Consider the following 55,882-nt stretch of genomic DNA (forward strand, 5'->3'; position numbering starts at 1 on the left):
GGCCATCGAGTTCACCATGGATCAACACACCGATATCAAAACGGCGCAGCAGCAGGGCCAGCAGCGCCGTCAGGTTGGGTAGCTCGCGGCCACCACCATAAGAAGGCAGCACAACCAGCTGCCTATCGCCAACGTCCAGCGGGCTGGTGCGCTCATTCAGTGCATCTACCGCGCCAGCCAGTTCTTCATCGTGCTCGCCACGCAGGCGCAGCGCCATCAGCAGCGCACCGAGTTCGATATCGGGGATGCCGCCATCGAGCATGGCCGCGAACAGCTGGCGGGCTTCATGGCGGCTCAGCGTGCGGGCTTGCGCGCTGGCCAGGGCCTTCAACAGCCGGGTGTAGCTCATGCGGTGTCCTCCTGTTATGGAGGCAGACTGAGCAACGGCCGTGCCACGGCGTATTGATGAGGATATACGGGGCTTGTGGGGTACAGACCGCATCGGCATGGTGCAGCGGCAAGCTGCTACCGCACCAAGGCGGGTCAGGGCAGGTAATCGACCAGCAAGCCGCTGGCGCGGCGCAGGCGTTGCGAGAGCAGACGGCCAATCCGGCGCAGCAGCTTGACGCCGATCACCGGGCGCTCGCGGCACAGGCGATCAAACGCCTCGCGCGATAGCAGCGCCACCTCGCAATCTACCGCAGCCACCAAGGTGGCCGAACGCGGTTCGCCATCAAGCAGTGCCATTTCACCGAACACCTTGCCGGCCGACATGCTGTAAAGGGGTTTGCCCGAGGCCTCGTCATTGCGCTTGGAGACGGTGAGCCGGCCATCGAGCACCATGCCCATATAGTTGGCGGCATCGCCTTCCTGGAACAGTACGGTGCCTTTGGGCAAGGTGTAGGCGAGCAATAGACCTAGAAGGTAATCGATTTCGCTGCCATCGAGCTCGGTGAGCGCCTCACTGGATTCGATCTGGGCGCGCGCCGACTTGCTGTGACGCAGGTCGATCGGGTCTTGCTTGAGCAGGGCGGTGGCGGTATCGGCCATGGATTTTCTGTGGGGATATGCGGGTTGGCGGCGTATAGCTGTAGCATAAACCCCGTTAACCCCGCGCGCTGCAATCCGCAACCCGATGCTGATCGACACCCACTGCCACCTTGATGCTCCCGAGTTCGACGCCGACCGCGACGCGGTGGTGGAACGCGCACTTGCTGGCGGTGTAGAAATGCTGGTCGTCCCGGCCATCACGCTAGCCACGCTGCCCGATACCGTGGCCATGCGCGAGCGCTACGGCTGCCCGATTGCCCTAGGCCTGCACCCGATCTACGAACGCACGCACCGTGACGAGCATGTTCCGCAGCTGCGCGACTGGATTGCGCAGCATCAGCCTGCCGCCGTTGGCGAGATCGGTCTCGACTTCTTTGTGCCGGGTCTCGATGCGCAGCGCCAGACCGCGCTGTTTACCGCACAACTGCGACTGGCGCGTGACTTTGATCTGCCGGTGCTGCTGCATGTGCGCAAATCGCAGGATCAGGTACTGGCGCAGCTGCGCCGCTTCGGCATCCGCCGCGGCATTGCCCATGCGTTCAACGGTAGTCCGCAGCAAGCGCGGGCCTATGTGGACCAAGGCCTCAAGCTGGGTTTTGGTGGCAACCTCACCTTTGAGCGTGCACGCAATATCCGCCGGCTGGCCCAAAGCCTGCCGCTTGAATCCATTGTGCTGGAAACGGATGCGCCCGATATCGCCCCCGAATGGGCCTATCAGCAGCGCAACGAGCCCGCCTATCTGCCACGGATTGCGGCAGTGCTGGCGGAACTGCGCGGGCTATCGCTAGAGGAAGTCGCCGCAGCGACCAGCGCCAATGCGCGTACGGTGCTGGGCTTGCCCCTAGACAGCTAGGCCCGCACGCCGCATGGCACATACCGGGCAAGCCGGGTCGGCCTTGAAGCGCAAACGCCGCCATTCGTGCGTGCGCAAATCCAGTGTCTGCAATACGCCGAGTGGCACGCCGGGCATGCCGATCAGCAGTTTCAGTGCCTCGGCTGCCTGCATGGCGCCAACGATGCCGACCAGGGGCGCAAACACGCCGAACGTGGCGCACGGGCCATCGCTGGCCTCGCCGTCTTCGGCAAACAGGCAGCGGTAGCAGGGGCTATCGGCTACGCGCGGGTCGAAGACCGCAAACTGGCCATCAAAGCGTACGGCCGCACCTGATACCAGCGGCTTGCCCGCCAGCATGCAGGCACGGTTCACGGCATGGCGGGTCGGAAAGTTGTCAGAGCAATCGAGCACCACATCGGCCTGCGCCACAGCGGCCCGCAAGGCATCGCCGGCCAGCCGCTCGGGTAGCGTCACAATCTCGATATCAGGGTTCACGCCATGCAGGGTTTGCCGGGCCGATTCCACTTTAAGCAGGCCCAGCGTGTCGTGCCGGTGCACGATCTGGCGTTGCAGATTGGTGAGTTCCACCACATCGGCATCGGCCAGCAGCAAGCGCCCTACCCCGGCTGAAGCCAGATACAAGGCCGCAGGCGAGCCCAAGCCACCCATGCCGATAATGAGGGCGGTGGCGGCACGGATGGCGCGCTGCCCTTCGATGCCAACCTCATCGAGCAGGATATGGCGGCTGTAGCGAAGCAGATCGTTATCGGACAGATCGTGGGCGGCAGTCATGGTGCAACTCGTGAATGATCAACGCCGCCTTCACGGCGGCGCTGGATCATAGCGTGGAACAGCTCATCGCATCTGGGTGCAATCAGCCCAGCTTCTTGAGTGCGAGCCCTACCATGGCGCCTACCTGCTGCAGATACTGCACATCCGGCTGGCTCCACTCCTTCTCGCCGCCGGTCTGTTCGCAGCAAACCAGCCCGATCGGGCTGCCGCCGACCTCGATGCCCACATCGAGCAATGAATAGATATTGAGTGGCTCGAAATAACCCTCATTGAAGCAACTCGTGGCCGGGTGGCTGCGGGCCTGGCTGGCAATGATCATCTTGTCGCTGCGCATGGCCTCGAAGTAAGGCGCAAAGTCATCCTCACTGAGCACAATGCCGCTTGCCCACTGGTTGTCACCGGCATCATAAAGACTCTCGCACACCGCCTGATCCTGCAGCGGGCCGGCGTAGAACCAGATACTGGCCCGGCTGCAGCCAATCTCCTGAACCACGGCACGCGCGAGCATCTGGAAGAACTTGGGTCGATCAAGCTTGCCACCAGCCAGCAGCTCGTAAAGGTTTTTCAGCAGCGCCGTATCGTGCATTGCCCTCTCCAACCGGAAATCGTCCTGATCCTTTATAGGCCGGGCAAGCCGTTAGCCAAAACAAAAACAAAGGCCCGCACATGGCGGGCCCTGTTTTTGTGATGATCACACCCCTGTGGGTGCATCAAGCTTACTTGGCAGTAGTGCGGCTCACCACCTGCTGCACCTTCAGCACATTGAGCGCCTGCTGCAACTGGTAATCCTTCCTCACCGAAATCTCACCGGGCTTGAGCGGCTCGGTGTCCTCGGACTCTTTCGCTTTGTCCTTGGGCTTGCTGGGCTTGTCGTCCTTCTTGAGCTTGTCGGTATCGAGCTTGGCTTCAGGCTCGCCGGGCTTGGCGGTGGACTTGGCATCGTCCTCGCCTTGCGGGTTGCTCAAGTGGTGCTCCAAGTCGGCCTCGCGCACACGGAACGCGGAGAGATCCACACCATTGACCACTGCTTCTTCCACCTCGATATCCGGGGTAATGCCCTTGGCCTGGATCGACTTGCCATTGGGGGTGAAGTAACGTGCCGTGGTCAGCTTGATGGCGGCTTCCTTGCCCACGGGCAGGATGGTCTGTACCGATCCCTTGCCGAAGGTTTGCGTACCCACCACGACCGCCCGCTTATGATCCTGCAAGGCACCCGCCACGATCTCAGACGCCGATGCAGAGCCGCTGTTGACGAGCACCACCAGCGGTACGGACTTCAGCTCCTTGGGCAGCTTGTCGGCCACCTTGGCGAAGTACTCATCCGAAGCATTGAGCGTGATCTTGGAATCGTTCGCACGGCCTTCGGTGTAGACCACCAGCTTGTCTTCGGGCAGGAACAGCGACGAGACGCCAACGGCGGCGTTGAGCACACCACCAGGATCATTGCGCAGGTCCAGCACCAGACCCTTGAGTGGCGACTTGTTCTCGTCGTAGAGCTTGTCGATGGCCTTGGCCAGATCTTCAGTCGAACGTTCCTGGAACTGGCTCAGGCGCACATACCCGTAGCCCGGCTCAACCAGCTTGGCACGGACGCTCTGCACCTTGATCACTGCTCGGCTCAGGCCGAACACCAGCGGCTTGGTTTCGCCCTTGCGCAGGATGGTCAGCGAAACCTTGGTACCGGGTTTGCCACGCATCTTGCTGACCGCATCATTGAGCGACAAACCGCGTACCGGGGTGTCGTCGATCTTCATGATGAAGTCGCCGGCCTTCACACCAGCCCGCGAGGCCGGGGTGTCATCAATCGGCGAAATCACGCGCACCAGCCCGTCTTCGGCATTCACTTCGAGACCCAGGCCACCGAACTCGCCGGTCGTTGCAGTACGCAGGTCCTTGAAGGCTTCCACATCCAGATAGGCGGAGTGCGGATCAAGACCCGTCAACATGCCATTAATGGCCTCGTTGATGAGCTTCTTGTCTTCGACCGGCTCGACGTAATCCTGCTTGATCCGTGCATATACCTCGGTAAATGCACGGAGCTCATTGATCGGCAACGGCGAGGGGCTGTCACGATCGGCCAGCGCGTTGGCGCCTACCGTCAGCAATACCCCGAGCCCGGTACCTACCAACACATAACTGATTTTTTGCGCTTTAGCCTGCATCGTCCGTTCCTTCCGGTCACTTGGCCCACGTGAGTGGATCGACCGGTTTACCTTGGTGCCTGATTTCGAAGTATATGCCTGTTTGATCACCACCACCGGTGTTACCGCTGGTCGCGACTTCCTCACCGGCTTTCACGGCATCGCCCACCTGCTTTAGCAGGGATTCGGCGGCGCTGTAGAGACTCATGTACCCACTGCCATGGTCCACGATCAGCATATTGCCAAAGCCACGCATCCAGTCCGAAAACACCACCCGGCCCGATGCCACCGCCTTGACGCGCTGCCCCGTGGCGGTGCGGATGAAAACCCCCTTCCATAGGGTGCCCTCGGTGCGCGGCGTGCCGAACTTGCCGCTGACCTCCCCGCGAGCCGGCAGCTTGAGCTGGCCCTTGAGATCGGCAAAGCGACGACCATCCGCCGAGGCATCCGGCTCCGCGTCATTGCGTTTGACGACAGGATCCGGTTTTGGTGCCGGCTCGGGTCGGCCAGCACGCTCACCCGTGGTTTTCTCGTTCTTGGCGGCCTTGGCCTGACGCGCTGCCTCGCGGGCATCGGCCAGCTTCTGGGCGCGCTCCCGTTGCTCGCGCTCCCGCGCGGCTTTCTGCTCGCGCTCACGGCTCAGGCGCGCCAGCCTGTCCATCAGGTTGGCAAGACGGCGCTCATCGCGCTGCAGTTTGCTGATCTCCTTGCGCTGCACACCGATCTCGGTCTGCAGCTTGGACAGCACCTGCTGGCGAGCGTTCTGTTCATTCCTGAGTTTGTCGCGCTGCTCGCGGCGCTCGTCGGCAATCCGTTCCAGTTCGATCTGCTTGGTGGCCAATACCTCGGCCAGGCCACTGAGCTTGTCGAGCTGCTCCTGCAGGCGGCCCGACAGCGCGTGCTGGGCCTCGGCGATATAGCGGTAGTAGCGCAGATCCCGCGCCATCCGGTTCGGGTCCTGCCGGTTCAGCAGCAGGCGCAGGGCTTCATGCTCGCCATTGCGCTGGCGCGCGCGCAGCAGATCGCCGATGCGCTTGCGGTTAGTATCGAGCCCGGTCTTGGTGCGACTGATTTCGGTGTGCACACGCGCCAGCTCGGCCTGGGTGAACTGGCGCTGCCGATCCAGCCGCGCGAGCGCGCGATTAGCCTCGCTGATGGCCTGCTCCGAGGTTTTCAGTGCATCGGCCGCTTCCGTTCGGGTAGCTTCGGTTTCCTGCAATTCATGCTTGAGCGCATCGATACGCTCGCGCAATTGCTTGAGATCCGCCTCGGGCTCGGCCGCCAGCGTACCGGCCGCCATGGCCAGCAGTAGCCAGCCACGCACACCGCTGATTGCGCGTTGCAGAATCATGCGAACTGGATCAGCGAGCGGCCCGTCATTTCGGCCGGTTGCGGCACACCCAGCATGGCGAGCAGCGAGGGCGCGATATCCTGCAGGGACCCGCTGGCTTCCGGCGCCAGCGTGGCCTTACGGCCGATGTACAGGAAAGGCACCAGATCGGTGGTGTGCTGCGTGTGCGGCTGGCCCGAGCCCTTGTCCCACATCATTTCACAGTTGCCGTGGTCGGCCGTGATCAAGACCTCGCCACCGGCGGCCAGCATCGCATCGACGCAGCGGCCCACACAGGCATCAAGCGCTTCAATCGCCTTGACGGCGGCGTCGAAGTTACCGGTGTGGCCCACCATATCGCCATTGGCAAAATTGCACAGGATGGCGGCGTATTTGCCGGTGCCGATGGCCTCGATGATCTTGTCGGCGACTTCGTTGGCGCTCATCTCGGGCTGCAGATCGTAAGTGGCGACCTTGGGCGAGGCGACGAGGATGCGATCCTCGCCGGGGAATTCCTTCTCCTCGCCGCCAGAAAAGAAATACGTCACATGCGGGTACTTCTCGGTTTCGGCGATACGTAGCTGCTTCATCCCCAGACTGGCGATGTACTCGCCGAAACTGTTCTGGACCTTGGGCTTTTCGTAAGCCACGGGGTAGGGATAGGCATCGGCATAACGCGTGAGCGTGGCAAACATGCCGAGCTTGGGGCGGCGCGGACGTGCAAAGCCGTCGAAGGCGTCATCCGTAATCGCCACCGAGATTTCACGTGCACGGTCGGCACGGAAGTTCATGAACACAACTACATCGCCATCTTCCATGCGGGTCACGTCGCTACCCGTGCGGATAGCCGTCGCCTGCACGAACTCGTCGTTCTCACCCCGCTCATAAGCCGCCTGCAGGGCGGCTTGTGCGTTATCGGCCACCAGAGCAGCCTCGCCATCGACCAGCAGGCGGTAAGCGGGCTCGACACGCTCCCAGCGCTTGTCGCGGTCCATCACGTAGTAACGGCCCACCACCGAAACGATCCTTGCCACGCCCGCGCTGTCGCAAGCCGCTTGCAGCTTGGCGATATAGCGCTCGGCGCTACGAGGTGGTGTGTCGCGGCCATCCAGGAAGGCGTGCACGGCAATATTGCCAACCCCCGCCTTGGCGGCCTCGGCAATCAGTGCGTGGATATGTGATTCGTGGCTATGGACGCCGCCATCGGACACCAAGCCCAGCACATGCAGCGTCTTGCCGTTATCGCGCGCCATATCGATCGCCTGCTTGAGCACGGTGTTGCTACCCAGCTTGCCATCGGCCACATCGCAATCCACACGACTGATGTCCTGCTGCAACACGCGGCCTGCGCCGATATTGAGATGGCCGACCTCCGAATTGCCGAACTGGCCGGCGGGCAAGCCCACGTATTGCTCGGATGCGTTGATCGTGGTGTAGGGATAGGTACGGGTCAGCCGGTCCCATACAGGCTTGTTGGCGTGAAGTATGGCGTTGTCATCTCCCTCAAGGCGGTGACCAAAACCGTCGAGTATCAACAGCAGTACGGGTTTTACGGGCGTCATGGGCGGCAGGCAGTCATAGGCAGAGGTTGGCAATTCGGGTGATTTTAACGCGTAGCACGCGGTTGCGCGGCTACGGGGGCACGTTTAACATTGCCCGTCGCAATCGCCGCGTCCAAGACACGCAAAACATGACCTACCATCTGATCCAGGAAGACGAGCACATCGAGCAAGCCTCGCGCGCCATGAAGGCGATGTCGCACCCCTTGCGGCTCAAGATCCTGTGCGTGCTGGGCGATAGCGAAGTCAGCGTGCAGGATATCGTCGACGCCGTCGGCACCTCCCAGAGCAATATCTCGCAGCACTTGGCCATCATGCGCGAGAAGGGTGTGCTGCGTACCCGTAAAGACGCCAACCGCGTGTTCTACCGCGTAGGTGATCCGCGCACGCTGGAAGTGGTCAGCATGATGCGCGATGTATTCTGCGGCTTTGCAAAGTAAGCACGTTTAGCACAACAAGATAACCGGGGGCCGCCACAAGCGGCCCCTAATGCTTTGGACACCCACCGGAGACCCCGCCATGTCCCTGCCCAGCAAGGTAAAGATCGTTGAAGTCGGCCCGCGCGATGGCTTGCAGAACGAAAAATCGCCGATTGCCACCGCTGACAAGCTCACTTTCATCGACATGCTGGCCGATGCGGGCCTGAGCGTGATCGAAGCCACCGCCTTTGTCTCGCCCAAATGGGTGCCGCAAATGGCTGACCACGCCGAGCTGATGACAGGCCTGCAGCGCCGCGCTGGCGTGCGCTACCCGGTGCTGGTGCCGAACATGAAGGGCTACGAAGCTGCCCGCGCCGTGGGCGCCGACGAAATCGCCGTGTTTGCAGCCGCATCGGAAGCGTTTTCGCAAAAGAACATCAATTGCAGCATCGCCGATAGCCTGGAACGGTTTGCACCGGTCGTTGAAGCCGCCAAGCGCGATGGCGTGGCGGTGCGCGGCTATGTGTCGTGCGTGCTCGGTTGCCCCTATCAGGGCGATGTGCCGCTGGCCGACGTAGTGCGCGTGGCAAAGGCCCTGCACGATATGGGCTGCTATGAAGTCTCGCTGGGCGACACCATTGGTGTGGGTACGCCCGCCAAGGCACGCGAGATGATCCGCGCGGTGGCTGCTGCCGTGCCGGTTACGCAACTGGCTGCGCACTTCCATGACACCTATGGGCAGGCCATCGCCAATCTGTTTGCGGTGCTGGAAGAAGGCGTGGCCACGGTGGACAGCTCAGCCGCCGGCTTGGGCGGTTGCCCCTATGCGAAGGGCGCATCGGGCAATGTGGCAACGGAGGATGTGGTGTACCTGCTGAACGGGCTCGGGATCGAGACCGGGGTCAATCTGGAGAAACTCGCTGCCGCCGGCCGTTTCATCAACGGCCGGTTGGGCAAGGCGCCTGCGTCCAAGGTGGCCGCGGCGCTGGCAGCACAACTCGCCTAACGGGCCGAGTGACGCTCCTGGGCGATGGCCTCGTCCAGTGTCAGCAAACGCAGCTGCACTTCTCGGCTCAACGGTGCCGGCTCGACGCGTTCTACCTTGCGGGCCGGCTCGCCGATCGTTGTTTCCGTTTCACCGGAAACCATATCAAAGACGGTGATCATCGTTCGTCCCTCCTGCTTGCGCAGCATGTGGTGATCAATCGGCTTGCAACCCGAATATCGGTATATTCGGCGGAAAGTTCAACTGCCTTGATGCGTACAAGTGACAAACCGTCAGCTGGACGCGACAGCCGGTAGGGCAAAACGCTGGCAGATCCGGTAACCCGCGCCGCCGGCCGCCGCTTGAGATACCACCAGAGACGCACCCGCAAACGCCCAGATTACTGGCTGGGCCCTTGGCCAGACCGCGGGCTTGCTCGCGTGGCGCAGCAGGGTCAGGTGGGGTTTGAAGGTCTTGCCATCCAGCGTGAAGCCGCTTCGTCGCAACGAAGTCCGCAAGGACTTGACCCAATCCATTAACGCTGCATCAACATCTGTCGGCCCCAGCCAGACGATGCCGGGTGCCCAATAACCATACCGATCCAGAAACAACATGCCCCGGACAGGCGGCATCGCATCCAGCACCGTGTGCAGCTCGGGCAAACGGCTGGCCGCCACCTCACCCAGAAATGCGAGCGTGACATGCAAGCCTGCGGCCTGCATGGGCCGGCCACCGCACAGCACACGCAATGCCTTGCCAGCGCGGGCGCAATCAGCGCGTACGGCCTCATCGGGCCACAGCGCCACAAACAGCCGCAGCGGTGCCTCCGGCTGGTTCATGACACTGGGCAGATCAGGCGACAAACGGTGGTTCCGTTCATTTGCATTTGTCATGCGCTTCACTATAACGGGATGGAGTCCGCATGTCGGACACCCTCTCCCTCGAAGGCGGCGCTGTTGCCGCCTGACTCACAGGCCGATGCGAAGCTGCGTCGGCCTCGTTTTTTGTATCGGCAAGCTCGACATGGCAGCCTGCCGGGTATCACAAGCGATCGCTAAGCGCTTATAATCGCGGGCTTTTTTGCCTTCCGACTGCCGCCATGACCGAGCCACGCCGTAATCCCATTGCCACCATCGAATCGCTGGATTTCGACGGCCACGGCATCGCCCATGTCGATGGCAAGACCATCTTCATTGATGGTGCCCTGCCCTTTGAGGTGGTCGAGTTTTCCAGCTACCGCAAGAAGCCGACTTTCGAGAATGCGCAGGTCGTACGCATCCTCAAAGAGAGCTTTACCCGCGTCAAACCCAAGTGCGTGCACTTTGGGGTGTGTGGCGGCTGTTCCATGCAGCATGCCGATGCCGGCGCCCAGGTCGCGGCCAAACAGCGCGTACTTGAAGAAAATCTTGCCCGTATCGGCCAAGTCAAGGCAGAGACGCTGCTGACACCAATTTACGGCCCCACCTGGGGTTACCGCCACCGCGCGCGCATGTCCGTACGCCATGTGGAGAAAAAGGGCGGCGTGCTGGTGGGGTTTCATGAAAAGCGCTCCAGCTTCATTGCCGACATGAAGTCGTGCGAGATCCTGCCGCCCAAGATTTCCAACATGCTGGTGCCGCTACGCGAGCTGGTTTACGGCCTGAGCATCCGCGACCGCCTGCCGCAGATCGAACTGGCCATGGGCGACCATGTGGATGTGCTGGTCCTGCGCATCATGGAACCGCTGACCGCCGCCGACGAGGATCGCCTGCGCGCCTTTGCCGACCAGCACCAGATCCAGTTCTGGCTACAGACCAAGGGGCCAGATACCGCTGTCCCGTTCTACCCGCTCGACGCCCCGCAGCTGAGCTACAGCCTGCCCGAGTTCGGCATTGTCATGCCGTACAAGCCGACCGAGTTCACCCAGGTGAACCCGCATATCAACCGCGTATTGGTGGGCCGCGCGCTTCGCTTGCTTGATCCGCAACCGGGCGAGCGGGTGGCGGATCTGTTCTGCGGCTTGGGTAATTTCACCCTGCCGATTGCCCGCCGCGGTGCGACCGTGCTGGGTATCGAAGGCAGCAAGCAGCTAGTGGAACGTGCCATCGAAAGCGCCGAGCGCAACGGCCTGAGCGACCGTACCGAATTCCAGGTTGCCAACCTGTTCGAAATGACGCCCGAGATCATGGACGGCCTCGGCCACTTCGATCGCATGCTGATCGACCCGCCCCGCGATGGTGCGATGGAAGTGTGCAAATCGATCTCGGCCGAGCACGGCCCCAAGCGCATCGTCTACGTAAGCTGCAACCCGGCCACGCTGGCGCGCGACGCCAATGTGCTGGTGCACGTGAAGGGCTACAAGCTCAAGGCGGCAGGCGTTGTGAACATGTTCCCCGGAACCAGCCATGTGGAATCAATGGCTTGGTTCGAGAAGGAATAAGGCAACATGCAGTTCACGAAGAAGCGACCTAAGGGTCGCTTCTTTTTTTGCCCCGATGAGAGTGGCCAACCTATTCACCGAACCCGGCAAACAGATGCCTAGCCTGCCTCAGCCGCCGCGGTGTCCGCGCTCGATAGTGACCCCCACGCGCCCCACCTCGTGCAGGATGCCGAGCTTGGTGACCGAGACGCGTATCCACGGTGTGGCAAACGCATTCATAAGGTCTTGGGCGATATGTTCTGCCAGCCGTTCCAGCAAGAGGAAGTGCTCTTCGGCCAGCACATGGCGGAGGCGATCGACGACCTGAGCGTAGTCGATGGTGTCCGCCAGCTCGTCGGTCTGGCAGGCGCGGGCGCTGGGGATGCCGAGTTCAAGGTCCACTTCCACAACCTGCGGAGCAATGCGCTCCCAGTCGTAGACGCCGATCAGCGTGCGTGCCTTGATGCCGTGCAGGTAAATGATGTCCATGGGGTAAAAATTCCAGCGCTTGCTCGCTATCGCGGCAAGCCTTGTGCGGCTTAGAATCGAAGGCCTCCATTGTAGTGGAAAACGCCGTCCAGAAAGCCGCGCCATGCCTTTAGACCCGACCAGCCTTGTCCTGATCGTTGCTGCCTACCTGATGGGTTCGCTGTCGTTTGCCGTGATCGTGAGTCGCTTGCTCAAGATGGCAGACCCTCGCTCGTATGGATCGGGCAATCCCGGCGCGACCAATGTATTGCGCTCGGGCAAGAAAAAGGCCGCGATCCTGACCCTGTTGGGCGATAGCCTCAAAGGGGTGCTGATCGTCGCTATCGCACGCTGGCTGGCTGTGCCGGACATCACCTTGGCGACGGTCGCCGTGGCGGTGGTGGTAGGCCACATGTGGCCGGTGTTCTTCCGCTTTGCGGGTGGCAAGGGCGTCGCCACGGCAGCGGGCGTGCTGTTCGTGATCGACTGGCGGCTGGGTCTGGTAGTGTCGGCAGTCTGGCTGCTCATGGCCTTTGTGCTGAAGATTTCTTCACTGGCTGCCATTGTGGCAGCCGTCACTGCGCCGGTTGCCACCTGGCTGCTGCTGCCCGACCGCCCTGCCCTGTTTGGCGCGGTGCTGATCATTGCTGCGCTGCTGGTCCAGCGCCACAAGCAGAATCTGATCAACCTGCTGGCCGGCAAGGAATCGCAGATCGGCCAGCAAGTCGAAACCCGTACCGAGTCGTCCGACTGACACCGTCGTACTGGCCGCAGCAGCCGGGCCGGCAACACGGTTAGAGGCGGAAGCGGCCTATCATCTCCCGCAGGGCAACGGCGAGCACATTGAGGCCGTCAATCACGCCTCGTGCTTTTTGCAAGGCGTCGTTGCCGCTTTGCGCCATGATGCTGATGCGCTCGGCGGATTGCGCCATCTCGGTCGTGGCTGCCGACTGTTCGTTGGCCGAACTGGCGATCTCGCGGATGCGCGCTACCACGTCGTTCATCTGTTCGCGTATGCCCAGTATCTGGTCCGACGCCTGATTCGCATGCGCTACGCCACCCTGCACGGCTTCGTGGGTACTGCCCATGTGGACTACCGCCTGCTGCGACTGCTGACGCATGGCGGCGATCATGTTGCCGATCTCGATAGTGGCCTGCGCAGTCCGTTCTGCCAGCTTGCGGACCTCGTCCGCCACCACGGCAAAGCCCCTGCCCTGCTCGCCGGCGCGTGCCGCCTCGATCGCCGCATTGAGCGCCAGCAGATTGGTCTGGTCGGCAATCTCCTTGATCACGTTGACGATGGAGCTGATTTCCTGGGAGCGCGCGTCCAGCCCCGCCATCACGCCAGACAGGTCATGAACAATGTCCGCAACACGGCCAATCTCTTCGGCCACGGCCTTGACCTTGGCGGCCGACTCCGTAGACAGCGTACCCGTTGCGTGGACCACCCGGTCGGCATCCCGCGTGCTGCCCGCGATATGACTGATGCTGACGGTAATCTGCTCGATCGTGGCAGCGGTGGCCGTGGCCATCTCGCTCTGGATGTTGGCATCTGTCGATAGCTGCTGGGTCATCTCATCGATCCGGGCGACGCCGTTGGTGAGATTCACCACTTCCACGCTGACCTTGCTGAACATTTCGTGCAACTGGGCCATGAAGGTATTGACGTGCCGGGCAATCTCGCCGATCTCGTCACCGGACTCGACAGGCAAACGTACGGTGAGATCACCATTGCCCGTGGTCAGGGTGTGCATCATGTCGCGCAGCCGGATCAAGGGCCGCGCAATCATGTTGCCGAGCAGGAATGAGGCCACAGCGGCCAAACCCAGCAGCAGCAGGCCGGTCATCATCGCCTTGATGGCCGCCGCGTTCACGCGTTCAGCCACCATATCGGCGCTGACATCCGCACACACCGTATAACGCAGGCCTGCGGGACTGGTCACCGGCAGCACGATGCTCCTCAAGAAACCGTACTGGGCGGTATTCGCTTCCATGAACTGCGCCTTGCCGGTTTTGAGTGCCTCCAGCGTGACGGGGTCGGTATCCGGGACATCACTGGGCAGCAGATAGAAGTTCACCTTGGGGTCGGCGAGCTGTTCATCCGACAAGGATGCCTGGCCGTAGAACACCTTGCCGTCCCGCACCACAAAGCTGTACAGGTATTTCACGCCAAGGAACTTCGAGGCCTCGGTCAGGCGTTCGCTCTCGCGGCGCTTGGCGGCCATGTCCACCTCGCCTTGCGGCGCCAGCTTGTCGTGATAATCCTCGCCCAACAGATAAACAAAGGAACGTGCCGCCGTCTCCAGTCGCGCATCCACCTCAGCGCGCGCCGCACTGCGCGCATCGCTCACCGCCTGTACGGTGAAGATGCCTACGGTGAGCAGGGAAACCGCAAAAAAGGCCAGCTGGAGTTTCAGCTTGAGGCTAAGTCTGGACAACATCGACATGGGCATATCTCCTCTGTAACCACTCCAGAATAGAACATGCCGTCGCGGGTCTGGGCGGTATTGAGGCCGGCAGACCCGCTGCAGCCCTCGCCAGTCTGGCGCCGCGACCTATTCGCGGAACAGGTGTGTGAATGCCCGGCTGACCGGCAACTTTTCTGCATGCCCCTTGAGCAGTACCTGCATGCGCTCAGCATCGATCCGCTCGGCGGCCGCAATGGCTTTCACATTGACGAGGGTGCCACGGTGAATCTGCCAGAACTGGTCAGGGTCCAGCCCGGCCAGCATGTCTTTGAGCGGCGTGCGGACCAGCGCTTCGTAATCACTGAGCACGATGCGCGTGTACTTGGTGTCGCTCTGGAAGAACAGCACTTCGTTCACATCGATCAGCTTGATCTGCTTGCCCACGCTGGCACGCAGCCACTTCATGCGCTCCTGCGCAGGCGGATTGCCGTTGCTGAGCTTGTCCAGCAGGTCGGCGAGGTCCGCCGGCGGCGCAGTCAGCTTGGATTTCAAACGCTCAACGGCCTTGGCCAGGCGGCCGCCTTCAACGGGCTTGAGCAGGTAATCCACCGCGCCGGCTTCGAAGGCATCGACGGCGTACTGGTCGTAAGCCGTCACGAACACGATGTGCGCACGATTACCGATGCGCGCAGCCACATCCAGGCCCGACAAACCCGGCATGCGGATATCCAGAAACACGACGTCGGGCTCGTGCTCCAGAAAACCATCCCAGGCATCGTTGCCGTTCTCGGCTACCTGCACGATCTGCGCGTCGGGCCAGCTGCCGGCCAGCATGCCTAGCAGGCGCTCGCGCATCAGGGGTTCATCTTCGGCCAGCAAGAGGCGGACGGGGGTACTCATGGCGTGTCTTTCTGCGTGAGTGCCGTTGTCATCGGGACGGTATGGGGCAGGGTCAGGGTGGCACGGGTGGCGCCCTCGTCTTCATGCAGGTCAAGCCGCGCGGTGTCGCCAAACTGCAGCTGCAGGCGTGCGCGGATATTGCTGATCCCCACGCCGGACTGCCAGCCGGGGTTCAGCCCTTTGCCTGTATCCACCACACTGATACACAGCTGGCCATTCGCCAGGGTGGCAGCACTGACGCGAATGTCTCCCCCGCGCACGGCTGGCTCGATACCATGCTTGATCGCGTTTTCAACCAGTGTCAGCGTCATCATCGTCGGTATCTGCCGGCGCACGAGTGCGGCAGGCAGATCCAGCGCAAAGTCTAGGCGATTGCCAAGGCGCGACTGCATCACATGCAAGTAGGCCGAGATCAGCGCGAAGTCCTCTTCCAGCGACACTTGCTCAGCCCGCATCTGCGCAAGGCTGCCACGCAGGAACTGGATCAGGTGCGCGGTGAGTTCCGCGGCCTTGGGCGCACCGGTTTCGGCCAGTTGCTGAACGGCACCCAAGGTATTGAACAGGAAGTGCGGCTCGATCTGTGCCTGCAACAAGCGCAACTGCGACTCACTGAGCTGGCGGGCCAATCTTTCACGCTCGGTCTCCGCCTGCAGGCGTGCGGCTTCCTGCTCGTAGATATGTGCCCGGAAGCGGCCAATGGCACCCACCAGCAGGGCGTAGACCACACCCGTACCGGCACCCGCAATCGCAATCGTTTTGCCGATACGTTCGAACATGCCGAGCATGTCCTTGCCATCGACCAGCGCCGCGATCCCTGCGCCAAAAAACGCCCCTGCCGTTGCCAGGACAATCACCTTGAGAAAGGTTTTCCAGCCCTGCTTGACCAGCTTGCTGTAGTTGAACCAGGCCGCCAGCAAGCCAAAGCCGAACGAGAGGCCCAGCAGGTTGACCAGTACAACCCCTTCGATCCAGCTGAACTTGTGTGGCCAGAACAGGGGCATCAGCAGGCCGACAAGACTCAGCAGCGCCATGGGCGTGACGATGAAGCGACGATAGCCCGGCCAGCCACGGTTATGCAGGGCAAAGTCGTGTAGCTGCCGACGCTCGATCGGATTCATCTGCTCCAAACCACAGAGCATGCGCTGCCGGAAAGCCGAAGGAGAACGATAGGTAGGATCTGCCAGCGCAATCAGGACTTCATCCTCGTAGCGGCGATGTAGATCAACCAGTTTTTGCCACATGATGTGTTTTCCGGTGAGTGAACATGCTGGCAGCCTAAACAGGGACAGCCCGCCAACGAAACGCGGCGGGACCAACAACGAAGCCGGCAGGACAAACGACGATTGCGCTGCTCAAGCTACGTTCTCATCCATGGCCGCCGCGATGATCGCCGGCAGATCCGCCTCTGCCACATGGTGAAACATGTCGCCGCCCACCACCTTCATGTTCGGGCCCAGCTCACACAGACCCAGGCAGGGAAAACGATGTACGCGGAGCGGCAGCGCCTGTGACGCAATCTGCGCCTCCAGGGCATTGGCCAACGCCACGCTGCCGCGCCCGGCACATGAGGAATTGCCCGCCAGCCTTTGCTTGATGCAGACCATGATGGTTTTCATGGGCAGGCATTCTAAGCGGGTTTGACGCGGATCAAACCCCAACGCCATAAGGCGCTTGAAAAGCCTTCGCTTGCGCCCCAACTTGGTTTCATCCAAGCCATTGAATGCAAGGGAAACACCATGCGTTACGACAAACTGACCACCAAGTTCCAGCAAGCGCTTGCCGATGCACAATCGCTCGCACTGGCCAACGACAACCCCTATATCGAACCCCAGCATACGCTGGCCGCTTTGCTGGCCGATGCCGATTCGGGCGCAGCGTCGCTGCTGGCCCGTGCCGGGGTCAACGTCAACCCGCTGCGCACCGCACTGGATGGCGCAATCAAGCGGCTCACCCAGGTGCAGGGCACCGGTGGCGAGATCACCGTCTCGCGGGATCTGGGCAATCTGCTCAACCTTACCGACAAAGCCGCCACCAAGCGGGGTGACCAGTTCATTTCCAGCGACCTGTTCCTGCTGGCTCTGCTGGAAGACAAGGGCGAAACCGGCAAGCTGCTCAAGGAATACGGCGGCCGCAAGGAAGCGCTCACGGCCGCGATTGACGCCGTACGCGGCGGCGATGCGGTGAACAGTGCCGATGCCGAGCAAAAGCGCGAAGCACTGAGCAAATACACGCTCGATCTGACCGAACGCGCCCGCCAGGGCAAGCTCGACCCGGTGATCGGTCGCGATGATGAAATCCGCCGCGCGATCCAGGTGCTGCAGCGCCGTACCAAGAACAACCCGGTGCTGATCGGCGAACCCGGCGTGGGCAAGACCGCGATCGTGGAAGGCCTGGCCCAACGTATCGTGAATGGCGAAGTACCGGATTCGCTGCGCCACAAGAAGCTGCTGGTGCTCGACCTGGCCTCTTTGCTGGCCGGCGCCAAATACCGTGGCGAATTCGAAGAGCGCCTCAAGGCCGTGCTCAACGAGCTGGCCAAGGACGAGGGCAACACCATCGTCTTCATCGACGAAATCCACACCCTGGTGGGTGCCGGCAAGGCCGAAGGCGCGATGGACGCGGGCAATATGCTCAAGCCCGCGCTGGCGCGTGGCGAACTGCACTGCCTGGGCGCAACCACGCTGGATGAATACCGCAAGTACATCGAAAAGGATGCTGCGCTGGAGCGCCGTTTCCAGAAAGTGCTCGTCGATGAACCGTCGGTGGAGGACACCATCGCCATTCTGCGCGGCCTGCAGGAGCGCTACGAAATCCACCATGGCGTGGAAATCACCGACCCGGCCATTGTGGCCGCGGCCGAGCTGAGCCACCGCTATATCACCGACCGCTTCCTGCCCGACAAGGCGATTGACCTGATCGACGAGGCCGCCGCGCGCATCAAGATGGAGATCGACTCCAAGCCCGAGGTGATGGACAAGCTCGAACGTCGCACGATCCAGCTCAAGATCGAGCGCGAAGCCGTGCGCAAGGAGAAAGACGAAGCCAGCCAGCGGCGCCTTGGCCTGATCGAGGAGGAAATCACCCGCCTGGAGAAGGAATATTCCGATCTGGAAGAGGTATGGAAGGCCGAAAAAGCCGTGGTACTGGGCTCCCAAGCCATCCGCGAGGAAGTCGAGCAACTGCGGGTTGCCATGGAAGATGCCCGCCGCAAGGGTGATCTGGGCAAGGTTGCCGAACTGCAGTACGGCAAGCTGCCTGAACTCGAAGCCAAGCTGCATGCCGCCGAAGCCAACGAAGGCGGGACGCGCGTCAACAAGCTGCTGCGCACCCAGGTGGGTGCAGAAGAAATCGCCGAGGTCGTCAGCCGTGCCACCGGCATCCCGGTGAGCAAGATGATGCAGGGCGAGCGCGACAAGCTGCTGCAGATGGAAAATGCCCTGCACGACCGGGTTGTGGGTCAGGACGAGGCGGTCACGCTGGTTGCCGACGCCATCCGACGCTCGCGTTCAGGTCTGGCAGACCCGAACAAACCCTACGGCAGCTTCCTGTTCCTGGGACCGACCGGCGTGGGCAAGACTGAACTGTGCAAGGCGCTGGCGACCTTCTTGTTTGATTCGGAAGACCACCTTGTGCGCATCGACATGAGTGAATTCATGGAGAAGCACTCGGTCAGCCGCCTGATCGGCGCGCCACCCGGCTATGTGGGTTACGAAGAAGGCGGCACGCTCACCGAAGCCGTACGCCGCAAGCCGTACAGCGTGATACTGCTCGATGAGGTCGAGAAGGCCCATCCGGATGTATTCAACGTGCTGCTGCAGGTACTCGACGACGGCCGCCTCACCGATGGCCAAGGCCGTACCGTGGATTTCAAGAACACGGTAATCGTGATGACCAGCAACCTTGGCAGCCAGCATATCCAGGCCATGGCCACCGATGAGTATCAGGTCGTCAAACTGGCGGTGATGGCCGAAGTGAAAACCCACTTCCGGCCCGAGTTCATCAACCGGATCGATGAAGTGGTGGTCTTCCACGCGCTGAACGAGAAGCAGATCGCCGGCATTGCCCGCATCCAGCTACAACGTCTGCGGGCTCGTCTGGCTGCGCAAGACATGGGCATGGAAGTCAGCGATGCCGCACTCGCTCATGTGGCGGATGCGGGTTACGACCCGGTATATGGCGCGCGGCCACTCAAGCGGGCGATCCAGAGCGAGATCGAAAACCCGCTGGCCAAGGCCATCCTCGGCGGTCAGTTCGGTCCCAAGGACACCGTTCGGGTGGACTATGCGGAGGGCCGACTGCAGCTCAGCAAAGCGAGCTGAATCCATCGTGCAAAAACAAACCCCGGCACAGACCGGGGTTTGTTTTTTGCAGCGCGCCTGGCAACCAGCGCTCAGCTGACTGTCGGCTCCGGCGGGGGATCCATCTCCAGGGTCAGACCCATGTCTGCGCAGAGTTGCTGTGGCTCGCGTGTCGAGAACACCAGGGTCTGCCGCATGAAGCCCTGGCGCAGATTGACCCCCAATGATTTGGTGATCTTGTCATAGCGCGCGTTGTAGCCCTGATCGGTGCTGTCGTTCTCCGCCAGCATGGTGCCTGGCTTCTGGTAGATCTTGCCGAACGAGATGCGGGTGCAGAGCGCCGACGCATCGGCTGCCTTGATGACTTCGACCAGGTCCACCTCATTGAGCTGCAAGGCCAATACCGCCTGCCCTTCCAGTTTCTTGGCTCGGCAGGTCACGGTGAGATAGGGGGGTTTCTGTTTTCCAAGACCGAACATGGTATGAATCCGGGCCAGACTGCCCAGCGAAGAAAATGACACCCTCAGTGTAGCCGCTTGTATCGGCATCGCGGCGTAGGCTGAACAATTAGTTGAAATATTGACAAAGCCTTCTAGGCTGCTAACTGGCCCTGCTGAGTCTTCAGACATGGGACACCGAGTGCCGTACCTATAAGTCATCCACATAAAACGGTGAGGTTAGCTTGTTCCGCATTGCCCTGTTCCTGATTGCGCTGATCCCTACGTTGCTGCTGGCCCTGCTGACCGAACCTGCGTGGTGGTTACCTTTGCCCGCACTGATCGTGCTCGGCTACGCCCTGCTGCAGACGCCCAAACCGGCTCCCCAGGCTGCAACACACCTCACGGCATTTCGCGAGCCCGTCTCACTGAGCAGCCGCGACAGGGAGATCGATACCTCGCTCAGCAGCATGGTCACGCGCCAGTCACGGGCAGCGAATGAGGAGCTTTCCCGCGTTCAGTCGATCTTTGACGAAGCCATCGCCACTCTTGCCGGCAGCTTTACGGTGATTGCCGACTCGGCCAGACAGCAGCAGGAAATCGCCCTCAACAGTCTGGCAGGCGGCGAATCCGGTGGCGCGGCCAGCCTGATCGATGAGACCAGCTCCACCCTGCAACAGGTGGGCGCCGTGATGGCGGAGAACAACGCCACCGCACACAAGCTGGCCGAGGAAATCATCACCAGCAGCCAGCAGGTCAGCGAGATGCTGGTACAGATGGCCGGACTGGATGAGATCGCCAAGCGCATCCACTTTCTCTCCCTGAATGCCAGCATCGAAGCCGCACGCGCAGGTGAATCCGGCCGTGGCTTTGCGGTGGTGGCAGAAGAAGTCCATAAGCTCTCGCAGCACACCCGTGAGTTCAGCACCCGTATCCGCAAGAGCATGGAACAGGTGAGCAGCGGCATGGGGGGCATGGAAGGCGCCGTCCGCTCCATGTCGGAACGCCAAGCGGCCGAGACCCAGCGCGTACAACGCAGTGTCGGAGAAACCCTGGTCGATCTGCGTCAGCTCAACAGCAGTCAGGGGCAGGCGCTGGGCGAGTTGGGCGAGTTTGCCCGTACCACGGAGTCCGGCATTTCCACCGCAACAACCGCCCTGCAGTTCCAAGACATGGTGAACCAGTTGCTGGGCCACGCCCGCCGCCGGATCGCTACCCTGCAAGAGGCAGTGGCCGCCAGCGCCGATTGCCGCCAGCAAGGCCCAGATAGCCAGGCCTGCCGACAACTGCAGGCGCGTCTCGACGAAGCAGAAGCCAAACTCGCCCACAATCCGGTGTCGCAGAGCAGCCTCAGCTCAGGCGGCATCGAGATGTTCTGAATTAGCCAGAAAACTGGCAAACCGTTATATTCGATATTTCTAATTCAGAATGAACGACACCACCGCGACTTGAACGCTGTGGCTGCATGAGGAAAAGCATGAAAACCATCCTGACTGTCGACGACTCCACCTCCATTCGCCAGATGGTGAGTTTCACACTCAAGAACGCCGGTTATGACGTAGTCGAAGCCAGTGACGGCAATGCCGGGCTGAGCCAGGCAAAATCCCGTAACTGCCAACTGATCATTACCGACCAGAACATGCCGGGCATGGACGGGTTGACCCTGATCAAGGCCTTGCGTGCCCTGCCCGCCTACAAGAACACACCCATCCTGATGCTGACCACCGAATCCAGCGATGCCATGAAACAACAAGGCAAAGCAGCCGGCGCCACAGGCTGGATCGTCAAACCCTTCAACCCGCAGACGATGATCGATGTCGTTCGCAAGCTGATCGGCTAAGCCATATACGCCCCCAGGATCAGCAACGCACGCGGAGGACGGGATGGAGATTGATCTATCAAAGTTCTTCAGCACCTTCTTTGAAGAGGCCGAAGAGCATCTTGCGAACTTTGAGAATCTGCTGCTGGAGCTGGACTTATCCGCCCCAGAGCCCGAAGACCTGAACGCGATTTTCCGGGCGGCGCACTCGATCAAGGGGGGCGCCGGCACATTTGGTTTCAATGATCTGGCCGCACTGACGCATATCCTGGAAAACCTGCTTGATCGTGTTCGCAAAGGCACGACCGCGTTGCGGCCCGATATGGTGGATATTTTCCTGCGCACCAGCGATGTGCTGGCCGGCATGCTGGCCGTTCACCGTGATGGCGCGGCACCGGACACCGCCGCCGTTGCCGAGGTGACCGAAGCGCTGACCCGGCTGGAGCATGAGGCCATACACGGTGGCAGTCGTCCCGCTCCCGCGGTCGCCCCGACGCCGGCTCCTGCATCCACCCACGCCTCGCCCCCTGCCTGGCGCCTGACCTTGCGGCTGGATGCCAGCACGCCCCCGCAGTCCCTGATCGATGCGCTGGCGAGCTACGGCGATGTGGTCCGTCATGAGGAGCGTACGCACGATGACGGCGTACACCTCATACTGGGACTCATTGGCCCCAGTGATCAGGATCTTCGCGACGCACTGGGTTTCGTGCTGTCGGAGGACCGCTTCACCATCGAGCCGGACCCCACACACCAGCCCGCCCCGGAAACCGCAACGCTGGCAGGAGAAGGCGAGACTTTCGGCTTTTTCGACGATGAGCCGGCTGCCACACCTGCGCCAGCCCCGTTATCGGGTGAAGGCGAAGCGTTTGGCTTCTTTGACGATGACGAACCAGCCAGCACGCCGGTCGCGCCAGCCGATATCCCGGCTGTAGCCTCTAGCGATTACGGATTCTTCGAGCCGCTGCCCCCCGTCGCCCCCGATGCACCGGCAGGCCGGGAGGGCATCGACTACGGATGGCTGGACCCCAATGCTGCCAAGGCCACACCGCCAGCTCCGACACCCGCACCCGTCGCCAGTCCGGCAGTCGGTGCCCCGCCCGCGGATACCGTCGGCACAGGCCGCCGCGCTACCGACAAATCCGAGTCCGCGACCATCCGTGTCGATGTCAGCAAGGTGGACCAGCTGCTCAACTTTGTCGGCGAGCTGGTCATTACCCAGTCCATGCTTGCGCAAAGCGCCAGCAATCTGGACCCGCTCCAGCACACCCGCTTGCTGGCCGGCATCGAACAACTGCAGCGCAATACCCGCGAGCTGCAGGAATCGGTGATGTCGATCCGCATGATTCCCATGTCCACCGTGTTCAGCCGCTTCCCGCGCGTGGTGCGCGATCTGGCCGGCAAGCTGGGCAAGAAAGTGGAACTGCGGCTGGTCGGGGAACAGACCGAGCTCGACAAGGGCTTTGTGGAAAAGCTGGTCGACCCGCTCACGCATCTGGTGCGCAACAGTCTCGACCACGGCATCGAATCCACCGAGGCCCGCGTGGCCCGCGGCAAGCCGGAAACCGGCAACCTCACGCTGGCGGCATCGCAACAAGGCGGCAATGTGGTCATTGAAGTACGTGACGACGGTGCCGGCCTCAATCGCGAGCGCATTCTCGCCAAGGCGCGCGAGAACGGCATTCCGGTGACCGACAACATGAGCGACAGCGAAGTCTGGTTGCTGATCTTTGAAGCCGGCTTCTCCACCGCCGCCGAAGTGACCGATGTCTCGGGCCGCGGCGTAGGCATGGATGTGGTGCGCAAGAACATCCAGTCCATGGGCGGCACGGTCGAGATCGAATCGATGACCGGCATCGGCTCCACCATGCGCATCCGCCTGCCGCTCACGCTGGCGATTCTGGACGGCATGCTGGTGGATGCGGGTGGCGAGACGTACATCCTGCCGCTGAACGCGATCCGTGAATCGCTGCAACCCACGCCCGAGCAATGCAAGACGGTGACCGGCAGCGGTCGCGTGGTGCAGGTGCGCGAGGAATACCTGCCGCTGATCGCGCTGCATGAGGTGGTGGGCTGCCAGCCCAAATCGGCCACGCCCTCCGGGGGCATCGTGATGGTGATCGAAGTGGGCAACCAGCAGATTGCCTTGTGGGTGGACGAGCTGCTGGGGCAGCAGCAGGTGGTGGTGAAGAACCTCGAATCGAACTACCGGCGTGTGCGCGGTATTTCGGGAGCAACCATTCTTGGTGACGGCCGCGTTGCGCTGATTGTGGATATCAGCGAACTCAGCCGGACCAGTACCGGCTGAGGCGGTTCCAGCAAGCGCAATACCCGCATGGTCACATGTAGCACAGCAAGCAGAGGCAAGGAGCAGGTATGGAATTCAACACCAAAAGCGATGGCGGCCCTACCCGCGAACACCTGGTGTTCACGCTGGGCAGCGAGGAATACGCCATCGACATCCTCAAGGTGCAGGAGATACGCGGCTTTGAGTCGCCCACACGGATCGCCAATGCACCGCCATTCATCCTTGGGGTCATCAATCTGCGCGGCGCCATCGTGCCCATCATTGATTTGCGGCTGAAGTTCAAGCTGGGTGAGCCGAGTTACACCGAATTCACCGTGGTCATCATCCTCAATCTGGCCAGCCGCGTTGTCGGTGCGGTAGTCGATGGCGTATCCGATGTGATTGCGCTGACCGACAACATCGTCAAGCCCACCCCCGAATTCGGCTCGGTGGTAGACACCGCTTACATCGATGGCCTGGCGCCGATGGATGAACGCATGCTGATCCTGGTCGACATCGAGAAACTGATGACGAGCCGGGAAATGGAACTCGTAGCCGACGCCGCTACAGCGGCCTGATCACAGCGATATTGAAAAGGGGACAGGAAATGAAGAACTGGAAAATCGGCGTACGGCTCGGTTTGGGATTTGGACTGCTGATTACCTTGATGGTGGTACTGGTCGCCGTCAGCTACTCCCGATTGCAATCCGTGAATCACCGCATCCAGGACATCGTGGAAGGCGACATTGCCCGCACGAAACTGGCCAATGACATGGTGGATGCCATCCACTTCGGCATGATCTCCAGCCGTGACGTGATCATTGCCGTCGATGCCCAGAAGAAGCAGGCTGCACTCAAGGTTTACAACGATGCCGACGCCGGCTTCACCGAGGCGGTGAAGAAGCTGACCGCCATTGTGGTGGACCCCATCGAGAAGGCCCAGATTGAACGCATTGTCACGCTGAACAACGAGCTGGTCCCCCATGAGCGCAAGGTGCTGGAGCTGGGCCAGGCCGGGCAGGTTGCCGAAGCGGGCGACTACATGAATCGTGAAACCGTACCCCGGCAAGAGAACGTCAAGAACGAGATTTTCAAGCTGATCCAGGGCTATGGCGACCACTCGCTCAAGAGCTATAAGGCAGCCGAGCAAGACTACGGTGTAGCCATCACCGTGCTGCTGGTCGTCACAGGCATCGCGATTGCGCTGGGCATCCTGATCGGCTGGCTGATCACCCAATCGGTCGTCCAGCCTATCCGGCAGGCCGTCAAGCTCGCCGAAGGGGTAGCCGCGGGCGACCTGACCCAGAAAATCGAGACCGACCGTGGCGATGAGACCGGCCAGCTGATCAAGGCTCTCCGGCTGATGAACGACGGGCTGGTACAAATTGTGGGCGATATCCGTCAGAGCGTCGAAACCATCAATACCGCCTCGCAAGAAATTGCTGCCGGCAATATCGACCTGTCACAGCGCACTGAGGAGCAAGCGGCAAGCCTGGAGGAAACCGCTGCCAGCATGGAAGAGCTCACCTCCACCGTGAAGCAGAATGCCGAGAACGCCAAAGAAGCGAATCAGGTGGCCGAAAGCGCCAGCGAAATTGCCCAGAAGGGTGGTGAAGTGGTGGGCCAGGTGGTCAACACCATGGCCGAGATCAATGAATCGTCGAAGAAGATTGTCGACATCATTGGCGTGATTGACGGCATTGCTTTCCAGACCAATATCCTCGCCCTCAACGCCGCCGTGGAAGCGGCCCGGGCCGGTGAGCAAGGCCGTGGCTTTGCCGTGGTGGCTGGCGAGGTGCGCAGTCTGGCCCAACGCTCCGCCGCTGCCGCCAAGGAGATCAAGACTCTCATCGGTGATTCGGTAGACCGGGTGACCACCGGTACCGCACAAGTCGACCGCGCTGGCATCACCATGGAAGAGGTGGTCGGCAGCATCCGGCGTGTGACAGGCATCATGGCCGACATCTCGGCTGCCTCGGCCGAGCAGAGTGCAGGGATCGAACAGGTGAATACTGCGGTGACACAGATGGACGAAGTCACCCAACAGAACGCGGCCTTGGTCGAGGAAGCCGCCGCAGCCGCAGGGTCCATGCAGGATCAGGCACAACTGCTGATGGAGGCGGTGAACCGCTTCAAACTGGAAGGCGTGGCGCAGATGCGGTCCCATGCCCCCGCCCACAAGCCCGCCGCCCGCCCCGCCATCAAGGCCCCACATAAGCCCTTGACCAAGTCGGCGCACCCCGTTGTTGCCAAGTCCAGCGCCGCCAAGCACGACGATGACGACTGGTCGGAATTCTGATCGGGCGCGCACCGCTGCCGATACCTCCTCGGCTGGCGGTGAGCGCATCGTCCAGGCGGAACGGGATTACCCCTATACCCAGGCAGATTTCAAACTTGCTCGCGAAATGATCCGCGAGCGGGCCGGGGTGTCCTTGGCCGATGGCAAGCAACACATGGTTTACAACCGCCTCTCCAAGCGGGTACGGACCCTCGGGCTGAGCAGTATTTCCAGCTATCTGCTTATGTTGCGCAATAGTCCCGTTCACCCCGAATGGGACGATTTCACCAGCGCCCTGACCACGCACCTGACCGCGTTCTACCGTGAACCGCATCACTTCGCCCAGATGGGGGCCGCGCTGGCCGAGATGGGCAATGCGCCGGTACGCATCTGGTGCGCAGCCGCCTCCACCGGCGAAGAGCCCTACACGATCGCCATGACGGTGGTCGAAGCCTATGGTCGCTACGACCCACCGGTGGAGATCATCGCGACCGATATCGACACCCGCGCCCTGGCCCACGCCGCGCAAGGCATCTACTCACTGGAGCGGATTGCCAAACTGCCGGAACAGCGCATCAAGCAGTTTTTCCAGCGTGGTATCGGCACCCGGCACGGCTACGCCCGCGTACGCCCGGCACTGCGCGAACTGGTCCATTTCATGCCCTGTAATCTGCTCGATCAGCGCTGGCCGATCGCGGGGCATTTCGACTTCATTTTCTGCCGCAACGTGCTGATCTACTTTGACCGGGACGACCAGTACCGGCTCACCGCCCGCTTGGTGAACCAGCTCAAACCGGACGGCATCCTGTTCCTTGGTCATTCGGAGAACCCGCAAGGCTCGGGGCTGGTGCTCGATACCGTCGGGAAGACCGCCTACCAGCGTAGCCGGAGCAACAGGGCGCCATGAGCAACACCCGCCACGAAAAGGCGCCACCGAACCGCTATTTCGACAAACATTTCGGTCGGGACGCCGCCAAAATCCTGCCCGGCGAGTATTACGCAACCGGTCGCGGCACGTTGCTGGTGACTGTGCTGGGGTCCTGCATCGCCGTCTGCCTGCGTGACCCGTTCAACGGGGTCGCCGGCATCAATCACTTCATGCTGCCTGAGGGTCGTGAGGAACGCCCCGATCCCCTGGTCGGCCTGCCAACCCGCTATGGCGCGTTTGCCATGGAGGCCTTATTCAACGACATGCTCAAACTAGGCGCGGAACGACGTCACATGGAGGCCAAGATATTCGGCGGAGCCAACGTGATGCAGAGTCTGGAGGGCAACCATGTCGGCCGGCGGAATGTCGAGTTCATCCGCCGCTATCTGCACAATGAAAATATCCGGATCGTTGCGGAGGATTTGCTGGGCAACGATCCACGCAAGATCTACTTCTTCAGTGACGAAGGCAAGGTCAAGGTCAAACGCTTGCGCGTGCTGAACAACGACACCATCCTGCAGCGCGAACTCGAATACCGGGCGCACTTGCTGCGTGACAACATCGAAGGCAGTGTCGAGCTGTTCTGATCGTCAGCGTGGCATCCAGCCGCGACAACAGCGTCGTTCAGGACGACACGCCAGGGAGATCGCATGAAAAAGGTCATACGGATTGTCGTGGTTGATGATTCGCCACTGATGCGCAAACTGCTGACCGAGATCATCAACAGCGAATCCGATATGGAAGTGGTGGGCGCGGCGCCCGATCCACTGGCAGCTCGCGAGCTGATTCGTGCGCTCTCGCCCGATGCCATCACCCTGGATATCGAGATGCCCAAGATGAACGGGCTGGAGTTCCTCGACAAGCTGATGCGGCTCAAACCCACGCCGGTGGTGATGATCTCCACCCTCACCGCCGAAGGTTCGGGCACCGCCCTCAAGGCCCTTGAACTGGGTGCGGTGGATTGCGTGGCCAAACCGCGATCCGACCTGAGCCGGGGTCTGCGCGACATGGCCGAAGACATCGTCGAAAAGTTGCGCACAGCGGCCAATGCGCGCATCAGTCGCAGTCTGCCACGACCGGCGAGTACCGCTCCCGTCCCGCCGCGGCCCAAGCGGCCGGGCGTCAGCAGCGCTGCGCAGCACAATCGGCTGATTGCGATTGGCGCCTCTACCGGTGGCACGCAGGCACTTCAGACCTTCCTGGTGGAGCTGCCTGCCGACATACCGCCGATTGTGGTGGTTCAGCACATGCCGCCGGCGTTTACCCGGCCCTTTGCCAATCGGCTCGATGGTCTGTGTGCGGTCAAGGTCAAGGAAGCCGAGCACGGCGAGCGGCTACGCCCCGGCCATGTCTATATCGCCCCGGGTGATTACCACCTGGCCCTCACGCGCGACACCGGGCATCTGGCCTGCCAGCTGCTCGCCACCGAACGTGTCAATCGCCACCGCCCCGCCGCCGATGTGCTGTTCGACTCGGTGGCCGCACTGTGCGGCAAACGTGCCGTCGGGGTCATCATGACAGGCATGGGCAACGATGGCGCGGCAGGCATGCTCGCCATGAAACAGGCGGGTGCCTATAACTTTGCGCAAGATGAAGACAGCTGTGTGGTCTTCGGCATGCCCAAGGAGGCCATCAAAGCCGGTGGCGTCGATGAAATCCTGCCCCTGGATGACTTGGCCGGCGCCGTACTGCGCCAACTGGGTGCCGAGTGAGCCTGGCCACGCAGACAGGCTAGACGGCATCAACCCCGATAGCAGACCAATCAGGGCGAGCCTGCTGAATCAGCGCGGCTGCCGGGCCAGCCACGCCTCGAACCGCGCCTCCAGCATTGCCAGTGGCATGGCGCCATCGAGCAGGATCTGGTCATGGAAGGCCTTGATATCAAAGCGCTGGTCCAGCTGCGCTTCGGCACGCCGACGCAGTTCAAGCAGCTTGAGTTCCCCGATCTTGTAGCCCAGCGCTTGGCCTGGCCAGGCCATATAGCGCTCAATTTCCGGCACGATGGCCTGCTCCGGGCCGCCTTCATTATCGAGGGAATAAGCAATCGCCCGCTCACGGCTCCAGCCCTTGGCGTGCATGCCCGTATCCACCACCAAGCGAATGGCGCGATGCATCTCCATCAGCAGACGCCCCAGATACTGGTACGGGTCGTCATAGACACCCATCTCCACGCCCAAGCCCTCGGCGTAAAGCGCCCATCCCTCCACATAGGCATTGTTGCCCTCGCTGTAACGGCGAAAACGCGGCAGTGGCAACTCCTGCTGCAAGGACAACTGGTAGTGGTGCCCCGGCATCGCCTCATGGAGGAAGAGCGCGGTCATTTGCGGGGTGGTGTACTCACGCGGACGCGGCACCGGATCATAAAACACGCCGGGACGCGAACCGTCGGCTGTGCCTATGCTGTAATGCGCGGCGGCGGTATCGCGGGTGATGGCGGGCTCGGCGCGGATATCCAGCGGCGAGCGCGGCGTACGACCGAACAGCAGCGCCAGCTTGGGCTCCACCTTCCTGCGGATGGCCTTGTGCGCCGCAATCACGTCCGATTCATGCCTGAACGGGCGAAACATCGGGTTCGTGTTCAGCGAGGCCAGAAAAGCCTGGTAACTGCCTTCAAATCCGACGCGCTGGCGTAGCGCGTCGATCTCGGCGCGAATACGTGCGACCTCGCGCAGGCCGATGGCGTGGATGGCATCCGGGCCGAGGTTGGTCGAGGTGTTCAATCGCACCAGATACGCGTAGTAGGCCTCACCACCCGGCACCGCACCTATCCCGGCGCTGGTAGGGCAACGCGGCAGGTACTCGCGCTCGATGAAATCATGCAAGCGACGGAACGAGGGCACGATCTCCCGCTGGATCAGCTGCCGGTAAGCCTGGGTCAGGCGCTGCCGGTCGGCCTTGCTGAAATGCGCAGGCATGCGTGCGATCGGCACATGGAACCCGCTCTTGCGCACGTCCGTCACGATCTGGGAGCGCAGCTGGGGCAACACGCGCTGCATCAGGATGCGGGGCTGTACCACCCCCGCGGCCATGCCTGCCCGCATATTGACGATGGCCTGATCCATCCAGCCGGGCAGGCCCGCCAGTCGGGTCAGGAAACGCTCGTAGTCGCTCACGGTTTTGAACGGCTGTTGCTGATGCGTGCTGGCCAACTGGACCAGGGTGATCGGGGTTGCATCCATCTGGTTGATGGGTAACCAGTCGCTGCGATGTGCCAATCCTTCGAGATCCAGGCTGACCTGATCGCGCAGCAAGGCGTGATCCAGCCGCTCCGCATCGGATAAGCCGGCGGGATCGATCTGGTCCAGCTCGCGCAAGGTATCACCGAGCCAGGCCTTCACCTGCTCCCGATGCAGGGCCGAGAGGTTATTGACGAATACCCCGTCAAAACGCGCATCACCCACCGACTGGGTGGCAGAGAGCGGATTGAACGCCAGCCAGCGCTCGAAATAGCGCTCGGCCAGATCACTCATCGGCGTTGTTGCCGGTGTCGCAACCGGTGCCTTGCCTGCGTCAGCATGCGCGGGAACAAGCTGCCCGGCAGCCAGTAACACAACGGTCGCGAAAAGGGCGGCATGCAGACGGAACATGATGTTTCCTGAATTGGGCAAGGCGGGATGTCACAGTGTAGTCAGGGCGCACCAACTTACCGAATACCGTCCACCAAACCGCCCGGCGGGAGCTAAGCTTGTTGTGTAAATCCAGCGCCACACCCCGGAATCGATGGGAGATTCAGCGCGCTGGCACATGTTGCGCTGCGTTCTGTAGTAGCCTTGCGGCCGTTTTGAGCCGGGCGGGCGACCCTCGGTCGGCTCGCGCCTTCAGAGAGGGCGTCTGTCGTCATCACGATGGGCGCGGTGATCCAACCAGCTCGGTACAACCATGGCACTCCACCAACTGAACGAAGAACAGATCCAGACCTGGACGCGCGCGCAAAAGGATGAATGGTGGCTCACCACCGTCTTCCGCGGCGATATGGCCCAGCTCACGCTGCGCTCTGCGCTCACGGGCTTTCTGCTCGGCGGCATTCTGGCCGCGACCTCACTCTATATTGCCGCCAAAACCGGCATCAGCATCGGCGTGGGCCTGACATCGGTCATCCTTGCGTTCGCGCTGTTCCGCATTCTGGCTGGCAGCGGCTTGATCAAGGATTTCACCATCCTTGAAAACAACTGCAGCCAGTCCATCGCCACCGCCGCCGGTTATGTGATCACCCCGCTCACCTCCAGTCTGGCCGCCTACATGCTGCTGACCGACCGCATCATTCCGGGCTGGCAGATGGTGGTGTGGATGGTCGTCATCTCGATTCTCGGCGTGCTGATCGCGTTCCCGATGAAGCGCCGCTTCATCAACGACGAACAACTGCCCTTCCCCGAAGGCCGTGCGGCCGGCGTGGTGCTCGATTCGCTGTATCACGGCAGCGGCAACGAGGGCATGTTCAAGGCCCGTCTGCTCGCCAAGGTGGCCGTGGTGACGGGTGCGTACCAGATGCTGGTCAGCGATGGCTGGATGAAGCTGATCCAGTTCAAGATCCTGCGCATGGACCAATGGGCCGGCATGACCGAACCCTGGCATTTCCAGGAGCGGCTTGATCACTACTACTACCAGTTCGCCGCGCAGTACGAGTGGTGGATTCCCAAGATTCTGGGCGTGGAGTTCAAGACCCTGGGTCTGCGCCTGACGATGGATGCCGCCATGTTCGGGGTGGGCGGCCTGATGGGTATCCGCGTGGCAACCAGCTGTCTGCTGGGTGCCTTCATCAACTTTGTCGTGCTGGCACCGATCATGATCGATGCTGGCGATATCGTGGCCCGCACTCTGCCCGATGGCAAAGTGGTGCCTATCTCACGTGCTGAAATCGTCAACCAGTGGTCGATGTGGTGGGGCGTGGCGATGATGGTGGCGGGTTCGCTGACCAGTCTCCTGGCCAAGCCGGAAATCTTAACCAGCGCATTCAAGTCGCTGGGCCGCAAGAAGACAGCCGAGACCGAGAAGAAGGACGTACTCGCCCATATCGAAGTACCGCTGTGGGTGTCGTATATCGGCGTGCCGGTGTTCAGCGTGCTGGGCGCCTCGGTGACCCATTACTTCTTCGGCGTGCCCTGGTTGCTTGCGTTCATCTCGCTGCCGCTGATTTTCGTGCTCACCGTCATCTGTACCAACTCGATGGCGCTGACTTCGTGGACACCCACCGGCGCCCTGAGCAAGATCACCCAGTTCAGCATCGGCTCGCTCGATCGCGCCAACCCGGCCAGCAACCTGCTGCCCGCTGGTATGACGGCTGAAATCGCCGCCAACGCCGCCAACCTGCTGTCCGACATCAAGCCCGGCTACATGCTCGGCGGCAAGCCGCGTCACCAGGCCATTGGCCATGTAATCGGCATTTTTGCCGGCTCGCTGGCCTGTGTGCCGCTGTACTTCCTGCTGTTCCTGCGCCCCGATGCGAATGGCGTGGTATCGGCTTCCACCTTGCTGTCCGACCAGTTCCCCATGCCCGCCGCGATCCAGTGGAAGGGCGTAGCCGAGCTGATCGCCAATGGCGTGAGCAGCCTGCCGATGTCGGCCATCATCACCATGGTGTTCGCCATCATCGCCGCCATCGTCATTGAAACGGTGAAGATCAAGACCAAGGGTCGCTTCCCGCTGTCGTCGGTCTCCATCGGCCTTGGCGTGGTGTTGCCGCCCGAGTCGACCTTTGCCATGTGGCTCGGTGCCATGGTGTTCTGGTGGATGGGCCGCAAGTACAAGGAAGCCGGTACCAAGGGGAACGACATCTGGGTAGACGGCTGTGAACCGATCTGTGCGGGTCTGATCTCGGGTGCGGCACTGGTGGGTATCGGCAATGCCATCGTTGGCGTGTTGCTGAGCTGACGCTTCCCCTGCGGCACGCCACTCGCACGGGTGGCCAAGCTGCCGACGCAGAAAATATTTGCGTCACATTTGTCACGACAAAGCCGGCTGAACGCCGGCTTTGTCGTTTTGATACAGGACAAGTGTGCTTATAGTACGCAGGCGTACGCTATGGTCGCCCACATCTCCTTCAGTTAGGTCTGCATGTTTTCCAACTTGAGTTTCCGTGCTCGCGTTCTGCTGGTCTCCATTGTTGCCACGGCCGTGGCCTTTGCCACCGTGCAGATCGTCACCAGCACCATGTCCCGCAATCTGGCCAAACAATCTGCTTATGAAACGGCCCAGACGCTGGCGCGGGAATATGCCAACTACACCGATGCCGAGATTGAGGTCCGGGCCGATATGGTGCGCACCCTGGTCGGTGCCTTTGCCGGGATCAAGGCCAGTGGTCTGACCAATCGCGATCAGGCAGACAGCCTGCTCAAGCAGTCGATGGCGGACCTGCCTGATGTAGACAGCATCTGGGTGTCCATGGAGCCCAATGCCTTTGATGGCAAGGATGCCGACTTTGTCAGCGATCCGCGCGCCTGTGCCAACGGGGCTTATACCTCCTGGTTTGTGCGCGGCGCCAACCGCCAGCCTGAGCAGTTCCAGTACGACAAGTCCGAAATCAAGACACCGGAAGCCGCGGCCGAGGATTGCTATGGCTCCGATTATTACCAGCTGCCCAAGACACAGCTGCGTCACTTCGCGGTGGACCCCTATGTCGACCCCGACAGCAAGGTGCTGATGACATCCTATGTGGCACCAATCCAGGTCAACGGCCAGTTCGTTGGCGTGATGGGCACCGATGTCCCACTGGCCACGCTCAACGACACGCTGGGCAAGATCAAGCCCTACGGTAGCGGCTATCTGTTCCTCGTCAGCGCGGGTGGCCTGTACGCCAGCCATCCCGACAAAGCCAAGCTGGGCAAACCGGTAGATGCCGCCGCAGTGCCCGCAGAGGCGCTGGCCGCCATCAAGTCGGGCAAGTCTTACCTGTTTGAAGATGCCACTCACGCCCGCTTCTACCAGCCCCTGCAGATAGGCTACGCCAAGGAACACTGGGCGCTGGTAGTGACCGTGCCGCTTGCAGAGGTCATGGCGCCGGCCAACAAGCTGCTGTGGACTACGCTCATCATCGCGATTGTCTGCCAGCTGATACTCGCTGCCATCATGTGGGGCTGGATTGCCCGTCTGGTCTTGCCGCTGGTGCGCCTGCGCGATGCCATGCGCGAGCTGGCAACGGGCGAGGCCGACCTGACGCGCCGGCTGCCGATTGCCAACGACGACGAGATCGGCCAGACCTCCGCCGCCTTCAACCGCTTCATCGAGTCGCTCTCGGGTATCGTCCAGTCGGTCAAGCAAAGCACGGTACAGCTCAACGACCAGATCCGCGAATTGGCCCACAACGCCCAGCTGATCTCGGCCTCGTCCGCCAATCAGGCAGAGGCCGCATCGGCCTCCGCCGCTTCGCTTGAAGAGCTATCCACCAGCATCAGCCTGATTGCCGAGAACGCCGGGGTGGCAGGCAGCGACAGCGAAAAAGCACAGCGCGATGCCCATCGCGCGGTAGAGGATGTCAGCGGCACGGCCGAGGACGTAGGCAAGGTCGAGCAAGCGGTACAGCAACAAGCCAGCGCCATGGAACTGCTCGCCAGCCGTGCCCAGGCGATCAGCAGCGTGGTGGCCACCATCCGTGAAATCGCCGATCAAACCAATCTGCTGGCACTCAATGCCGCCATTGAGGCTGCCCGTGCGGGCGAACAGGGGCGCGGCTTTGCCGTTGTTGCCGACGAGGTGCGCAAACTGGCCGAGCGTACCAGTTCGGCCACGGTGGAGATCAGCCAGACCATCTCCGCCATGCAGGGAGAAACCCGCGAGGCGGTCAACGGCATCAGCCAGACCCTGAGCGTGGTGGATCAGGGCGTGAACCGTTCACGTGCAGCAGCAGAACGGATAGCCGAGATTGCCGAAAGCACACGCCACACAGCCGATGGCATGCGCGATATCGCCGTCGCCACGCGCGAGCAGTCGCAGGCGTCCAATCATATTGCGGCCAATGTCGAGCAGATCACCAGCGCGATCGGCGAGAACGATGCGGCGCTTCAGCAAGTATCGGAAAACAGCGCACAGATTTCGGCGCTGGCAGATGAGCTGGCGAGCCTCGTGGCGCGATTCCGTACTTGAGGTCAGCAGGACGTGGCACAAACAAAAACACCGGCCTCGGCCGGTGTTTTTGCTTTGCTGAGCCCTGTTCTCAGCGCGCCTGTTTTACCACAGGTCTTCTTGCGACTTGTCGAGTACCAGGTCTTCGATACGGCGACGCGCATCACCACGCTTGAGTTGCTGACGGGCATGCTGCCCGGCGCTCGCTGGCGCCTCAGTCATCAGGCGATGCAAGCTGGCTTCGGTTTTGGACTCCACCTGGGTGCGGAGTTGGGCCGGCTTGGGGTTCGTCATGATCTCCCTCCTGCTGTGTCTTGTGAACGTTGAAAAAAACCGCAAAACAGACGCCGTGGTGCTTTTCCACGGGGCGCAATTATATTACGGACCAGGTTACAGGTCATCGACAGCGGCACTTTTGCCGGCTGATTTCATGCCAGTGTCGTAGCCATGCTGAAAATGGCCGGGCGCGGCGCCCCGACCCGGTCAAAGACGCAAACGCAGCCGGTAGCGCGCCAGCAACCCGGTCAGCCACACCACGGCCAGCGCAAACAGCATCGACTTCAGCAAGCCCACGCCACCACGGAGCAGCCAATCCGGCAAGGCGAGACCTGTAGCGATCAGCAGCGGATACAGCAGATACGGCAGCAGATAGCAGGTCAGCGTGCTGGTGCCCGCCGGGCGCAAGGGCTGCAGCCAGTCGCGGCGCTGACGCACATCCATGAGCCAAGCCAGCGCCGCAAACGCCAGCATGCTGATGCCGGTACAGACCAGTACCCAAGCCGGCGTGGCGCGAATCTTGGACAGCCCGCCCAAGGGGCGCAGCGCCAGGCCCAGCGCCAGCAACACAGCCGCCGCAAGCAGCAGCACACCCAAACTGCGGACAGTCCGGCCACAAGCATGATGCTGCCGATACAAGACGACGGTACATACCCCTGCCATCGCGATCGCTGCCATGGCACCGTTTTCCGCCGGCCATACCCAGGTGCGCAAGGGCTCAAGCCAGGCCAGGTAGCCGGCATGGACGCCAATGCCGAACAACATCAGCGCAAGCCAGGACACCAGCAAGGCCCATAAACGTTCACCGAGTGCAATCAAGAGCAGGCCCGCACTCAGATAAGCCCAGCCGATCAAACCCAGAATGCCCCACCACTGTGGTGTCAGCCAGCTGGGCTCGGAGACGGTGCCACCACGGTATAGCGCCGCGAGCACAGCCAGCAGCACCCAGCCGCCCGCTTGCAGACCGCGGCGCCAGCGCGCTGACCAATCCGCCGGGTAATCCAGCCAGATCAGGAAAAACGCCAAGGTAATGCCGACCTGCCAGACTGGCTTGGGCAACCATGCCAGCGTATCGGCGTAGGTTTCGAGATTGACGTGGCATACACCCATCAGCAGCAATGCGACGCTGCGCGAGAGCACATGACCAGACAAGGTCCAAGCGCCATCACCACGCTGGCGCCGTGCATCGACCGCGAAGGGCAAGGACAGGCCGACAATGAATAGAAAAGCCGGGAATACCACGTCCGATAAGCCCATCGCATCGTCCTGTGCGGCAGCGTGGCCGAGCCAGACGGGGATATGGCTGAGTGTCCAGAAATCGTTCACCCAGATCATCAGCAACATGGTCAAGGCGCGCAGGCCATCGATGGCGGCGAGACGTGAGCTGGTGGACGGATGCATAAGTGGTATTTAAAAGGTAGCAATGTTGCCATGCTGGCATGGATTGCCCTGCACGGCCAACTCCCGTCACAACACGCGAAGGAACCGTTGTGCCGAAGCAGAGTCCGAGCTGCGCAAACAACACTTGCCGCACCGCTGACGATTCCGACACATTTCCTCGCCCGGATTGCGCGACAATCCGCCCTCGCCCGCTGACCGACCCGCCACCTGATGCACGTCCCATCCCCTTCGCACTACCCTGACTACGCATGGCGCATGCCCGATGCGCTGGTCAGCGTGCGCAAACGGCCGCTGACTGGGTCCGTATTCACCGTGTTCTTGCATGTGCTGCTGATTGCGATTCTGGTACACCAGACGCAGCAGGTCGTGAGCATGGGCAACCCGCCCAGCCGGCCCCTGTACATGCAGATTCTGGCCGACCCCGGTCTGCGCGATGTCGCACCGCCGGTCAGCGTCGCCCTGCCTCCCCTTGCCCAACCCAAACTGCCGGTGTTGCAGCCGCCGCCCGCGCCCAACGCCATTACCCCGCCATCGTGGCCGGAAGAACCTGCGCCGGTTCCGCCCAAGCCGGAACCGGCCACAGCGCCCACTCCGATTCCGCCGGGCATGGACATGAGTGAGTATCTGGCGCAGCGGCGCGCCCAACGCCTGCAGGAGCAAGGACTGGAGCCGCCGCCTCCCACCCGCGAAGAGATGCGTGCCGCCGCGATTCGACGCAATCTGCAAGGTGGCACCAACGGTGTGTTCCAGATCCTGCGCATCAACAACCGCGCGGCCACCTTCGTATTCCGCGGGTGGACCAGTGCGCTGAGCAATGTGCGCCGCGAGACTTTCGAGGTGGAGGCATCACCGGAAACCGATGTGCAACTGGCGGTGATCCGCAAGATGATCGAGATCATCCGGCGCCACTATCAGGCAGATTTCAACTGGGAATCAGACCGTCTGGGCAAGGTCGTGGTGCTATCTGCCCGACCGCAGGACACGGCCGGGCTGGAGGCATTCATGATGCGCGAGTTCTTTGGCCCGGAAAGCCGCTGACCAGCGTGTACGGCCGGTGCTTCAGGCCGAGCCGCCGGTGAAGACCAGCGTCTGAAGCACCTGATCGCCAGCCGGATTCAGCGGCAACAGGGTACCGTTCTCCAGCACCATGACATGGGGAGGCGCATCGGCATCGGGCGTATCAGTGGGGTTGTAGAGATGCCACCCCTCCTCACCGAGCGCAACAATTGCCGGCGCCATGGTCATACCGGCTTGAATGGCACTGACGACATCTGCGTACATGAGCACACCTGTGAGATTGGCAATCAAGCGGACACCCGCCTTGCCCGTACAGATGGGTGCAGTCCCGGCCAGATCAAGTCCTGCCGTTTGTCTGCTGGAGCAAGAAATGCACTAGACGACCGGTCTAGTGGCTGACTACAATCCGCCCCATGCAAGTACGCACCTTCGACGATACCCGAGAACACCTGCTCGCCACCGGCGAGGACATCATGCTGGGCAAAGGCTTTGCAGCGGTCGGCTTGGCCGAGATTCTCCAGCAGGCTGGTGTGCCCAAGGGCTCGTTTTATCACTACTTCGGCTCGAAGGAAGGCTATGGCGTTGCCTTGCTCGAGCGCTTTTTTGCGGCCTATCTGGCCAGCCTGGATGCCATAGTCAGCGACACCTCGCTCAATGGCCGCGCCAAGCTGCTGACCTACTTCGGCCGCTGGGGCGAGATTCCCAGCGATGGCAGCTGCGAATCACGTTGTCTGGTCGTCAAGCTCACCGGCGAAGTCAGTGACCTGTCCGCCGCCATGCGCCAAGCCCTGGAGCGCGGTATTGCCGGGGTCATCGAGCGACTTGGCGCCTGTGTGGTGATCGGCCGTGCCGACCGCTCCATCCCCCCCGGCGAAGCGGCCGACACACTCGCTGCCTCGCTATATCAGCTTTGGCTCGGCGCCGCGCTGGTGGCCAAGGTTCAGCGTGATCGCAGCCCTTTCGCAGCAGCCCGGCAAACTACCGAAACCCTGCTCGGCGGCATGCCGGCCACGAAGCTGAGCTGACATGCCCTACGTCAATATCAAGATCACGCGCGAAGGCGCCAGCAAGGAACAAAAGGCCCAGCTGATCGCTGGCGTCACGCAACTTTTGCAGGAGGTGCTGGGCAAGAACCCGGCCACCACCGTGGTGGTGATTGATGAAGTCGAGACCGACAACTGGGGCATAGGCGGCGAAAGCGTCACCGTGCGTCGTCAGCGCGGTAGCTGAACCAAGGTACACCACAGGCATCAACCCACTGCATCAAGGATACGCCGGCATCACCACGCTGCCGGCCAGCAGCACAGCGGCCCTCGGGCTGTTTTTTTGACACCACCACTAGACGACCGGTCTAATTGAAACATCACCTCAAGGAGCAAGACCATGGCTATCGATAAACTGCTGACCCCGCTCACCGTAGGCAAGACCCAACTCGCCAACCGCATCTGGATGGCCCCGCTGACCCGCTCGCGCGCCGCCCAGCCGGGTAACGTGCCGGCCCAGCTCAACGCCACCTATTACACCCAGCGCGCCAGCGCAGGCCTGATCGTGACCGAGGCCTCGCAAATCTCCCAGCAAGGTCAGGGCTATGCCTGGACGCCCGGTATCTATACCGATGAGCAGGAAGCCGGCTGGAAACAGGTGGTAGAACAAGTTCATGCGGCTGGCGGCAAGATCAGCCTGCAGCTGTGGCATGTGGGCCGCATCTCGCACCATCTGCATCAGGTTGATGGCGGTGCACCGGTCGCCCCATCGGCCATCAAGGCACAGAACAGCAATAGCTTTGTCGTGCTGCCCGATGGCACGCCCGCCAACCAGCCTACCGATACGCCGCGCGCCTTGGCACTCGAAGAGCTGCCCGGCATCGTCGCCGACTATGTCGCCAGCGCCCAGCGCGCCATTCGCGCGGGTTTTGACTTTGTCGAGGTGCATGGCGCCAACGGCTATCTGCTGAACCAGTTCCTTGATACCGGCGCTAACCAGCGTACCGATGCCTACGGCGGCAGCCTGGAAAACCGTGCCCGCCTGCTGCTGGAAGTGGTGGATGCGATTGCCGCCCAGATCGGCGCAGACCGCGTGGGCGTGCGCCTGTCACCGCAGGGTGTATTTGGCGACATGCGGGTAGAAGGCAGCGGCGAAACCGCGCTGTATGTGGCCAAGGCACTGGGCCAGCGCGGCATCGCCTACCTGCATATTGCGGAGCCCGACTGGGCGGGTGGTGTAGCGCTGACGCAGGCGTATCGCCAGCAACTGCGCAGCGCCTTTGGCGGTGCGCTGGTGTTCTGCGGTGGCTACGATGCCGAACGCGCCGAAGCGCTGCTGGCCTCGGGCGTAGCCGATGCGGTGGCATTTGGCCGCCCTTTCATCGCCAACCCGGATCTGGTGGCTCGCTACGCCAAGAGCGCCGCACTCAATACGCCAGACGGCAGCACCTTCTATGGTGGTGCCGAGGTGGGGTACACGGACTACCCCTTCCTGGCTGACTAAGCCAGTACAAAAAGGGCGGGTGTGATCACCCGCCCTTTTGTTTGCCGGATTAGCTGCCCAGCTTGTTCAGCAGCGCCGTGATCTCGCCTTGCCGGCCACGATCCGCGCTTTCGCGTCCCGGCCGCGGGGCAGCCTGGCGGGCCTTCAGCAGTAGCTGGCGGGCCGCCGCCTTATCGCCCTGGTCGGCCAGAAACTCGGCGTAGAAGTAATTGCTGTCGATGCCATCGGGGTTTGCGGCTAAACCACGCTTGAGCAGATCGGCCGCTTTCTTGTCGTCGCCAAACGCAATCGGCCAGCCCGGTACCTTGTGGTAGAGCACGCCCAATGAGGTGAGGGCCGATCCATTCAGGGTGCTGGCATCCTTGGCGATCACCGCCTCGAACGCCGCCTTGGCTTCCTTGGCATACTTGAGCGCACCCAAGCCCCCCTTGGCGCCGGCATAGCTGGAATTGATGATGCCCTTCCAGGTCAGCAGCGACAGATCCTGCGGCCCCAACGATTCGGTTTCCTTGACCAGCTGCTCCAGCGCCTTTTCCTTGGCATCGCCATTAGCGGCGTAGTTGGCCTCAGCCCAGCGGCTTTGCAGCGTGGGCAGATCGATGGCGAACACCGAACCGGACAACAAACCCAGCATCAGCAGGGTAACGAACTTAGGCATGATCCTTCTCCTTGGCATAACGACGAACAATGGCAAGCTGCTTGCCGATGGCACCATCCACGGCACCAGGCAATAGCTGATTGAGACGAAAGAACAGCTTCTCAGGCCAGCCGATCACGGCTTCACGGTGCCGACAGGCCAGCGTGCGCATCAGTGCATCGGCCACCGTATCGGGCGTATCGACCTGATTGCCGAGCGCACTATTGAGCGCCGCGACGCGGGAGCTGTTGAGCGCGGTATCCACCGCGCGCGGGGCCAGATGGATGAAGCGCGGGCCGTCGCGACCCGATTCGCGCGCCAGCGCCTCGGTAAACACGCGCAAGCCACCTTTGCTGGCGCAATAGCCGGCAAAGCCGGGAAAACCGATGCTGCCGAATACCGAACCCACATTGACCACCGTGCTGTCCGCACCAAGCACCGGCCACAGCGTGCGGATCAAGCGCATCGGCGCGGCCAGATTGAGCGCCAGCATGGCGTCGAGCTGGGCGTCGGTCTGATCGGCCAGCAAACCAAAGTGCTGGGTACCGGCGGCGTTGACCAGCAGCTGCACCGGGTAAGGCTGTGCGCGGATGGCGTCGAGCAGCACGGCGGCGGCTTCGGGATCGCACAGGTCCAGCGGCAGCGCGTGAGCCGGCGATCCAAGCCGGCGCGCCAGGGCGTCCAGCTTGGCGGCATCCCGGGCGACCAGCCACACCACCCAGCCAGCTTCCGCCAGGCGGGTGGCGATGGCCGCACCGATACCCCCGCTGGCACCGGTCACGATGGCGATTTTCATGCCGGCACTCCCACCGCCGCGCTGGCGGTTTCGCGCTCGGTCAGCGAGCGGAACACATTGCCGTAGAGCACATACATGCGCTTGGCCATGTGCAGCACGGCGTCCTGATCGGCCGGGTCATCGAGCTGGTTCATCAGCTTTTCAAAAAAGCCGATGTGCGATTGATCGAGCGCGCCGTGCGAGGTGAGGTAGCTCATCGCGCTGGGCGGCAAACCCAGCGTCTGCTGGATGATCCCAGCCATGGGCGTGGCCAGGTTCACGCTGGTGCCTTCGAGCACCAGCACCATGCCGAAGAAGGCCACCGGGTTGATGCGCGTCACGCTGTCCCAGGCATAGCTCACCATCAGCTCGGTGCTCATATGCGGTTGGCCGTGACGCACAGCCTCGGCGTCGGCGCCGCAGGCGGCGATGTCGTTGAGTATCCATTCGTCGTGGCCTTTTTCCTCGTCGATGTATTCCACCACCGCATCGAACAGCCAGCGCTGATCAGGGCGCAGGCGGCTGCCCACGGCCATCAGCAAGGGCACGGTGTGTTTGACGTGGTGATAGGCCTCGGTCAGGAACGCCACGTAGCGCGCATGCGGCACAACGGCGCGCTGGCAATCGGCAATCGCCGGGGCCGACAGCAGGTAGGCGCGCTCGGCGGCAGTTTCAGCTTGCAGACGCTGGAAAAAACTCATGGTGCAACTCCTTGCAATAGCGGCAAACGGTTAGCCAGGATGCGCTCGCGGCACAGACGGCCATTGGGGGTGATTTCGCCTTGGGCAGGGCTGAAAGGGGTATCGATCAGCAACCAGCCATCGAGCCTTGCATACGCAGGTAACTGGTCATTGGCGCGGGCCAGCGCGATATTCGCGGCCAAAGGTTCGGTGCAGAAAAACAGTGCGTGCAGGCCGCTGGCTTCGTCGCCATACACAAAGGCCTGGCGTACACCGGGGATGGCGGTGAACTCGGCCTCTAGCCATTCGGGCGAGACATTGCGACCCATGCCGGTGACGATGGTGTGCTTCTTGCGGCCAAGTATCGTCAGATAGCCATCGGCATCGAACTCACCCAGATCGCCCGTGGCAATCAACGCCGGTGACGGGCCGTGGCCCAGATAACCAAGCATGGCGTTACCGGCCACCATGACCTCGCCGTCTTCAGCCAGGCTGACCGATACATGCGACAAAGGCTTGCCCACCGAACCCCGGCGTTGCGCACCCGGCCGGTTGAGTGCAACCACCGAACCTGCTTCGGACAAGCCATAGCCTTCAAATACGGGCAAACCAAGCTTCTCTGCTTGCTGCAAGGTTGCCCGCGCGGTCTTGCCGCCGCCCACGGCCAGAAAGCGCCATCGTTTGTTGAGCTGCCCGCTGGCGGTGGCCGCCACCAGCCATTGCAGCGTGCTGGGCAAGAGGATCAGGCTATCAGCGGCCGACTGCTGCAAAGCAGCAATGAACATGGGCACATCAGGCGGGAACGACTGCATGCCCAGGGCTGCCAACGGTGGCAACTCGATGGTCACGCCGCGCAGCAAAGGCAGGTACACGCCAGCCAGGTTTTCCAGCAGTACCGCCAGCGGCATGGTGCACAGATGGCGCGCCACCTTGATGGGGCCGATGGCTTCATCGAGCGCGCGCAAGGTGGCATCGAGCTGGGTGCCCGACAGGCAGACCCCTTTGGGCGTGCCGGTGGTGCCCGAGGTGTAGGTCAGTTTCACCGTACCGGCTGGCAAAGCCGCAGCGGCTGATGAATCGGGCAAGGGCACGGCATACAGATGCACACCCGGTAGCGGCTGGCCGCGTGGGTCCTGGCTGATCAGCCAGCCTGCGCCACTATCGGCCAGCACATGCTGACGCTGCGCCTCGCTGAAAAACGGCGCGACCGGCAAGGCCGCGATACCGGCCTGGGCGAGCGCCAGATCCAGCACCACCCAATCCGGCCCGTTATCGGCCAACCAGGCCACAGGGGCGCGGAGTTTGGCAGCACGGAGCCAATCAGCCAGCAGGCTCACCCGCTGGGCCAGGGCGGCATAGCTCAGACTCTCGCTGCCCGCGGCCAGCGCAACGGTGCCGGGCTGCAGGCGTGCATAGCCCTGCAAGGCATTCAGGACTGCTTGCATGGGCATTCCTCCAGCGCATCTGCATTGGCCGCTGCACCTGCCGGCGGCGTCAGCGCAGCAAGGCCGGCAGCCAGTTCACCCACCATGACCTTGGGATGCAGGGCGTAGTAATCACCCCAGGCTTCCGGATCGGGAACGCAGTCGGCGCGCGCCTCGGCCAGCGTCGTGAGCGGCAGCCCCATGCGCCGGAACGTGGCACGAACCGGCAGGGTCAGCGTGAAGGTGACATAGCGGCACGGCGTGCCGGAGAGGTAACGCATCATGGCCAGGATCAGCGTGTGCGTGTGTCCGCCTACGGCGGCCAGATTGCCCAGCTCCACAATATCGCCGCGCGATACCGGCCGATGCAGATGCTCGGCTACCGCCTGCTCGACCGGGCTGTCTAGGTAGTGCTCAAGGAAGAGCGGCTCGCGCTGGGCAAAGCGGAAACCCGCCGTGGCGAGCAACTCGCCGTTGGCAGTACGCAGGGTGAACTGCTCGGGTAGTAGCTTGGCAACACGGGCGTCGTGCACGGCCTGATAGCGCGATTGCACGAAGGGCAGGATATCCGGCGTGGACGCAGGCTCGACCTGACAGCCGAGTGTGCCCATACGTAGCAAGGCAGGGTTGGTAAGCAAGCGCATGACGCATCTCCTTGGTGGATGCTTGTCATGCTGGGGGCGGAAACTTAACGCTATCTTAAAGCCGGACTCAGCCGCCACCCGGTGGCGGCCTGGCATGCGCGCCGACACGACAGCCGGCCGCGGCCTGCGTATGCTGATGGCTATTCACCCACCTGCGAGCCCGCCATGAAACATTACAAACTCGACCCCAACCAGATCCGCCCGCTCGCCACCGGCCACGGCCATTGCGTGGTCAGCGACATGGTTGCCGTGGAAGGCAAACCGGTAGGCTATATGTACCGCGACGAGCCCGAAGATGCCGAAGACAGCGGCTGGCGCTTCTTTGCCGGCAATGAGTCCGATGCCTATATCGACAACCCCAAACACTTCAGTCTGCTGGACGTGAACGTGGTGGCCAATTTCGACGAAACCATCATTCCGCTGCTGAACTCGCCCGTGGGTGCCGAGTTCGACAAGGAAGAAGGCGGCGATACCTTCTACGACGCCAACGAATAAGTGGCGGGAACCGGCACGGCCGCGACGCGGTCTGTGCCTGCACCTTCCCCGCCTGAAAGCCTGCTCCATGCGCCAACGCCACCACCTGCTTGCCCCCTTGGTCGTCAGCCTGCTCACTCTGCCCGCCGCACAGGCCGATGGCCTGAGCGATCTCAAGGCCGCACTGAGCCGCCTGCAGGGGCAAACGCCCCTCAAGGCAACGGTCGATATCAAGACCTGGCGCAAACAGGGCGATGGCAAGGACAGCGACGAGCAGCAAGGTGCCGTGAACCTGGGCATCGAAGACAACGGCCGCGGCCTGCAGGTAATCTACGGCAAGGAGGTGCTGAGCCGTACCGATGCCGAACAGCAAGCGCGCATCAAGGACAAAAAGGCCAAGACCCCCACACTCACTGCCGTGCGCGAACTCGACTTTGCCGAACTCAAGGCCATGACTTCCGCCGCGGCCAGCCTGGCCCGGCAGATCGACGACGCGATCTTCAAGGGTGAGACTGCCGACACGTACAACGGCAAACCCGCCCGCAAGCTCGCCTTCACCTCATCCATCGACAAGCTGCCCGAGCGCGATCGCAAATACATCAAGGAATTCAACAGCCAGCTTGATGTATGGATTGCTGCCGACGGTACGCCGCTGGCAACGCGCCGCAGCATGAAGTCATCGGGCCGGGCGTTCGTGGTGGTGAGTTTCGAATCGAACAGCGATCTGGAGCGCGTCTACACCGTAGCCGGCGACCGGCTCGTACTGGTGCGCGATGAAGAAAAGGGTAGTTCGTCGGGTGCGGGGGAAAAGCAGGTTTACAAGACGAGTATGAGTTTGCAGGTGCTGTAAGAGGAACGCTTTGAAGCTCCTCTCCCAGAGGGAGAGGGTTCCCAAGCACCCTGCACCTGCCAATCAATCCCCTGCCTTGGCCCCACGCCGCCGCAAGCGCGACGCATCCACCACCTGCACCGCCCGCGCCCGCAGTTGCCCGCATCCGCCATCAATATCCTGCCCGGCCGAGTTGCGCACCTTGGTCAGCACGCCACGGCTATGCAGGTAACGCGTCATGTACACAATGCGCTCACCATCGGGCCGCTGGAATTCATCCGACTCCAGACTGTTGTAAGGGATCAGGTTCAGCACCGCGAACTTGCCCTTGAACAGGCGCAGGATGCCGTCCATTTCTTCCTGTGTGTCGTTGATGCCACGCAACAGCGTCCATTGATACTGGATCGGGTAGCCGGTGCTGCGCGCATAGGCCTCACCCTGTTCCATCAAGTCTTCCGGGTCGATACGCGGTGCGCGTGGCAGCAACTGCTGGCGTAAATCGGCGCGCGTGCTGTGCAGCGACAAAGCCAGCGCCGGTTTCACCAGCTGCTGCGGCAAGCGCTCGAACACGCGCGGATCGCCCACCGTGGAGAACACCAGATTCTTGTGGCCGATATTGCCCTCACGGCCCAGCAGATCAATCGCTTCGAGCACGTTATCGAGGTTATGGGCCGGCTCGCCCATGCCCATGAACACGACTTTCTTCACCGCCCGCAAGCGCCGCGCCAACGCCACCTGCGCCACAATCTCGGCACTGCCTACCTGGCGCAGCAGGCCGCTCTTGCCGGTCTGGCAGAACACGCAGCCCACGGCGCAACCGACCTGGGTCGATACGCACAAGCCATCACGCGGCAGCAACACGCTTTCCACCATCTGCCCATCGGCCAGTTCCACCAGAAGGCGCGACGAGCCATCGGCCGCCGGGTGTTCGGACGCAATGCGTGCCAGCCCCTCGATCTGCGCTGACAGCGCAGGCAAGCCCGTCCGTACGCTCAGCGGCAGGTAATCTTCGGTCGGCCGGTACTTGGTGCCCGTATCCAGCGGCAAACCGCGCAGCCAGGCGCGGCTGACACGGCCGATATGGCAGGGCTTGGCGCCAAGGTCGGCGAGAGATTGATGAAAGTCGGCAATACGCATGGGGTGCGCATGCTATCACTGCACCGCGCCGTGTTGCGCACGCAAAGATGGGCGGACAGGGGCCACACCTGGCCGCAGCGCATGTACTATCTGCCGGCGTGGCCGCAGGGGCGGCGACTTGGCGGGGAGGCGTAGTGTTGGGGTTGAGTGCTGCGTGCGCGTGGTGGGTAAACGGGATGGTGGCAGCGTGACGCTGAACCGCTACCCCATGCCGCAAGCGAAGCGTAGAAGTCGCTATGGCGATCCCTTCGCATGGACCTTGCTCATCAGCCTGATCCTGCATGCGCTCGTGCTGGCAGTCCGCTTTGGCGTACCCGGTAGTGAGTCCGGCGCGGTACAGGCCGTGATCGAACCGTTGCAATTACTGCTGGCACCAGAGCCAGACCCCATCGCCCCCGAAGACAGACCCGCCACCCGTATAGACCCGGAACAAGCTGCCGAGCCGGATGCGGCGCCAGCGGTCATCGCGCCGCCTAGCTCGGTGGAGCTGGTGGTGAGTCTGGTCCAGAAGCCCGCGCCCGAAGCCACCGCGCCCAAGCCCAAAGCCCGCCAGACCGTTGCCCGCAAAGCCACGCGCATGCGCACCGCCACGCCGGTGATGACCACGCATCAGGATGGCCAATGGGCTGTGCAAACCGATGCCGACACCACCGAGCCCGCCCCGATCGAGCTGGCCGACGCCCCCGTAGGCAGCGCCAACGTCGATATCCCGGCCGACCCGGCCACACCGCCCGCCATCCCCGCGGTGACTAGCGAACCGACTACGCAGGACAACACCGCACTGGCCGCAGCCGAAGCAGAGCGCCAGCAAGCCGAAGAACTCGCCCGCGCCGAACAAGCTCGCGTTGCCGCCGCCCTGGCTGCGGCCGAAAAGGAAAAAGCCGAACAGCAGGCCAAGGCCGAAGCCGCTCGCAAGGCCGCACTCGCCGCCGAGCAACAGCGAAAGGAAGAAGCCGCCAGGCTGGCCGCAGAAGCGTCGCGCAAGCAGGCCGAAGACCTTGCCCGCGCCGAAGCGGCCAGACTCGCCATGGCCCAGCAAGCCGCCGCGGAGAAACAACGGGCCGATGAAGCCTCAGCCAAGCAGCGCGTGATCGAAGAACAGGCCCGACAGGCCGAAGCCCGCAAACAAGCAGAAGCCAAGGCCGAACTCACCCGCAAGGCGGCAGAACAGCAAGCCGCGCAGGAACGCCAGCGTGCAGAGGAAGCCGCGCGGCTGGAACAGGCTCGTGTTGCGGAAGCCGCCCGCCAACGCGCCGAACAGCAAGCACGAGCCGATGCAGTCCGCCAGGCGGCCGAACAGGCAATCCAGGAAAAGCTGCGCGCCGACGCCATCAAGGCAGAACAAGCGCGCATCGCCGCCGAAGCCGCCGCGCAACAGCGCGCCCAGGCAGAGCGTGCGCGCGCAGAGGCTGCGCGCCAAGCCGAGCAGCAAGCCGCCGCCGAGAGGCAACGCCAGGAAGAGCTGACCCGCGCAGAACAAGCCCGTGCTGCCGCCGAAGCCCAGAAGCGCGCCGAAGACACTGCCCGTGCCGAGCAGGCGCGCAAGGTCGCGGCTGAGCAGGTGGCGCGCGCCGCGGCCGAATCGGCCGCGCAAAGTGGCAAGGGATCGGGTAGCGGCGTGGCAGGGAGCGGCAGCAACCCCGGCTCGGGTAGCGCATCGGACAAAGGCATCACCGTGCCGCTCGCCCTGCCACCCTCGTTCTCGCTGGCCGAACGCGCCTTGCAACAGCTGCGCGAGCGCGAACCGGTCCGCGATCCCTTTGAGGACAAGCGACCCCGCATGCGCACGGCCGAGCTATCGCGATCCCATATCGCTACCGAGACCGACTTCCGCTTTTACTCGGAGAGCTTCAAGCTCAAGGTCGAGCGCATCGGGGCATTGAACCCGCCGCGCTTCCTCAAGAACGGGTTCCAGATGAGTCTGGTACTCACCGCCGTGATCAATAGTGATGGCTCGCTGGCCGGCGTGTATATCAAGCAGGGCAGCGGCGACAAGCGGCTCGACGATGCAGCCAAACGCATTGTCGTCTCCAGCTCGCCTTTCGCGCCGTTCTCTCCGCGCATGATGGCGCGTTACGATCAGGTCGAGATCACCCGCACCTGGAACTTTGTGGACGGCACCACCACCCTCGCCTACTGAGCCCGGCGTGGCCAATACACAGACACGTCCGGCACGCTCATCATCCCCGGCAGCAAGGCTACATGGGTTGGCGAGCCACCTTGGGATACAAGCTGCTCATCAGCATCAGCGCGGCCGAGCCATAGTGCGTGTGGTACTCGGCCACCATCTCGCCCTGCACGATGACCGGATCCGTGGCGACATGCTTTCTGGCCTCGTCGATCGTATCCACGGCGAGTATGAACAACCCGCGCCAGCCATCCACCCCATCCAGCGGCCCGGCATGCGCCAGTACCCCCTCGGCAGCCAGTCGCTTCATGTTGCTGAAGTGCCCCTTGAACATTTCGTCGCGCGCGGGACCGGCGGGTACCTTGTTGGGGCCGGTCTTGAGAATCACCAGCACATACTTGCGCATGCCCTGTTCGTTGGCGCCCGTTTGTTTGGCCAGTGCCGGGTCATAGCTGGCCGGCGGCACCGCCTCCGCCGCGTGCACGCTGAGGGCGGCACACAGCCAAAACAGGAAGAGTCGGGCAATCAGTTTCATGGTGACGCGCTCCGCAATGATGAGGTTACCTGTAGCTTAGTGCGCACGGCATGAAATGCCGAGCCATCATGCCCCTGGGCATGCACGCCCACTACCGCCGATGGCTGGAATGAAAAACGGCGCCACCAGGGCGCCGTTTCCTTGCAGCCGTCTGCATATCAGGCTTTGTCGAACGCCGCCTGCATCGCCTTGTCGCGCTTGGCCTGCGCCGAGAGCATCAGGCGGTTCGAGATGATGACGAACACCGTCACGATCACGATCACGATGGTGGCCAGCGCGTTCACTTCCGGCGTGGGGCCGATACGCACCGACGAGAAGATCCATTGCGGCATCGTCGTCGAACCGGGGCCCGACAGGAACGCCGTCAGCACATAGTCGTCGAGCGAGATCGTGAAGCTCAGCAACCAGCCCGAGATCAGCGCCTGCGAGATCACCGGGATGGTGATGACGAAGAACACCTTGAACGGATGGCAACCCAGATCCATCGCCGCATCTTCGAGCGAGCGGTTCAGCTCCTTGAGGCGCGACTGCACCAGCACCGCCACATAGGCCATGCACAGCGTGGTGTGACCGATCCAGATCGTGATCATGCCGCGCTCGCCAAACGCCCAGCAGCCAAAGCGTGACAGCAACCCGCTCGGGCCTTCGTCGGCACTGCAACCCATGCTGGTCTGCAGTGCCACGAACAGCAGCAGCATCGACAGACCGACGATCACCTCGGGCATCACCATCGGCGCGGTCACCAGACCGGCAAAGGTCGAGTGGCCACGGAAGCGGCCGAAACGGGCCAGCACGAAGCCGGCAATCGTGCCCAGCACCACGGCCAGTGTGGCCGACATGAACGCGATCTTGAAGCTCAGTGCCGCCGCACTGAGCAGATCGTCGTTATTGAACATGGCGCTGTACCACTTGAGCGAGAAGCCGCCCCAGACGGTAACCAGACGCGATTCATTGAACGAGTAGATGATCAGGCTCAGGATGGGCGCGTACAGGAAGAAAAATCCCAGCGCCATGTAAAGCCGGTTGGAAACAGGCATCTTGCTCATGACTGGCGCTCCTGCTGACGTTGCTCGAAGCGGTGGAACCAGATGATGGGCGCGAGCAGCAGCGCCAGCATCAGTACCGCCACGGCCGAGGCTTGCGGCCAATCGAGGTTGGCACCGAAGTCATCCATCAGCTTGTTGCCGATGAAGACCACGTCACCCCCACCCAGCAGCGCCGGAATCACGTACTCGCCCACCGCCGGGATGAACACCATCATCGAACCCGCCACGATGCCGGCCTTGGAAAGCGGCAAGGTGATCTGGAAGAACGTCGTCCACGGCTTGGCACCCAGGTCAGCGGCGGCTTCAAACAGACGGCCGTCCAGCTTCACCAGATGCGCGTACAGTGGCAGGATCATGAAGGGCAGGTAGTTGTAAACCATGCCCAGCAGCACCGAGCCCGGCGTGTAGAGCATTTCGATCGGCTCATTGATGATGCCCAGACCCATCAACAGGTTGTTGATTACCCCATTGTTCTTGAGGATGCCGATCCAGGCGTAAACACGCAGCAGGAACGAGGTCCAGAACGGGATCATCACCAGCATCAGCAAGGTATTGCGGGTAGCCTCGTTGGCACGGGCGATGTTGTAGGCCAGCGGGTAGCCGATCAGCAGCGCCAGCAGCGTGGTCAGGAAGGCCAGCTTGATGGCGTTCCAGTAAGCAATCAGATACTGGCTTTCAGACTTGGCTTCGGCCCAGGTTTTCTCGTAGAACGCATCGATCTCGCCGAAAACAGTCTCGTACTTGGCCGTACTGAGCACCACGGTGGTTTTGCTTTCTTCCACCGTCACCAGCGGCGTGTAGGGCGGCTGGGCGATATCGGGCTCGGCGAAACTGATCTTGAGCACGAAGAAGAATGGCAGCAGGAAGAAAAACAGCAGCCAGGCATAGGGTATGGCGATCACCCCTGTCCTGCCTGATGGCAGATAACTGAGGAGTCGCTTGATCATGATGTGAGCACCACGCCTTCGTGATCGCACAGTTTCACGAACACCTCGTCACCCCAGGTCGCAGGCTTGTCGGCACCCCAGTGGCTGGATGGCACGTTCACGATCACCACGCGGCCAGAGGCCAGCTTCACGTGGTAAACCGAGTGCGAACCCAGGTAGGCGATGTCGTGCACCTTGCCCACCGACCAGTTGTACTGCATGTCGGGCTGCTTAAGGCACAGGGTCACGTCTTCGGGGCGGATCGAGTACCACACGGTCATGCCCTTGGGGCCGGTGATGCCGTGGTCCACATAGATGCCGCGGCCGAACTCGGCGCTTTCGATCACCACATGGTCGGGCTCGTCGACGACCAGCTTGCCTTCAAAGATGTTCGTGGAGCCGATGAACTCGGCAGCGAAGCGGCTGCTCGGGTATTCGTAGATTTCACGCGGGCCGCCCACTTGCACCAGCTTGCCCTCGCTCATGATGGCGATGCGGCTGGCCATGGTCATGGCCTCTTCCTGATCGTGCGTCACCATGATGCAGGTCACACCCACGGCTTCGATCACGTTCACCAGTTCAAACTGGGTCTGCACACGCAGTTTCTTGTCCAGCGCGCCCAGCGGCTCGTCCAGCAGGAGCAGCTTGGGGCGCTTGGCCAGCGAGCGGGCCAGGGCCACACGCTGCTGCTGGCCGCCGGAGAGTTGATGCGGCTTGCGCTTGGCGTACTTCTTCATCTGCACGAGATCGAGCATCTTGCTCACGCGCTCGGCAATTTCGTCCTTGGGCAGCTTGTCCTGCTTGAGACCGAAGGCGATGTTCTGCTCCACGGTCATGTGCGGGAACAGCGCGTAGGACTGGAACATCATGTTCGTCGGGCGCTGGTACGGGGCCAGATCGGTCACGTCTTCGCCGTCGAGGATGATGCGGCCCTCGGTCGGTGTTTCCATGCCGGCCAGCATGCGCAGGAGCGTGGACTTGCCCGAACCCGAGCTGCCCAGCAGGGCGAAGATTTCATTGCGCGGAATCACGAGGTTGACGTCATCGACCGCGTAAACGTCGCCGAACTTCTTGGTAATACCTTTGATCTGCAGGAACTGCTGCTTGCTGTCGCCGTTCGCGACATCGGTCGGTGTTACCGCCACGATAGAGACTCCATCTGGTTATCCGTCTTCGCCATACCGACCCGCGTCATCGTCGAGTGCAGCCCTTGCGCACTTGAACAACGCGCCAAAGCGGGTTCGGTCTGCGGTGATTCACCGAGCAAAAACTCGGCAAATACCCTGAATTCACGGGCGATTGTCGGCAGTTCCGTGCCGACAATCAACCGCTTTGCTGCATCGCCACAAGCGTAGCGTTGCAGCTTTACGCCATACCCAGATCCTTGGCGGTCAGGCCAATGCAATGTGCTGCCTTGCTGACCAGCTCGTCGATCTCGGGCTTGCTGATCACCAGCGGCGGGCTCAGCAGCATGCGGTCGGCCGTGGCGCGCATGATCAGGTTGTTGCGGAAGCAATGGTCGCGGCAGTGGTTACCCAGACCCCAGACATCATCGGCACGCTTGCGTGTAGCCTTATCCATGGTCAGCTGGATACCGGCCACCAGACCCGCGCCCTGGATTTCGCCCACCAGCGGCGAATCCGCCAGCGCTTCGCGCAGGGTCTTCTGGAAGTACGGACCAGTATCGTTCTTGACCTGCTCGATGATGCCGCCTTCGCGCAGCAGCTTGATATTGGCTACCGCCACTGCCGCCGCGACCGGGTGACCCGAGTAGGTCAAGCCGTGGTTGAAGTCGCCCGCAGCGAGCAGGCCATCAGCCACGCGCTGCTTGATGCCCACGGCACCAATCGGCACATAACCCGAGCTCAAGCCCTTGGCCATGGTGATCAGATCCGGCTCGAAGCCGAGGTACTGGTGGGCAAACCATTCGCCGGTGCGGCCAAAGCCGCCGATCACTTCATCAGCCACCAGCAGGATGTCGTACTTGCGGCAGATGCGCTGGATCTCAGGCCAGTAGGTGCTGGGCGGGAAGATCACGCCGCCAGCGCCCTGGAAGGGCTCGCCAATGAAGGCGCCGACGTTCTCGGCACCCAGTTCCAGAATCTTGGCTTCGAGTTCCTGCGCGCGGGCCAGGCCAAACGCCTCGGGCGTCTGGTCGCCACCTTCGGCATACCAGTAAGGCTGGTTCAGGTGGGCGATGTGCTCGACGCGGCTGGGCATCTGCTCATGCATGTAGCCCATGCCGCCCAAGCTGGCGCCAGCAATGGTCGAACCGTGATAGCCGTTCTTGCGCGAGATGATCCACTTCTTGCCCGCCTTGCCCTGGCCTTCCCAGAACTTGTGGACGATGCGGATCACCGTGTCGTTGCCCTCGGAACCCGAGTTGCAATAGAAGAAGTGGTTGAAACCCTCGGGCGTGACTTCGCTGAGCAGCTGCGAGAGTTCGATCACCGGCGGGTGGGTGGTCTTGAAGAAGGTGTTGTAGTAGGGCAGCTCCAGCATCTGCTTGTACGCCACATCAGCCAGTTCCTTGCGGCCGTAACCGACATTCACGCACCACAGGCCGGCCATGCCGTCGATGATCTTGTTGTTCTCGGTGTCGTACAGGTACACGCCCGACGCCTTGGCGATCACGCGGCTGCCGATCTTGTTGAGGGCGGCCATATCGCTGAACGGGTGGACATGGTGGGCAGCATCCATCTGCTGCCACTGCTGGGTGGTACGCGCCGCGCGCGGGGCCTCGGCGTGGATGGCCGGGCGGGTTTCGAATGGGTTGCTCATGGCATTCTCCAGCGCAGCCGCACCATGGCGGCTGCTGATAGTTCAGGTTCAGATCAACAATGCAAAGGGCGCGCAGCTTACACGTTCAGCAGCAGATGGTTACGTTCCCACGAGCTGATCACGCGGAAGAAGGTGTCGTATTCCTTTTCCTTCACCGCGCAGAAAGCCTTGACGAAATCGGCACCGAACACTTCCGCAATGTCCGCCGAGTCACGCATGGCTTCGATCGCGTCCTCAAGGTGGCGGGGCAGATCGTAGTCCAGGTCATAACCGCTCGTTGCCATTGGTGCCGTGGGCTTGAGGCCCTTGACCATGCCGAGGTAGCCGCAGGCCAGCGTGGCCGCCATGGCCAGGTAAGGGTTCACATCCACACCGGGTACACGGTTCTCGATGCGGCGGGATTCCGGACCCGAATTGGGAATGCGGATGCCCACGGTGCGGTTGTCATAACCCCACTGGAGGTTGATCGGCGCGGCGGTAAAGCGGCTCAGGCGGCGATAGCTGTTCACGAACGGTGCCATGATCGGCATGATTGCCGGCATGTAACGCTGCAGACCCGCGATATAGCTGAGGAACAGGTCGGAGGGGCCGCCATCGGAGTTCGAGAACACGTTCTGGCCATCTTTGCCCACCACGCTCTGGTGAATGTGCATGGCGCTGCCCGGCTCTTCCTGCATGGGCTTGGCCATGAAGGTGGCGTAGATGTTGTGGCGCAGTGCGGTTTCGCGCACCACCCGCTTGAACAGGAATACGCGGTCGGCCAGATCCAGCGCGTCGCCGTGGACGAAGTTGATCTCCATCTGGCCGGCGCCCACTTCATGAATCAGCGTGTCCACATCGAGGCGCATGGCGTCGCTGTACTCGTACACGTCTTCAAAATACGGGTCGAATTCGTTCACCGCGTCGATGCTGTAGCTCATGCGACCGGTTTCGGCGCGGCCAGTGCGGCCAATCGGCGGCTTGAGCGGAATATCCGGGTCGATGTTGCGCTCGACCAGGTAGAACTCCAGCTCAGGCGCGACCACCGGCTTCCAGCCACGGTCTTCATAGAGCTTAAGGATCTTGCGCAGCACGTAGCGCGGCGAGATATCGACGGGGCTGCCGTCGAAATGCACGCAATCGTGGATCACCAGCGCGGTCGGATCGGGCGCCCAGGGCACAAGGCGGGCGGTATTGATATCAGGGACGCAGATCATGTCCGGATCGGTCGGGCCGGTGATGTCGTCATCATCGGGCCAGTCGCCGGTCACGGTCTGGATCAGCACTGCCTTGGGCAGACGCATATTGGCCGAATTGAACTGGCTCTTGGGCAGGATCTTGCCCCGCGCCACACCCGTCATATCAGGGACGACACACTCGAC

At 62.2% G+C, this 55,882-nt stretch carries 54 protein-coding genes (2 of these 54 cut by a window edge); 23 read left to right on the top strand and 31 right to left on the bottom strand.

From position 1 onward, the window contains the following. Both ybiB and O9X62_RS00540 read right to left on the bottom strand, forming a co-directional pair. Window positions 1-349, bottom strand: partial view of a DNA-binding protein YbiB gene (ybiB, locus tag O9X62_RS00535; protein WP_269530821.1) — the beginning only. The gene continues 641 nt to the left of window position 1, outside the view; 349 of the gene's 990 nt are visible here — the first part of the coding sequence; its start codon is at window positions 347-349; its stop codon lies off the left edge, out of view. A gap of 134 nt (window positions 350-483) precedes the next feature. Then, window positions 484-990, bottom strand: a complete 507-nt coding sequence (locus O9X62_RS00540) for a Crp/Fnr family transcriptional regulator (RefSeq protein WP_269530822.1) — start codon at window positions 988-990, stop codon at window positions 484-486. An 85-nt stretch (window positions 991-1,075) separates the two neighbouring features. On the opposite strand from O9X62_RS00540, the gene O9X62_RS00545 reads away from it, so the two are divergent. Then, the gene (locus O9X62_RS00545; RefSeq protein ID WP_269530823.1) at window positions 1,076-1,843 is read left to right on the top strand and encodes a TatD family hydrolase; all 768 of its coding nucleotides are present in this window, start codon (window positions 1,076-1,078) and stop codon (window positions 1,841-1,843) included. On the opposite strand, the gene O9X62_RS00550 is transcribed toward O9X62_RS00545, so the two are convergent. From O9X62_RS00550 to gpmI, 5 genes are all read right to left on the bottom strand, one after another. After that, window positions 1,832-2,617 (bottom strand): HesA/MoeB/ThiF family protein, encoded by a 786-nt coding sequence (locus O9X62_RS00550; protein ID WP_308446400.1) that lies wholly within the window; start codon window positions 2,615-2,617, stop codon window positions 1,832-1,834. The genes O9X62_RS00545 and O9X62_RS00550 overlap by 12 nt on opposite strands. Window positions 2,618-2,699: 82 nt before the next feature. Continuing rightward, complete coding sequence (locus O9X62_RS00555) at window positions 2,700-3,203, bottom strand: GAF domain-containing protein (protein WP_269530824.1); 504 nt, start codon at window positions 3,201-3,203, stop codon at window positions 2,700-2,702. Window positions 3,204-3,333: 130 nt separating this feature from the next. Continuing rightward, complete coding sequence (locus O9X62_RS00560) at window positions 3,334-4,779, bottom strand: S41 family peptidase (protein ID WP_269530825.1); 1,446 nt, start codon at window positions 4,777-4,779, stop codon at window positions 3,334-3,336. Between the two features lie 16 nt (window positions 4,780-4,795). After that, window positions 4,796-6,109 carry a murein hydrolase activator EnvC gene (locus O9X62_RS00565; RefSeq protein WP_269530826.1) on the bottom strand — a complete coding sequence of 438 codons (1,314 nt, stop codon included), beginning with the start codon at window positions 6,107-6,109 and terminating at the stop codon, window positions 4,796-4,798. Beyond that, window positions 6,106-7,650, bottom strand: a complete 1,545-nt coding sequence (gene gpmI / locus O9X62_RS00570) for a 2,3-bisphosphoglycerate-independent phosphoglycerate mutase (RefSeq protein ID WP_269530827.1) — start codon at window positions 7,648-7,650, stop codon at window positions 6,106-6,108. The genes O9X62_RS00565 and gpmI overlap by 4 nt, the downstream gene beginning before the upstream one ends. A gap of 128 nt (window positions 7,651-7,778) precedes the next feature. Between gpmI and O9X62_RS00575 the strand changes: the two genes are divergently transcribed. Then, window positions 7,779-8,087 carry a helix-turn-helix transcriptional regulator gene (locus tag O9X62_RS00575; RefSeq protein WP_269530828.1) on the top strand — a complete coding sequence of 103 codons (309 nt, stop codon included), beginning with the start codon at window positions 7,779-7,781 and terminating at the stop codon, window positions 8,085-8,087. Window positions 8,088-8,166: 79 nt separating this feature from the next. Then, the gene (locus O9X62_RS00580; protein ID WP_269530829.1) at window positions 8,167-9,072 is read left to right on the top strand and encodes a hydroxymethylglutaryl-CoA lyase; all 906 of its coding nucleotides are present in this window, start codon (window positions 8,167-8,169) and stop codon (window positions 9,070-9,072) included. Here O9X62_RS00580 and O9X62_RS00585 read toward each other — a convergent pair. After that, complete coding sequence (locus O9X62_RS00585; protein WP_269530830.1) at window positions 9,069-9,233, bottom strand: hypothetical protein; 165 nt, start codon at window positions 9,231-9,233, stop codon at window positions 9,069-9,071. The genes O9X62_RS00580 and O9X62_RS00585 overlap by 4 nt on opposite strands. A 111-nt stretch (window positions 9,234-9,344) precedes the next feature. Then, window positions 9,345-9,944: an RNA 2',3'-cyclic phosphodiesterase gene (gene thpR, locus O9X62_RS00590; protein ID WP_269530831.1), complete on the bottom strand. Its 600-nt coding sequence runs from the start codon at window positions 9,942-9,944 to the stop codon at window positions 9,345-9,347. A gap of 206 nt (window positions 9,945-10,150) precedes the next feature. On the opposite strand from thpR, the gene rlmD reads away from it, so the two are divergent. Continuing rightward, window positions 10,151-11,470 carry a 23S rRNA (uracil(1939)-C(5))-methyltransferase RlmD gene (rlmD, locus tag O9X62_RS00595; protein WP_269530832.1) on the top strand — a complete coding sequence of 440 codons (1,320 nt, stop codon included), beginning with the start codon at window positions 10,151-10,153 and terminating at the stop codon, window positions 11,468-11,470. Window positions 11,471-11,578: 108 nt separating this feature from the next. Here rlmD and folB read toward each other — a convergent pair whose 3' ends face one another. Then, complete coding sequence (gene folB, locus O9X62_RS00600; RefSeq protein ID WP_269530833.1) at window positions 11,579-11,938, bottom strand: dihydroneopterin aldolase; 360 nt, start codon at window positions 11,936-11,938, stop codon at window positions 11,579-11,581. Window positions 11,939-12,041: 103 nt separating this feature from the next. Between folB and plsY the strand changes: the two genes are divergently transcribed. Then, window positions 12,042-12,671, top strand: a complete 630-nt coding sequence (gene plsY, locus O9X62_RS00605; protein ID WP_269530834.1) for a glycerol-3-phosphate 1-O-acyltransferase PlsY — start codon at window positions 12,042-12,044, stop codon at window positions 12,669-12,671. 40 nt (window positions 12,672-12,711) lie between these two features. Here plsY and O9X62_RS00610 read toward each other — a convergent pair whose 3' ends face one another. From O9X62_RS00610 to O9X62_RS00625, 4 genes are all read right to left on the bottom strand, one after another. Next, entirely contained in the window at window positions 12,712-14,364 is a 1,653-nt protein-coding gene (locus O9X62_RS00610) for a methyl-accepting chemotaxis protein (RefSeq protein ID WP_269530835.1), read from the bottom strand. Between the two features lie 108 nt (window positions 14,365-14,472). Continuing rightward, the gene (locus O9X62_RS00615) at window positions 14,473-15,225 is read right to left on the bottom strand and encodes a LytTR family DNA-binding domain-containing protein (protein WP_269530836.1); all 753 of its coding nucleotides are present in this window, start codon (window positions 15,223-15,225) and stop codon (window positions 14,473-14,475) included. Further along, window positions 15,222-16,466 (bottom strand): sensor histidine kinase, encoded by a 1,245-nt coding sequence (locus O9X62_RS00620; RefSeq protein ID WP_269530837.1) that lies wholly within the window; start codon window positions 16,464-16,466, stop codon window positions 15,222-15,224. The genes O9X62_RS00615 and O9X62_RS00620 overlap by 4 nt, the downstream gene beginning before the upstream one ends. A gap of 111 nt (window positions 16,467-16,577) precedes the next feature. After that, window positions 16,578-16,841 carry a (2Fe-2S) ferredoxin domain-containing protein gene (locus O9X62_RS00625; RefSeq protein WP_269530838.1) on the bottom strand — a complete coding sequence of 88 codons (264 nt, stop codon included), beginning with the start codon at window positions 16,839-16,841 and terminating at the stop codon, window positions 16,578-16,580. A 120-nt stretch (window positions 16,842-16,961) separates the two neighbouring features. On the opposite strand from O9X62_RS00625, the gene clpB reads away from it, so the two are divergent. After that, window positions 16,962-19,544, top strand: a complete 2,583-nt coding sequence (gene clpB, locus O9X62_RS00630) for an ATP-dependent chaperone ClpB (protein ID WP_269530839.1) — start codon at window positions 16,962-16,964, stop codon at window positions 19,542-19,544. 71 nt (window positions 19,545-19,615) lie between these two features. On the opposite strand, the gene O9X62_RS00635 is transcribed toward clpB, so the two are convergent. Continuing rightward, a complete protein-coding gene (locus tag O9X62_RS00635; protein WP_269530840.1) occupies window positions 19,616-20,002 on the bottom strand; it encodes a hypothetical protein in 387 nt (128 codons plus the stop codon). A 203-nt stretch (window positions 20,003-20,205) separates the two neighbouring features. Between O9X62_RS00635 and O9X62_RS00640 the strand changes: the two genes are divergently transcribed. The 8 genes from O9X62_RS00640 (at window position 20,206) to O9X62_RS00675 (ending at window position 28,981) form a co-directional block, all read left to right on the top strand. After that, window positions 20,206-21,339, top strand: a complete 1,134-nt coding sequence (locus O9X62_RS00640) for a methyl-accepting chemotaxis protein (RefSeq protein ID WP_269530841.1) — start codon at window positions 20,206-20,208, stop codon at window positions 21,337-21,339. Window positions 21,340-21,437: 98 nt separating this feature from the next. Then, a complete protein-coding gene (locus O9X62_RS00645; protein ID WP_269530842.1) occupies window positions 21,438-21,800 on the top strand; it encodes a response regulator in 363 nt (120 codons plus the stop codon). A gap of 43 nt (window positions 21,801-21,843) precedes the next feature. Next, window positions 21,844-24,084, top strand: coding sequence for a chemotaxis protein CheW (locus tag O9X62_RS00650; protein ID WP_269530843.1), 2,241 nt, complete (start codon window positions 21,844-21,846; stop codon window positions 24,082-24,084). A 68-nt stretch (window positions 24,085-24,152) separates the two neighbouring features. After that, entirely contained in the window at window positions 24,153-24,641 is a 489-nt protein-coding gene (locus O9X62_RS00655) for a chemotaxis protein CheW (protein WP_269530844.1), read from the top strand. Between the two features lie 29 nt (window positions 24,642-24,670). After that, complete coding sequence (locus O9X62_RS00660; RefSeq protein WP_269530845.1) at window positions 24,671-26,362, top strand: methyl-accepting chemotaxis protein; 1,692 nt, start codon at window positions 24,671-24,673, stop codon at window positions 26,360-26,362. Continuing rightward, window positions 26,340-27,248, top strand: coding sequence for a CheR family methyltransferase (locus O9X62_RS00665; protein WP_269530846.1), 909 nt, complete (start codon window positions 26,340-26,342; stop codon window positions 27,246-27,248). The genes O9X62_RS00660 and O9X62_RS00665 overlap by 23 nt, the downstream gene beginning before the upstream one ends. Beyond that, window positions 27,245-27,856, top strand: a complete 612-nt coding sequence (cheD, locus tag O9X62_RS00670; protein ID WP_269530847.1) for a chemoreceptor glutamine deamidase CheD — start codon at window positions 27,245-27,247, stop codon at window positions 27,854-27,856. The genes O9X62_RS00665 and cheD overlap by 4 nt, the downstream gene beginning before the upstream one ends. A gap of 63 nt (window positions 27,857-27,919) precedes the next feature. Further along, a complete protein-coding gene (locus O9X62_RS00675; protein WP_269530848.1) occupies window positions 27,920-28,981 on the top strand; it encodes a chemotaxis response regulator protein-glutamate methylesterase in 1,062 nt (353 codons plus the stop codon). A 69-nt stretch (window positions 28,982-29,050) separates the two neighbouring features. Here O9X62_RS00675 and O9X62_RS00680 read toward each other — a convergent pair whose 3' ends face one another. Then, a complete protein-coding gene (locus O9X62_RS00680; RefSeq protein ID WP_269530849.1) occupies window positions 29,051-30,856 on the bottom strand; it encodes a DUF885 family protein in 1,806 nt (601 codons plus the stop codon). 292 nt (window positions 30,857-31,148) lie between these two features. Here O9X62_RS00680 and O9X62_RS00685 point away from each other — a divergent pair, with 292 nt between their 5' ends. Beyond that, window positions 31,149-33,137 carry an OPT family oligopeptide transporter gene (locus tag O9X62_RS00685; protein ID WP_269530850.1) on the top strand — a complete coding sequence of 663 codons (1,989 nt, stop codon included), beginning with the start codon at window positions 31,149-31,151 and terminating at the stop codon, window positions 33,135-33,137. 183 nt (window positions 33,138-33,320) lie between these two features. Continuing rightward, the gene (locus O9X62_RS00690; RefSeq protein ID WP_269530851.1) at window positions 33,321-35,345 is read left to right on the top strand and encodes a methyl-accepting chemotaxis protein; all 2,025 of its coding nucleotides are present in this window, start codon (window positions 33,321-33,323) and stop codon (window positions 35,343-35,345) included. Window positions 35,346-35,429: 84 nt separating this feature from the next. Here the strand turns inward: O9X62_RS00690 and O9X62_RS00695 are convergent, their stop codons facing one another. Together O9X62_RS00695 and O9X62_RS00700 are read right to left on the bottom strand one after the other, a co-directional pair. Continuing rightward, on the bottom strand, window positions 35,430-35,618 hold the full coding sequence (locus tag O9X62_RS00695; protein WP_269530852.1) for a hypothetical protein: 189 nt from the start codon (window positions 35,616-35,618) through the stop codon (window positions 35,430-35,432). A gap of 189 nt (window positions 35,619-35,807) precedes the next feature. Beyond that, window positions 35,808-37,001: a DUF5009 domain-containing protein gene (locus tag O9X62_RS00700; RefSeq protein WP_269530853.1), complete on the bottom strand. Its 1,194-nt coding sequence runs from the start codon at window positions 36,999-37,001 to the stop codon at window positions 35,808-35,810. Between the two features lie 210 nt (window positions 37,002-37,211). On the opposite strand from O9X62_RS00700, the gene O9X62_RS00705 reads away from it, so the two are divergent. Further along, entirely contained in the window at window positions 37,212-38,039 is an 828-nt protein-coding gene (locus O9X62_RS00705; protein ID WP_269530854.1) for a hypothetical protein, read from the top strand. Window positions 38,040-38,060: 21 nt separating this feature from the next. Here the strand turns inward: O9X62_RS00705 and O9X62_RS00710 are convergent, their stop codons facing one another. Then, window positions 38,061-38,282, bottom strand: a complete 222-nt coding sequence (locus O9X62_RS00710) for a hypothetical protein (protein ID WP_269530855.1) — start codon at window positions 38,280-38,282, stop codon at window positions 38,061-38,063. Between the two features lie 149 nt (window positions 38,283-38,431). Here O9X62_RS00710 and O9X62_RS00715 point away from each other — a divergent pair, with 149 nt between their 5' ends. From O9X62_RS00715 to O9X62_RS00725, 3 genes are all read left to right on the top strand, one after another. After that, window positions 38,432-39,043: a TetR/AcrR family transcriptional regulator gene (locus O9X62_RS00715; protein ID WP_269530856.1), complete on the top strand. Its 612-nt coding sequence runs from the start codon at window positions 38,432-38,434 to the stop codon at window positions 39,041-39,043. 1 nt (window position 39,044) lies between these two features. After that, window positions 39,045-39,248 (top strand): 4-oxalocrotonate tautomerase family protein, encoded by a 204-nt coding sequence (locus tag O9X62_RS00720; RefSeq protein WP_269530857.1) that lies wholly within the window; start codon window positions 39,045-39,047, stop codon window positions 39,246-39,248. A 153-nt stretch (window positions 39,249-39,401) separates the two neighbouring features. Beyond that, the gene (locus O9X62_RS00725; RefSeq protein WP_269530858.1) at window positions 39,402-40,505 is read left to right on the top strand and encodes an alkene reductase; all 1,104 of its coding nucleotides are present in this window, start codon (window positions 39,402-39,404) and stop codon (window positions 40,503-40,505) included. 49 nt (window positions 40,506-40,554) lie between these two features. Here O9X62_RS00725 and O9X62_RS00730 read toward each other — a convergent pair whose 3' ends face one another. From O9X62_RS00730 to O9X62_RS00750, 5 genes are read right to left on the bottom strand one after another with little or no spacing between them, the layout of a single operon-like run. Beyond that, window positions 40,555-41,163, bottom strand: coding sequence for a tetratricopeptide repeat protein (locus tag O9X62_RS00730; RefSeq protein ID WP_269530859.1), 609 nt, complete (start codon window positions 41,161-41,163; stop codon window positions 40,555-40,557). Then, window positions 41,156-41,938 (bottom strand): SDR family oxidoreductase, encoded by a 783-nt coding sequence (locus tag O9X62_RS00735; RefSeq protein ID WP_269530860.1) that lies wholly within the window; start codon window positions 41,936-41,938, stop codon window positions 41,156-41,158. Before O9X62_RS00735 ends, O9X62_RS00730 begins: the two co-directional genes overlap by 8 nt. After that, the gene (locus tag O9X62_RS00740; protein ID WP_269530861.1) at window positions 41,935-42,618 is read right to left on the bottom strand and encodes a TenA family transcriptional regulator; all 684 of its coding nucleotides are present in this window, start codon (window positions 42,616-42,618) and stop codon (window positions 41,935-41,937) included. The genes O9X62_RS00735 and O9X62_RS00740 overlap by 4 nt, the downstream gene beginning before the upstream one ends. Beyond that, complete coding sequence (locus tag O9X62_RS00745; RefSeq protein WP_269530862.1) at window positions 42,615-44,042, bottom strand: AMP-binding protein; 1,428 nt, start codon at window positions 44,040-44,042, stop codon at window positions 42,615-42,617. Before O9X62_RS00745 ends, O9X62_RS00740 begins: the two co-directional genes overlap by 4 nt. Continuing rightward, on the bottom strand, window positions 44,027-44,665 hold the full coding sequence (locus O9X62_RS00750) for a thermostable hemolysin (protein ID WP_269530863.1): 639 nt from the start codon (window positions 44,663-44,665) through the stop codon (window positions 44,027-44,029). The genes O9X62_RS00745 and O9X62_RS00750 overlap by 16 nt, the downstream gene beginning before the upstream one ends. 165 nt (window positions 44,666-44,830) lie before the next feature. On the opposite strand from O9X62_RS00750, the gene O9X62_RS00755 reads away from it, so the two are divergent. Together O9X62_RS00755 and O9X62_RS00760 are read left to right on the top strand one after the other, a co-directional pair. Next, complete coding sequence (locus tag O9X62_RS00755) at window positions 44,831-45,160, top strand: DUF2185 domain-containing protein (RefSeq protein WP_269530864.1); 330 nt, start codon at window positions 44,831-44,833, stop codon at window positions 45,158-45,160. A gap of 67 nt (window positions 45,161-45,227) precedes the next feature. Then, entirely contained in the window at window positions 45,228-45,989 is a 762-nt protein-coding gene (locus O9X62_RS00760) for a hypothetical protein (RefSeq protein WP_269530865.1), read from the top strand. A gap of 63 nt (window positions 45,990-46,052) precedes the next feature. On the opposite strand, the gene O9X62_RS00765 is transcribed toward O9X62_RS00760, so the two are convergent. Continuing rightward, window positions 46,053-47,105 (bottom strand): RNA methyltransferase, encoded by a 1,053-nt coding sequence (locus O9X62_RS00765; RefSeq protein WP_269530866.1) that lies wholly within the window; start codon window positions 47,103-47,105, stop codon window positions 46,053-46,055. A gap of 154 nt (window positions 47,106-47,259) precedes the next feature. On the opposite strand from O9X62_RS00765, the gene O9X62_RS00770 reads away from it, so the two are divergent. Beyond that, window positions 47,260-49,245: a TonB family protein gene (locus O9X62_RS00770; RefSeq protein WP_269530867.1), complete on the top strand. Its 1,986-nt coding sequence runs from the start codon at window positions 47,260-47,262 to the stop codon at window positions 49,243-49,245. Window positions 49,246-49,303: 58 nt separating this feature from the next. Here the strand turns inward: O9X62_RS00770 and O9X62_RS00775 are convergent, their stop codons facing one another. The 6 genes from O9X62_RS00775 to O9X62_RS00800 all read right to left on the bottom strand — a co-directional run. Continuing rightward, window positions 49,304-49,768 carry a YciI family protein gene (locus O9X62_RS00775; RefSeq protein WP_269530868.1) on the bottom strand — a complete coding sequence of 155 codons (465 nt, stop codon included), beginning with the start codon at window positions 49,766-49,768 and terminating at the stop codon, window positions 49,304-49,306. A gap of 158 nt (window positions 49,769-49,926) precedes the next feature. Then, entirely contained in the window at window positions 49,927-50,814 is an 888-nt protein-coding gene (locus O9X62_RS00780; protein ID WP_269530869.1) for an ABC transporter permease subunit, read from the bottom strand. Next, window positions 50,811-51,764 carry an ABC transporter permease subunit gene (locus O9X62_RS00785; protein ID WP_308446429.1) on the bottom strand — a complete coding sequence of 318 codons (954 nt, stop codon included), beginning with the start codon at window positions 51,762-51,764 and terminating at the stop codon, window positions 50,811-50,813. Before O9X62_RS00785 ends, O9X62_RS00780 begins: the two co-directional genes overlap by 4 nt. Beyond that, window positions 51,758-52,885 (bottom strand): polyamine ABC transporter ATP-binding protein, encoded by a 1,128-nt coding sequence (locus tag O9X62_RS00790; RefSeq protein WP_308446401.1) that lies wholly within the window; start codon window positions 52,883-52,885, stop codon window positions 51,758-51,760. The genes O9X62_RS00785 and O9X62_RS00790 overlap by 7 nt, the downstream gene beginning before the upstream one ends. A 220-nt stretch (window positions 52,886-53,105) precedes the next feature. Then, window positions 53,106-54,521: an aspartate aminotransferase family protein gene (locus O9X62_RS00795; RefSeq protein WP_269530871.1), complete on the bottom strand. Its 1,416-nt coding sequence runs from the start codon at window positions 54,519-54,521 to the stop codon at window positions 53,106-53,108. Window positions 54,522-54,598: 77 nt separating this feature from the next. Further along, a protein-coding gene (locus tag O9X62_RS00800; RefSeq protein WP_269531829.1) for a glutamine synthetase family protein crosses the window boundary here: on the bottom strand, window positions 54,599-55,882 show its 3' portion. 45 nt of this gene lie beyond the right edge of the window; 1,284 of the gene's 1,329 nt are visible here — the last part of the coding sequence; its start codon lies beyond the right edge, outside the window; the stop codon is at window positions 54,599-54,601.

Origin of the sequence: Chitinimonas sp. BJYL2, assembly GCF_027257935.1 — a bacterium.
GTDB lineage: Bacteria > Pseudomonadota > Gammaproteobacteria > Burkholderiales > Chitinimonadaceae > Chitinimonas.

Excerpts from the sequence above, each read along its gene's own strand:
- O9X62_RS00635 (WP_269530840.1), bottom strand. The coding sequence starts at position 20,002 with ATGTTCGGTCTTGGAAAACAGAAACCCCCCTATCTCACCGTGACCTGC.
- O9X62_RS00775 (WP_269530868.1), bottom strand. The coding sequence starts at position 49,768 with ATGAAACTGATTGCCCGACTCTTCCTGTTTTGGCTGTGTGCCGCCCTC.
- O9X62_RS00585 (WP_269530830.1), bottom strand. The coding sequence starts at position 9,233 with ATGATCACCGTCTTTGATATGGTTTCCGGTGAAACGGAAACAACGATC.
- O9X62_RS00690 (WP_269530851.1), top strand. The coding sequence starts at position 33,321 with ATGTTTTCCAACTTGAGTTTCCGTGCTCGCGTTCTGCTGGTCTCCATT.
- thpR (WP_269530831.1), bottom strand. The coding sequence starts at position 9,944 with ATGACAAATGCAAATGAACGGAACCACCGTTTGTCGCCTGATCTGCCC.
- folB (WP_269530833.1), bottom strand. The coding sequence starts at position 11,938 with ATGGACATCATTTACCTGCACGGCATCAAGGCACGCACGCTGATCGGC.
- O9X62_RS00700 (WP_269530853.1), bottom strand. The coding sequence starts at position 37,001 with ATGCATCCGTCCACCAGCTCACGTCTCGCCGCCATCGATGGCCTGCGC.
- O9X62_RS00780 (WP_269530869.1), bottom strand. The coding sequence starts at position 50,814 with ATGAGCAAGATGCCTGTTTCCAACCGGCTTTACATGGCGCTGGGATTT.
- clpB (WP_269530839.1), top strand. The coding sequence starts at position 16,962 with ATGCGTTACGACAAACTGACCACCAAGTTCCAGCAAGCGCTTGCCGAT.
- O9X62_RS00645 (WP_269530842.1), top strand. The coding sequence starts at position 21,438 with ATGAAAACCATCCTGACTGTCGACGACTCCACCTCCATTCGCCAGATG.
- O9X62_RS00725 (WP_269530858.1), top strand. The coding sequence starts at position 39,402 with ATGGCTATCGATAAACTGCTGACCCCGCTCACCGTAGGCAAGACCCAA.
- cheD (WP_269530847.1), top strand. The coding sequence starts at position 27,245 with ATGAGCAACACCCGCCACGAAAAGGCGCCACCGAACCGCTATTTCGAC.
- O9X62_RS00580 (WP_269530829.1), top strand. The coding sequence starts at position 8,167 with ATGTCCCTGCCCAGCAAGGTAAAGATCGTTGAAGTCGGCCCGCGCGAT.
- O9X62_RS00660 (WP_269530845.1), top strand. The coding sequence starts at position 24,671 with ATGAAGAACTGGAAAATCGGCGTACGGCTCGGTTTGGGATTTGGACTG.
- O9X62_RS00765 (WP_269530866.1), bottom strand. The coding sequence starts at position 47,105 with ATGCGTATTGCCGACTTTCATCAATCTCTCGCCGACCTTGGCGCCAAG.
- O9X62_RS00715 (WP_269530856.1), top strand. The coding sequence starts at position 38,432 with ATGCAAGTACGCACCTTCGACGATACCCGAGAACACCTGCTCGCCACC.
- O9X62_RS00625 (WP_269530838.1), bottom strand. The coding sequence starts at position 16,841 with ATGAAAACCATCATGGTCTGCATCAAGCAAAGGCTGGCGGGCAATTCC.
- O9X62_RS00650 (WP_269530843.1), top strand. The coding sequence starts at position 21,844 with ATGGAGATTGATCTATCAAAGTTCTTCAGCACCTTCTTTGAAGAGGCC.
- O9X62_RS00615 (WP_269530836.1), bottom strand. The coding sequence starts at position 15,225 with ATGAGTACCCCCGTCCGCCTCTTGCTGGCCGAAGATGAACCCCTGATG.
- O9X62_RS00550 (WP_308446400.1), bottom strand. The coding sequence starts at position 2,617 with ATGACTGCCGCCCACGATCTGTCCGATAACGATCTGCTTCGCTACAGC.
- O9X62_RS00610 (WP_269530835.1), bottom strand. The coding sequence starts at position 14,364 with ATGTCGATGTTGTCCAGACTTAGCCTCAAGCTGAAACTCCAGCTGGCC.
- plsY (WP_269530834.1), top strand. The coding sequence starts at position 12,042 with ATGCCTTTAGACCCGACCAGCCTTGTCCTGATCGTTGCTGCCTACCTG.
- O9X62_RS00620 (WP_269530837.1), bottom strand. The coding sequence starts at position 16,466 with ATGTGGCAAAAACTGGTTGATCTACATCGCCGCTACGAGGATGAAGTC.
- O9X62_RS00795 (WP_269530871.1), bottom strand. The coding sequence starts at position 54,521 with ATGAGCAACCCATTCGAAACCCGCCCGGCCATCCACGCCGAGGCCCCG.
- O9X62_RS00745 (WP_269530862.1), bottom strand. The coding sequence starts at position 44,042 with ATGCAAGCAGTCCTGAATGCCTTGCAGGGCTATGCACGCCTGCAGCCC.
- O9X62_RS00720 (WP_269530857.1), top strand. The coding sequence starts at position 39,045 with ATGCCCTACGTCAATATCAAGATCACGCGCGAAGGCGCCAGCAAGGAA.
- O9X62_RS00760 (WP_269530865.1), top strand. The coding sequence starts at position 45,228 with ATGCGCCAACGCCACCACCTGCTTGCCCCCTTGGTCGTCAGCCTGCTC.
- O9X62_RS00730 (WP_269530859.1), bottom strand. The coding sequence starts at position 41,163 with ATGCCTAAGTTCGTTACCCTGCTGATGCTGGGTTTGTTGTCCGGTTCG.
- O9X62_RS00565 (WP_269530826.1), bottom strand. The coding sequence starts at position 6,109 with ATGATTCTGCAACGCGCAATCAGCGGTGTGCGTGGCTGGCTACTGCTG.
- O9X62_RS00545 (WP_269530823.1), top strand. The coding sequence starts at position 1,076 with ATGCTGATCGACACCCACTGCCACCTTGATGCTCCCGAGTTCGACGCC.
- O9X62_RS00680 (WP_269530849.1), bottom strand. The coding sequence starts at position 30,856 with ATGTTCCGTCTGCATGCCGCCCTTTTCGCGACCGTTGTGTTACTGGCT.
- O9X62_RS00540 (WP_269530822.1), bottom strand. The coding sequence starts at position 990 with ATGGCCGATACCGCCACCGCCCTGCTCAAGCAAGACCCGATCGACCTG.
- rlmD (WP_269530832.1), top strand. The coding sequence starts at position 10,151 with ATGACCGAGCCACGCCGTAATCCCATTGCCACCATCGAATCGCTGGAT.
- gpmI (WP_269530827.1), bottom strand. The coding sequence starts at position 7,650 with ATGACGCCCGTAAAACCCGTACTGCTGTTGATACTCGACGGTTTTGGT.
- O9X62_RS00555 (WP_269530824.1), bottom strand. The coding sequence starts at position 3,203 with ATGCACGATACGGCGCTGCTGAAAAACCTTTACGAGCTGCTGGCTGGT.
- O9X62_RS00705 (WP_269530854.1), top strand. The coding sequence starts at position 37,212 with ATGCACGTCCCATCCCCTTCGCACTACCCTGACTACGCATGGCGCATG.
- O9X62_RS00755 (WP_269530864.1), top strand. The coding sequence starts at position 44,831 with ATGAAACATTACAAACTCGACCCCAACCAGATCCGCCCGCTCGCCACC.
- O9X62_RS00685 (WP_269530850.1), top strand. The coding sequence starts at position 31,149 with ATGGCACTCCACCAACTGAACGAAGAACAGATCCAGACCTGGACGCGC.
- O9X62_RS00750 (WP_269530863.1), bottom strand. The coding sequence starts at position 44,665 with ATGCGCTTGCTTACCAACCCTGCCTTGCTACGTATGGGCACACTCGGC.
- O9X62_RS00575 (WP_269530828.1), top strand. The coding sequence starts at position 7,779 with ATGACCTACCATCTGATCCAGGAAGACGAGCACATCGAGCAAGCCTCG.
- O9X62_RS00675 (WP_269530848.1), top strand. The coding sequence starts at position 27,920 with ATGAAAAAGGTCATACGGATTGTCGTGGTTGATGATTCGCCACTGATG.
- O9X62_RS00710 (WP_269530855.1), bottom strand. The coding sequence starts at position 38,282 with ATGTACGCAGATGTCGTCAGTGCCATTCAAGCCGGTATGACCATGGCG.
- O9X62_RS00740 (WP_269530861.1), bottom strand. The coding sequence starts at position 42,618 with ATGAGTTTTTTCCAGCGTCTGCAAGCTGAAACTGCCGCCGAGCGCGCC.
- O9X62_RS00655 (WP_269530844.1), top strand. The coding sequence starts at position 24,153 with ATGGAATTCAACACCAAAAGCGATGGCGGCCCTACCCGCGAACACCTG.
- O9X62_RS00665 (WP_269530846.1), top strand. The coding sequence starts at position 26,340 with ATGACGACTGGTCGGAATTCTGATCGGGCGCGCACCGCTGCCGATACC.
- O9X62_RS00735 (WP_269530860.1), bottom strand. The coding sequence starts at position 41,938 with ATGAAAATCGCCATCGTGACCGGTGCCAGCGGGGGTATCGGTGCGGCC.
- O9X62_RS00560 (WP_269530825.1), bottom strand. The coding sequence starts at position 4,779 with ATGCAGGCTAAAGCGCAAAAAATCAGTTATGTGTTGGTAGGTACCGGG.
- O9X62_RS00695 (WP_269530852.1), bottom strand. The coding sequence starts at position 35,618 with ATGACGAACCCCAAGCCGGCCCAACTCCGCACCCAGGTGGAGTCCAAA.